This is a genomic window from Micromonospora sp. NPDC005254 (genome assembly GCF_042872525.1).
Lineage (GTDB): Bacteria > Actinomycetota > Actinomycetes > Mycobacteriales > Micromonosporaceae > Micromonospora.
Genome location: NZ_JBIAKM010000008.1, coordinates 115344 through 170884, shown reverse-complemented (window position 1 = coordinate 170884; position 55541 = coordinate 115344). Strand labels below are relative to the sequence as shown.

Sequence of the window (55541 nt, the reverse complement as noted above, 5' to 3'; positions counted from 1 at the left end):
GCAGTTCACGGATACAGCGGATCACCAGGTCGTCGGCGCGGGTGTTGGCGTACATGCCACCCGCCTTGCCGAACGGGGTACGGACGCCGTCGACGAAGACGACATCCCGAACTTCACGGGGCACTTGAGCCTCCTAGCCGAACGGGCACGTTACCCCGGATGCTACTCGCCAGTAACCAACCTGCCGCCCGTCCCCCGCTGTGGCACACCCCACACCAGAGAGCGGGGGCGGGTCAGGGGATGGGGTTGGGGGCCAGGGCCTGGGTCAGGTCGGGGGTCAGCAGGGCGATCTGCCACTCGCGGGCGTTGAAGCCGCGCAGGGACTCCGCCACCGTGTCCTCGATGACCTCCTCCGGCGGGCTCCACGCCAGACGGCGTACCGAATCCGGGGTGATCAGATTTTCCGGGGGCAGGTTGTGCTCGCCCGCGATGCGGACCACCGCCTCCCGGCAGCGGGCCAGGCGACCGGCCGCCACCGGGTCCCGCTCGGCCCACCGGTGCGGTGGTGGTGGGCCCTCCACCGCCGGGGTGACCGGAAGGGCGTCGTCCGGCAGCTCCCGGGCGTCGTCGAGCGCGGCCAGCCAGGTACGGGCCAGCCGACGGACCGACCGCCCCCCGAAGCCGGGCAGCGTCAGCAGCGTCTTCTCGTCCTTCGGGTCCAGCTCGGCCGCGGCGACGATGGCCGAGTCCGGCAGCACCCGGCCGGGCGCGGCGTCCCGCCGGACCGCGATCTGGTCCCGGGCGTACCACAACGAGCGGACCCGGGCCTGGGCCCGCGCCCCGCGCACACGGTGGATGCCCGACGTGCGCCGCCAGGGTTCCGCGCGGACCCGGGGCGGCCGGGCGCCGGTCCGGACCAGGGCGGCGAACTCCTCCGCGGCCCAGGCCGACTTGCCCTGCCGGGCCAGCTCGGCGTCGAGCGCGTCGCGGAGGTCGGTGAGCATCTCCACGTCGAGCGCGGCGTAGGTCAGCCACGACTCGGGCAGTGGCCGACTCGACCAGTCGGCCGCCGAGTGATGCTTCTCCAGGGTGAATCCGAGTAGCTGCTCGGTCAGCGCGGCCAGGCCGACCCGCTCGAACCCGGCCAGCCGAGCGGCCAGTTCCGTGTCGAAGAGCCGGCGCGGACGCAGCCCCACCTCGGCCAGGCAGGGTAGATCCTGACTGGCCGCGTGGAGCACCCACTCGGCCTCGCCGATCACCGCGTCCAGCGTGCTGAGGTCGGGCAGCGGCAGCGGGTCGATCAGCGCTGTGCCGGCGCCCTCGCGGCGCAGCTGCACCAGGTACGCGCGCTGGCTGTAGCGATACCCCGAAGCGCGCTCGGCGTCCAGGGCAACCGGGCCGGTGCCCGCGGCGAACCGGGCCACGACCTCGGCGAGCTCGGCCGGGGTGGTCACCGGATCAGGGGTGCCGTCGCGGGGGGCGGTCAGCGGAACGGGCCCACCGTCGGTCGGGTCGGGCCCCTCGCCCGCCGGCTGCGGCTGGGCCGACGGCGGGTGCTGGGGTGCGTGTCCCGGGAGTTCTTCGGTGGGCCGACGGCGCAGGGGTGGTTCGTCGGTCACCTGCCAACCCTAGTGCGCGCCGTGATCCGGCGTGTGCAGCCGGTCCGGCGTGTGTCGGTCAGGTGTCCGCAAGGTGTCCCTTCGGATGCCGGACATTGGGGGAGACAAAGCCCGTTCGCGCAGGTACGGTCCATCGAGCCGCCGGCCCCGCTCGGGTGATCCTGGGCCGTGGCCGCAAGCGCACGACCACGGGGAAGGGCAAGACGATCATGACGGCTGGCTTCGGTGCGGGGGACGCACGGCCAACGGGCGCCGAGCCTGACGACGTGAGCGGGCGGGCGGCCGAACGGCCGGGCCCCCTGCCGCCGCGCATCGAACCGCACCCGGAGGTCGGCGCCACCTGGGCCGGTGCACCGGGCCCCGGGGCCGAGCCCTCCGCCGCCGTCCCGGCGCCCCGTGCCGGCTGGGCGGCCCCACCCAACGCCGGCCAGTGGGGCGCGGCGCCCCAGGGGCCCGTGCCGGCCGGCCCGCACACCACGGCCGCTACGCCGGGCCCCGCCGCTGAACACAGCACGGCCGCGCCGTACGCCCCTGGGCCAGCGCCGTACGCGGCAGGTCCGGTGCCGTACGGCGCCGGACCGTACGCCCCGGGCGCTCCCACGGCCTACGGCGCCGGCGGCTATCCGCCCGCCGGTGACCTGGCCAGCGCACCGCCGTTCCCGACCGCGGGTCACCCCGGTCAGCCCGGCTGGCCGGGCGTCACACCGCCTGCGCGACCCACCCGGCGTCGCTGGCCAGTGGTGCTCGCCGTGCTGCTCGTCGTCGCGCTGGCCGCCGTGGCCGGCCTGCAGGCGTACCAGCTCGACCGGCTCGGCGACCGGCTCGCCGCCACCGACCGCCGGCTGGCCCAGGCCCAGGACGGCGACGGCACCCGCCTCGACGGCCTGGAACAGCGCACGGACGCGCTGGAGAAGCAGGCCGGGGCGGCGTTCAACCCCGAGGCGGTGGCCAGCGCCGTGCTGCCCAGCGTCTTCCGGGTGCGGGCCGGCCAGTTCACCGGCACCGCGTTCGCGGTGGGCAAGCCGGCCGCCGGTGGCGGCACCAACCTGTTCACCAACTTCCACGTGGTCGAGTCGATCTGGGAGAGCGGCGGCCGGCAGGTCTTCCTGGAGCGCACGGACCAGCGCTTCCCGGCCACCATCGTCAAGGTCGACAAGGCCAACGACGTGGCGCACCTGCGGGCGACCGGCAAGTTCGCCGGCCTGGTCACCGCGCCCAGCGCCGTGAAGTCCGGGCAGCAGATCATCGTCGTCGGTGCTCCGCTCGGCCTGGAGGACAGCGTCACGACCGGTGTGGTGAGCGCGTTGCGCGCCGCGCAGGGCGGCTCCGGACCGGCCATCCAGTTCGACGCCCCGATCAACCCCGGCAACTCCGGCGGCCCGGTGATCAACGGCAGCAAGCAGGTGGTCGGCATCGCCACCGCCAAGGCTCGTGACGCCGAGGGCATCGGGCTCGCCATCCCGATCAAGGTCGCCTGCGACGGTTTCAAGATCTGCTGACCTGCGGCCCCAGCCGCTCGCGCCACCCACGGCCGCCCGGCCGCTCCCGCCACCGACGGCCTCCCCGGCCGCTCGCGCCTGACGGCCTCCCCGGCCGTCCCCGACCCATCCGGGTCCTCGGTCCCGGACGATCCCGCCGCTGCACCTGGTCCGTCGCGCCTACCGGCGGAGGACCTGCTCACCTGGAGGAAGAACATGTCCCAGCCACCGACCGGGCCGGAGGGTCTCCCGCCCGCCACCCCGACTCCGCCGGCCGGCTCGCCCGACCCCGACGCGACGGTGCAGCACGCGGCCGGCACCGACGCGACGGTGCAGCACGCGCCCGACCCCGACGCGACGGTGCAGCACGCGGCCGGGCAGCCCGCGCCGCAGCAGTACGCGCCGGGCCAGCCCACGCCGCCGCAGCAGTACGGGCCGGGTCAGACGGCACCGCAGCAGCAGTACGCGCCGGGTCAGGCCGCGCCGCAGTACGGTGCCGCCGCGCCCACGCAGCGGCAGTACGGCACCCCGCAGACGCCGGGCTACCCGGCCAGCGCCCCGCCCTACGCCGGCCAGCCGATGTCCGCGCCGCCGGTCTCCGGTCCGGCGTACGGCCAGCCGATGTCCGCGCCGCCGGTCTCCGGTCCGGCGTACGGCCAGCCGATGTCCGCGCCGCCGGTCTCCGGTCCGGCGTACGGGCAGCCCATGTCGGGCCCGCCCGGGATGGTGCCGTACGGCGCTGCCGCGGCTCCGCGGCGGGGTCGCGCGGTGCTGGTGCTGGCCCTGGTGGCCGCGCTGCTCTTCGTGCTCAGTGGGGTGATGACCGGGCTGTTCGTGACCAAGAACAACGAGCTGAACCGGACCGAGAAGCGCCTCACCGGTCAGGTCAGCCAGCGCGACGGGACGATCGCGGCCAACACCACCGAGATCGGGAAGCTCAAGACCGATCTGCAGGCCATGCAGGACAAGCTCGACAACACCGAGCAGGACCTGACCGGCACCCGCAACGACCGCGACGAGCAGGCCCGGCAGAAGAAGGTCATCGCGAGCTGCCTGGACAAGCTGACCACCGCGCTGGGTGCGGCGGGGGCGGGGAACAAGGGCGCGTACGACGCGGCGATGAAGGGCCTCGACAAGGTGTGCGACGAGGCGGAGAACTACCTCTGATCCGCTGTGCCGGCCGCCGCCGGGGTTTCAGGCGGTGGCGGCCGGACGGCGGTCGGCCAGGGCGGTGACCCCGGGTGGGGGCAGGCCGGCCGTCGAGGCGAGCAGGGCGCACCAGCCGAGCAGGTGGGGGGCGAGGTCGTCGTCGACGGGCGTCCAGGAGGCGCGGATCTCGATGTCGCCGGCCGTCGGTGGCCCGGCGAGGTCGCCGAACCGGGTCGACATGGTCTGGGTGACCGTCCCGCCGATCGCCCGGTGACCCGCGTCCTGGGTGTCGAGGGCGTCGGTCAGCCACGTCCAGCCGACCCCGGGGAGCAGCGGGTCGGCGGCGAGGTCGACCTCCAACTCCGCCGTCACGTAGGTGACCAGTCGCAACGTGCCCTGCCAGGCCTCGTGCCCGGCCGGGTCGTGCAGGAGGATCAGCCGGCCGGTGGCCACCTCGTCGCCGTCGCGCAGCACCGTCGCGGAGAGCGCGAACGTGAACGGCGCGAGCCGCTGGGGAGCGCCGACCTCCTCGAGGGTGATCTCCGGTCGGGGTGCCGGCGACCGCAGCCCGGCGACCGCGCGGGCGAAGGTCTCCGGGAGCGCGATCGGGGGGGCCATGTCGGCAGCCTATGCCGCCGTCGGCCCACCCGCTTCGACGGCGCGCCGACACGTACCCCGACCGCCCGGCCGCGCGACGGACGTTAGGTGCGTCCCCTTCCGTTCACCCGCGGCGGGCTGGGGTCGGGCGGCGTGGCACGATTGCGGCGATGACCACGGACACCACGGGCACTGCCGCCCGAGACGGACACCCGCGCCCCGGCGGCCCGGCCGACTCGCCCTTCATCCGGGCCTGTCGGCGTCGGCCCGGCCCGCACACCCCGGTCTGGTTCATGCGCCAGGCTGGCCGCTCACTGCCGGAGTACCGGGAGATCCGGGCCACCGTGCCGATGCTGGAGTCCTGCCGTCGCCCGGAGCTGGTCACCGAGATCACCCTCCAGCCGGTGCGCCGGCACGGGGTCGACGCGGCCATCCTGTTCAGCGACATCGTGGTGCCGGTCGCCGCGGCCGGGATCGACCTGGACATCGTGCCGGGCACCGGCCCGGTGGTGGCCGAGCCGATCCGTACCGCCGCCGACATCGAGCGGATCCGCCCGATCGGCCGCGACGACGTCCCGTACGTGGACGAGGCCGTCCGCCAACTGGTGGTCGAGCTGGGCGACACCCCGCTGATCGGCTTCGCCGGCGCGCCGTTCACCCTGGCCAGCTACCTGGTCGAGGGCGGCCCGTCGCGGACCCACGCGAAGACCAAGGCGCTGATGTACGGCGATCCCGAGCTGTGGCACGCGCTCTGCGGCCGGTTGGCCGAGGTGACGCTGGCGTTCCTGCGGGTGCAGATCGAGGCCGGCGTGTCCGCCGTGCAGCTGTTCGACTCGTGGGCGGGCGCGCTCTCCGAGGCCGACTACCGCCGTTACGTGCTGCCGCACTCGACGGCCGTGCTGAGCGGGCTGGCGCACGCGGGCGTGCCGCGCATCCACTTCGGGGTCGGCACCGCCGAGCTGCTCGGCGCGATGGGCGAGGCCGGCGCCGACGTGGTCGGCGTCGACTGGCGTACTCCGCTGGACGTGGCCACGCACCGGATCGGCCCGGACAAGGCGGTGCAGGGCAACCTGGACCCGACCGTGCTGCTCGCGCCGTGGCCGGTGGTGGAGGCCGAGGTGCGCCGGATCCTGGCGCAGGGGCGGGCGGCCCCCGGGCACGTGTTCAACCTCGGCCACGGTGTGCTGCCGGAGACCGACCCGGACGTGCTGACCCGGGTGGTCGCGCTGGTGCACGAGGTCTCCAGCCGCCGGGCCGACCAGGGCTGACACGGCGATGCGGCAGCCCTGGCGGGTGGCGGTGGTCGGCGGCGGGATCGCCGGGCTGGCCGCCGCGGTCCGGCTGCGCGACCGCGCGCCGGAGGGCACCGAGATCACTGTGTACGAGCAGTCCGGCGCGGTGGGCGGCAAGCTGCGCACCGGGACGTTGGCCGGCGCGCCGGTGGAGTTCGGCGCCGAGTCGTTCCTGATGCGCGACCCGACCGGGGCCGAGAGCGCGGCGGTGGCGTTGGCTCGCCGGCTCGGGCTGGCCGAGAAGATCGTGCACCCCAGCGTCGGGCAGGCCGCGCTTGTCGTCGACGGAGGGCTGCGCCCCATCCCGGGCGGGACGCTGGTGGGCGTACCCGGGGATCTGGAGCGGGTGGCCACGGTCGCGCGCCCGGCCGCGGACGCCGACACCGACGGCGGCCGGCCGCTGGTCGGGCCGGACGCGGACGTCTCGGTGGGCGCGCTGGTCCGGTCCCGTTTCGGCGACGAGGTGGTCGACCGGCTGGTCGACCCCATGCTGGGTGGCGTGTACGCGGGCCGCGCGGACGACCTGTCGCTGGTCACCACGATGCCGGCGCTGGCCCGTGCCGCGCGGGTGGAGCACACCCTGGTCGGCGCGGTCCGGGCGGCGCAGGCCGCCGCGCCGCGCGCGCCGGGCGCCCCGGTCTTCGGCACCCTGGCGGGTGGGCTCAGCACCCTGGTCGAGGCTGCGGTGACGGCCAGCGGCGCGACGGTACGACGGGACGCCGCGGTGCGTGACCTCACGCCCACCGGCACGGGGTGGCGGCTCACCGTCGGCCCGACCCGCGATCCTGAGCTGGTCGACGTGGACGCCGTGGTGCTGGCTGTGCCGGCCCGGCCGGCGGCCCGGCTGCTCGCCGGCCCGGCCCCGGTGGCCGCCTCGGCCGTGGGCGAGCTGGACTACGCGAGCGTCGCGCTGGTCACCCTGGCGTTGCCGCAGCCGCTGCTGCCCGAGCTGTCCGGCTTCCTGGTGCCGAGCACCGAAGGGCTGCTGATCAAGGCGGCCACGTTCTTCACCACGAAGTGGGGGCACCTGCGGCGGCCGGACGGGCTGGCGCTGGTGCGCGCCTCGGTGGGCCGCTACGGCGAGGAGGCGCAGCTCCAACGCCCGGACGCGGACCTGGCCGCGACCGTGCACCGGGAGCTGTCGGCGGTGCTCGGCGCCCCGCTGCCCGCCCCGGTCGACGGGCACGTGCAGCGGTGGGGCGGCGCGCTGCCCCAGTACGCCCCGGGGCACGCCGACCGGGTGACCGCCGCGCGGACGGCGCTGCGGGCCGCGCATCCCACCCTGGCCCTGGCCGGCGCCGGCTACGACGGTGTCGGCATACCGGTCTGCGTCCGCTCCGGCGAGACGGCGGCCGACGAGATCATCACAGCACTGGGAGGATCGGCGAGATGACCGAGCAGACCAACGCGGCCCGGTTGCGGGAGCTGAACGACAGCATCCGTTACACGATGTGGTCGGTGTTCCGGGCCAGCGCCCCACTGCCGTCCCTGCGGGACAACGTCACCGGTGAGGTCGAGTCCCTCTTCGACGAGCTGGCCGGCAAGGACGTGGTGATCCGGGGCGTGTACGACGTCTCCGGGTTGCGCGCCGACGCGGACGTGATGATCTGGTGGCATTCCGCGTCGAGCGACGCGCTGCAGGACGCGTACCTGCGGTTCCGCCGCACCACGCTGGGCCGGGCGCTGACCCCGGTCTGGTCGCAGATGGCGCTGCACCGGCCGGCGGAGTTCAACAAGAGCCACATCCCGGCGTTCCTCGCCGGCGAGGAGGCCCGCCCCTACCTGTGCGTCTACCCGTTCGTGCGCTCGTACGAGTGGTACCTGCTGCCCGACGCCGAGCGGCGCGAGATGCTGGCCGAGCACGGCAAGATGGCCCGCGGCTACCCGGACGTACGCGCCAACACGGTCGCCTCGTTCGCGCTGGGCGACTACGAGTGGATGCTCGCGTTCGAGGCCGACGAGCTGCACCGGATCGTCGACCTGATGCGGGACCTGCGCGCCTCCGGGGCCCGCCGGCACGTCCGCGAGGAGGTCCCGTTCTACACGGGCCGCCGCCGGTCGGTCGCCGAGATCGTCAGCTGCCTGGTCTGATCCCCGCCGGCCGGCGCCGCACCCCCGCCCGGGTGCGGCGCCGGACGGGGATCAACTGGTCTTCGTACAGGAGACCAGGGGAACGGGGTTGCTACCGGTCCACGAGCCGAGGAAGCCGAACGTGGTGCTCGCTCCGCCGGCCAGGACGCCGTTGTAGTTCACGTTGCGCGCGGTCACCAGTGTGCCGTTGGTGGTGACGTTGGCGTTCCACGCGGACGCGACCTTCTGACCGTTGTTGAAGTTCCAGCTCACCGACCAGCTCTGCGTCGGCGAGCTGGCCCCCGCGGTCACCTTCACCTCGGCCTGGAAGCCGCCAGCCCACTGACCGGTGATCGTGTACGTCGCGTAGCAGGCGCCGGCCGGCGCGGGAGTGCTCGGCGGCGGCGTGCTCGGCGGCGGCGTGCTCGGGGGCGGGGTGGTGGGCGGTGGCGTGGTGGGCGGCGGGGTCGTCGGCGGCGGCGTGGTGGGCGGCGACGTGCTCGTGCCGCCGGAGAAGTCGACGTCACTGCACAGGTAGTACGACTGGTCCAGGTGGCTGGCCTGCCAGACGGTGTAGACGATGTGCCGTCCGGTGCGGCCCGGCGCGCTGACCGGGATCTGGATGGAGACGCCACCGGTGTCCGGGTTCCACTGCGACGCCGGGGTGTTGCCGATCTGGCCGGCCAGCTCCAGGTCGTCCCAGCCGAGCGCCTCGGTCGACGAGTTGAAGCCCTGCTTGGTCACGTACACCCGGATGTAGTCGGCGCCGTGGCTGGCCTGGTCGAAGAAGCGCAGCCGGAAGTTGTTCGACACCGGGGTGGCCTTCCACGCGCCGACGGTGTCCAGGGCGTTGTAGCGACCGTTCTGTGTGCGTCCGCCGCTGCACAGTTGGCCGTTGGGGACGGCGGCCTGGTGGTTGCCGGCCACACCCTCGCGGAACAGCCCGTTCCAGTTCCACATGGCCTGCGGGTCGGCCTGCCAGGCTTGCCAGCACATCGGGTCCTCGGTGGCCATCCGGGGATTCTGGAAGTCGCTGCCCCAGCGTTGCCAGCAGCTGTAGTTGCGCGAGGCCGGGTCGACGACCGAGCCGTGCGCGGAGGCGGGCTGGACCAGCGCGACGCTCAGCGCGGTGGTCAGCAGGAGCGTGGCGGCCGCCGCGATGGCGAGTGGCCGGAGCACGCGTGGTGATCGGGCGAGAGTGGACATGGAGCCCCCGGGGGGATGAGGTCGGACGACGACACCCGGACAGCCGGGAGTTGCCCGCTCCCGTGCCTACTGCGTTGCTCCCGCGCTGGCTCTACCCGGCACGATGCCAGGTCGATCGTCAGACGTCAATGACCTTGCGGCGCATCGGGGTGTGCGGGATGTCGTCCTCGACGTACTCCGGGCCGCTCACCGCGAAGCCGTACCGGGCGTAGAAATCGACCAGGTGCGACTGGGCCTCCAGCACGCAGGGCCGGTTGCCGACCAGATCCAGCGCCGCCGTCATCAGCCGGCCCGCCTGCCCGCCGCCGCGCGCCTGCGGGGCCACCACCACCCGACCGATCCGGGCGGCGCCGTCGGGGTCGGCGAGGATCCGCAGGTACGCCAGCGGCGCGCCGCCGTCGGTCAACCAGAGGTGGCGGGTGCCCGGCTCCACGTCCCGCCCGTCGAGCTCGGGGTAGGGGCAGTTCTGCTCCACCACGAACACGTCGATGCGCAGCTTGAGCAGGTCGTGGAAGGTGCGGGCGTCCAGGTCGGCGAAGGACGCCGCCCGGATCTCGGTGGTCTGCTGGGGCACCCACCGATGGTAGGCCGGGCCGGCTCACTCGGCGTCCCCGCGGGTCGGTGCGAGGTAGGTGGCGGCCACGGCGGCGAGCAGCAGCGCGCCGCCGAGGAGCACCGGCAGTGGGAGCGGCTCGTGCAGCAGCGCCACGGCCAGCGCCGCCGCCGTCAGCGGTTCGAGCAGGGTCAGCACGGCCGCGACGCTGCCCGCGGTCGTGCGCAGCCCGGCGTAGAACAGCGCGTACGCCACGGCGGTGGTGACGACGCCGAGGTGCAGCAGCAGCGCCAGGGTGTCGAGGCGTACGTCGACGGCGACGCCGGCGACCAGTACCATCGGCGCCAGGGTCAGCGCGCCGACCACAGTGGAGATGGTAGTCAGTGTCATCGGTGCGGTGTGCTGCGACACCTGGCGGCTGATCAGGGTCGTCACCGCGTACCCGAGGCCGGACCCGGCGGCCGCGAGCAGGCCCAGCAGCGGGGCCGGCGCGGCCGTGGTGGGCTCGGCGGTGGCCCCGGTGATCAGGGCGAGCCCGGCCACGGCGGTGACCAGGGTGCCGAGGCGTACCGGGCCGGGGAGCCGGCGGGCCCGCAGCGACTCCCAGGTCGCGGCGAGCACCGGCGCCAGGCCCAGGCTCACCACGGTGGCCACGCTGACCCCGGCGAGCGCCACGGCGGCGAAGTAGAGCGCCTGGTAGAGGCCGAGGCCGACGCCGGTGAGCAGCAGCGGTACGGGTGCCGCGCGCAGGGCGGCCGGGAGCGTGCGGAGCCGGCCGGCGGTGCACGCCAGCAGGACGAGCGCGGCGATCGCGAGGCGGAAAAAGCCGATGCTCACCGGGCTGAGCCCGGTGCCCTCGCGCAGCAGTTGCACCGCCACGCCGGTGGTGCCCCACAGGACTCCGGTGACGGTGATCTGGATCAGGCCGGTGCGGGCCTTCAGGGCGGCCGGGGCCGGGGCGGCCGGCGGCGCGGTACGGGACGTGGACACGGGTGCGCTCCGGTGGGGTGACGTTGACGGGGACGACGTCGACGGAGCGCGTACGGCGAACTGGCCGGCCCGGGTCGGTCACCCGGTCGGTGTGGCGCGCGGCGCTCCGCTCAGGAGCGCGGCGGGGGCAGGACGCCCAGCAGTGGCCGCATCGGGCGACCGTACCGCAGGGCGCGCGGTCAGGCGGGGCGGGCGCCGACGGCGTCGCGGATCTCGGCGCCCTCGGTGCCCTCGACCGCGCGGGCGCAGTGCCCGCAGCAGAAGAACCGGCCGTTGACCTCCACGCCGTGCCCGACGATCTTGATCTGGCAGTGTTCGCAGATGGGTGCCATGCGGTGGATCGCGCACTCGAACGAGTCGAAGGTGTGCACGTCACCGCTGACGGTGTGCACCTCGAACGCCATCCAGTAGTCGTTGCCGCAGACCTCGCAGGTTGCCACCGAAAAACCCCCCGTATCAGGACATGTGCCACCAGAGTGCCTCAGGGCAGGGTGGCGGCGGGCGAATTACCGCCAGCTGGTCGGGCCGGGCGGCGTGTCGGCTCCGGCGTGTCGTCCGTTAGGCCCGATGAACCGCCGTGACCCCCGGAGGATCGCCATGATCAAACGCAACAAGCTCTTCGGCAGCCAGACCCGGGTGACGTTCTGCCTCCCACGGGACGCCCCGCCCGGCCCGGTGAGCGTCGTGGGCTCCTTCAACGACTGGGAGCCCGGCCGGCACGAGTTGGTGGCCCGCCGCGACGGCACCCGGACGGTGACCGTGAAGCTCAGCCCGGGGGAGTACCGGTTCCGCTATCTCGCCAGCGGCGGGGTCTGGCTCGACGACGAGACGGCCGACGTGGTCGACGACCGCGGCAGCCTGCTGCGACTCTGAGGAGCGAAGTCGTCACCATCGATGTATTTATCGACCACACCCTTTACTGTTAATAAAGTTTAAATTACCTTGGGGGCACCTCACCGCACCTGGAGAAGGAGCTGCCCCCATGCGTCGAAGAATCACCGTCCCGCTGGTGGCGGCGGGCGCTGTCGCCGCCACCCTCACCGTCGCTGGGCCCGCCCAGGCGCACGGCTACGTCTCCGCCCCACCGAGCCGGCAGGCGCTCTGCGCGCAGGGCCGGGTGCCCGACTGCGGGCAGATCAAGTACGAGCCGCAAAGCGTCGAAGGGCCCAAGGGTCTGAAGAGCTGCAACGCCGGCATCGCCCAGTTCGCCGTCCTCAACGACGACAGTCGGGGCTGGCCGGCCACGTCGGTCGGCAGCTCGCTGACCTTCACCTGGGTCAACACCGCCCGGCACGCCACCAGCAACTGGGAGTACTGGATCGGCAACACCCGCGTCGGCGTGGTCAACGGCAACGGGCAGCAGCCGGGCGTGACGGTCTCGCACACCGTCAACCTGGGTGGCTTCTCCGGCCGCCAGAAGATCCTCGCCGTGTGGAACATCGCCGACACCGCGAACGCGTTCTACTCCTGCATCGACGTGCAGATCGGCGGCGGCGGGTCGACGCCCACCCCCACCCCGACCACCTCACCCACGCCGCGGCCGACCACCAGCCCGACCACGGCGCCGACGACCCCGCCCCCGACGGGTGGCACCTGGACCGCCGGCCGGGCGTACCAGGTCGGCGACCAGGTCACCTACGGCGGACTGACGTACCGCTGCCGGCAGGCCCACACGGCGATCCCCGGCTGGGAGCCGCCGAACGTGCCGGCGCTCTGGCAACAGGTCTGACCCGCACGGGTGCGGCCCCGGCCGCACCCGTGTCGCCGTCCCCGGATGATCGGAGCCCCCGGCATGCCCCGCGCAACCCTGCTGACGTGCCTGGTCGCCGCGTCGCTGCTCACCGCCTGCGCCGGGCCGTCGGAGGGCCCGCCGGCTCCCGCGTCCCCGGCCGCGTCGGCGGCGGCCGGGCCCGCGGCGGCCGGAGCACCGCCGGCCGGAGCGCCGCCGGCCGGAGCCGAGATGAGCGGCATCGACGTGGTGTTCCTGAACACGATGATCGGGCACAGCGAACGCACGGTGCAGATCGTCCGGCTCGCCCGGGACCGGCTGCGCGACGACGCGCTGCGCACTCTGGCCGCCGCCATCGAGGCGACCGAGGCCGACGAGCTGTCGGCCATGCGCGGTTGGCTGCCCACGACCGGGCCGGGCGTCAGCGCGGCCGGGCACGACCACGCCGGGCACGGCGACGACACCGCGCTCGACCGGCTGCGGGCCGCGTCGGACGCCGACGTCGACCGGGTGCTGCGCGAGGTCCTCGCCGACCACCAGCGGGCCGCCGCCGACCTGGCCCGGGCCCAGGTCGGCGTCGGCCGCAACGAGCGGGTCCGCGACCTGGCCCGGCGGATCGACCAGTCCCGCAGCGCCGAGGTCGAGCTGCTCAGGGGTACGCCCTGAGCGTGCCCGTCAGCGCGGTTCCAGCCGGACCGAGATCGAGTTGACGCAGTGCCGGGTGTCCTTGGGGGTGAAGCCCTCGCCGTGGAACACGTGCCCGAGGTGGCTGTCGCAGCGGGCGCAGCGGATCTCCGTACGAGCCATGCCGAGGCTGCGGTCCTCGATCTCCTTGACCCGACCCGGGATGGCGTCGTCGAAGCTCGGCCACCCGCAGTGCGAGTCGAACTTCGTGTCGCTGGAGAAGAGTTCCAGACCGCAGGCCCGACAGTGGTAGGCGCCCTGGGTCTTGGTGTCCACGTACTCGCCGGTCCACGGGCGTTCGGTGCCGGCCTCCCGCAGGACGTGGAACTCCTCGGGGCTCAGGCGGACACGCCACTCGTCCTCGGTCTTGGGCAGGTTGTTGTCGTCAAGACTCACCCGTCAACGGTACGTCGAACGTCGGGGGCGTGGCATATGGTCGCGGGATGGGTGGCACCAAGGCAGCGGTCGCCGAGGTCGAGGTGGCCGGGCGCAGCGTACGGCTGAGCAGTCCGGACCGGGTGATCTTTCCGCAGCGGGGGTTCACCAAGGCGGACGTCTTCCACTACTACCTGGCGGTCGGCGACGGGATCATGCGCGCCCTGCGGGACCGGCCCACCACGCTGCAACGCTTCCCCGAGGGCATCGAGGGTGAGGCGTTCTTTCAGAAGCGGGTGCCCACGCGAGGCGTGCCGCCCTGGGTGACCACCGCCCAGATCACCTTCCCGAGCGGTCGCAGCGCGGCCGAACTCTGCCCGGCCGACCTGGCGCACGTGGCCTGGGCGGCACAGATGGGCACGATCGTCTTCCACCCGTGGCCGGTGCGCGCCGCCGACGTGGATCGCCCCGACGAGCTGCGCATCGACCTCGACCCGCAGCCCGGCACCGACTTCGCCGACGCGGCGCGCGCCGCCGGGGAGGTCCGCGCGCTCCTCGACGAGCTCGGCGCGACCGGCTGGCCGAAGACCTCCGGGGGGCGCGGCGTGCACGTCTACCTGCGCATCCAGCCCCGCTGGACGTTCACCGAGGTGCGTCGCGCCACCATCGCGCTGGCCCGGGAGGTGGAGCGCCGCAACCCCGACCTGGTGACCACCGCCTGGTGGAAGGAGGAGCGCGGCACCCGGGTCTTCGTCGACTACAACCAGATGGCCCGGGACCGGACGATCGCCTGCGCGTACTCGTTGCGGGCCAACCCGCGGGCCACCGTCTCCACCCCGGTCACCTGGGACGAGCTGCCCGACGTCGACCCGGACGACTTCGACCTGCGCAGCGTCCCGACCCGCCTCGCCGAGCAGGGCGACCCGCACGCCGGCATCGACGACTCCCCGTGGGACATCACGCCCCTGCTGGAGTGGGCCGAGCGCGACGCCGCGGCCGGCCAGGGCGACCTGCCGTACCCGCCGGACCACCCCAAGATGCCCGGCGAACCCAAGCGCGTGCAGCCCAGCCGCGCCAAGCGCGAGAGCGCCTGACCGGCCCTGCCTCACGGGGATGGCTGGGCGGTCCACGCCAGAACCCGGGTGAACAGCTCCGTCGGATCGGGTGCCGGGTTGGAGTGGAGCTTGATCAGTTCAGCGGTGGCATCGAAGAGTTGGCCGACGGCTGAGTACGTCGCTCGGCTCGGGTGGCATGTGGTCCTGCGAGGGGCCTGAAGTTGTCGTACACCCGTTCTAAAATTTGCCTGTGATCGATGAGTTGGCGCGGGCGGAGAGTGCGGTGGCGACCTGCACCGACGCCGCCACGTGGGCGCTCTCCGAGCACGATCTGATTGTGGCGCTCGATGCCGCGCACCGGCTCCAGCAGCGGCTGGCGTCAGTGCAGTTGGCGGTCGTGCGGGAGTTGGACGGTCGGGGCACCGCGGTCGCGCAGGGCGCGTCCTCGACGGCGGTGTGGCTGCGCCACCGTTTGCGCCTCGACGTCGCCGCCGCCCGTCGGCTGGTCGGCCTCGCTGCGTCGCTCGACGTGGCACCGCCCGGCGTGCGGGCCGCCCTGGCGGATGGGGCGGTCAGCGTCGAGCAGGCCCGGGTCATCGCCGAGACGGCCGCCACCGTGTCGGCCTCGGCGGGCGTCGAGGTCGCGGACAAGGCCGTCGGCGTGCTGGTGGAGTGGGCCGAGCAGTTCGATCCCATCCTGCTGCGCAAGATGGGCACTCGGATCCTCGACCACGTCGCTCCGGACCTCGCCGATGCCGCCGCTGCGGCGGCCCTGGCCGCCGAGGCCGCCCGGGTGGCCCGCGACCGGCACGTCACCATCTCCGAGCAGGCCGGCGGGCGGCTCCGGCTCAGCGGCACCCTCGACCCGGAGGCCGCCGCGCTGCTGCGCGCCGCCATCGATCCGCTGAGCGCGCCCTCCGGCCCCGACGACACCCGCTGTGCCGGTCAGCGCCGCCACGACGCCCTCGCCGACGTGTGCCGGCTGGCGCTGCGCACCGACGAGCTGCCCGAGACCGGCGGCGACCCGGCGCAGCTCGTCGTCACCACCAGCTTCGACGGGCTGACCCGGCAATTGGGCGCCGGCGCGCTCGATGTCGGCTTGCGGCTCACCCCCGACACGGTGCGTCGGCTCGCCTGCGATGCCGCCATCCTGCCTGCCGTGCTGGGCGGTGCCGGCCAGGTTCTCGATGTGGGTCGACAGCGCCGTCTCATCTCTGGTCCGCTGCGTCGAGCCCTGGTCCTCCGGGACGGCGGCTGCGCGTTCCCGGGCTGCGACCGACCACCGCGCTGGTGCGCCGCCCACCACATCCGCCACTGGGCTGACGGTGGCCCGACCAGCCTCGACAACGCCGTCCTGCTCTGCGGCCACCACCACCGCCACGTCCATCAGAGCGACTGGGCTGTCCGCCTCGGCGGCGACGGGCACCCGGAGTTCGTGCCGCCGGCCTGGCTCGACCCGGAGCAACTGCCGCGCCGCAACCACTACCACCGGCGAACGTAGGCGATCGGCACCCGGGTTCCCTTCTCGCCAGCCAACCGCGGACATGATCCCGACCAGATCGTTACGGTGCGGTTGGTTCGTCCGCCGCGGTTCAGAGCAGTTCGAGGATGATGCCGTTCTCGGATTCCTCGCCGCGTGGGCCGTGGTCGCGGATGATCTCGACGATCATGTCGAACAGCGTCTGCCCGTGGCCGCGTCGCGCGTTGCGCAGCCTGGCCTCGATGCCGGCGCGGTTCGACGGGTGGCAGGTACGCAGGATCTGCTCCAGCCATCGGGCCGTCGCGTCATGACCGAGCGCCTCCCGCGACGCGTCGGAGCTGAGCCACCTGAGCACCCACGGCGTCTCGGGGGTGCCGAAGCCGCCGTGCAGGATGTCGTTGAAGGCGTCGAGGTTTCCGTTCCACGTGGCGTGCGGCAGCAGCCGCGAGAACTCGCGTACGAAGCCGGCGAAGTCGACGAACGAGGCGCCGTCGATCGTCAGCACAGGGAGGGCGTCGCTCTGGTTGGTCACGGTCCAAGTATGCGGGTCCACCCGGATGGCGCGGATCCCGTACCGATTGACTTTCGATAGGTAACGAGCGAAACTCGATGCATGGCTGTTGAACGTCGAGCGGTAGCCGCTCTCAGGGTCGTCCTTGTGGTGCTGTTCGTGGTCCTGATCGGATTTCAGACCTTCTCGCTGCCCGGGCAGTTCGCGCACATGGCCCAGGAGTCGCCGGAGCACGCCTACCTGCGGTGGCCGCTGACCGCCGTGACGGTGTTCTGGGTGCTGTGCGTCCAGGTGGTGATCGTGTGCACCTGGCAGTTGCTCAGCCTGGTCAAGAACGACCGGATCTTCACCGAGGCGTCCCTGAGGTGGGTCGACCTGATCGTGTGGGCCATCGGTGCGGGCTGGTTGGTGCTGGTGGGCGTCTTCCTCTACGTCGGATTCACCGCGGACGACCCGGGCGGCCCGATCCTGCTGTTCCTGTTGACGATGGGCGTGACGGTGCTCGGGCTCCTCATGGTCGTGATGCGTGCGCTGCTGCGGCAGGCCACCACGCTGCGGATCGACATGGAAGCGGTGATCTGATGCCCATCATCGTCCGCATCGACGTCGAGTTGGCCAAGCGCAAGATGAGCGTCGGCGAGTTCGCCGAGCGCGTCGGGCTCACCCCGGCGAACGTGGCGGTGCTGAAGAACGGCCGCGCCAAGGCCGTCCGCTTCAGCACCCTGGAAGCGATGTGCCGAGTGCTCGACTGCCAGCCCGGAGATCTGCTCGAGTGGGTCGAGGAGGAGGAAACCCCATGAGGTACGTCATCGCCGCTGTCTTGTGCGGAACGTGACCGCACCGGCCGTGCTCGTAATAACGATCATGTAACGGGCGCGAACCTTTCCCCGTGGGTGACCTGTTTTGAAGGTCGTCGGCCCACCAGGGCCAGGGGAGGCGTCGGATGAAGCTGGTGTGGAGGCGGGCCCGCGAGGCGCGGGGTCTGCTGGTTGCCGCGGTGATCGCCGCCCTGGTGGCCGTAGCGTTGGTCACCGGCCTGTCCGACTACAACCGCCGGGCGGTGGACGCCGGGCAGCGGGCGCTGGTCGCCGCGTCGCCGGCCGAGGAGCGCGGCCTGTTGATCAGCGGCGCCGGCGGGCGTGACGCCGCCGAGTTAGCCACCCGCGACCAGGCGGCACGGGCCGAGTTCGCCGACGGGCTCGCCGGGGTCCCGGTCACCGTCGCCGGGGCCCGGTACGGCACCGGCCGGGAGTTGACCGGCGACCTCGGCTCGGTGCCGCGTACGGGCGACGAGCCGATCTTCGCGAACCTGGCCACCCTCGACGACCTGGCCGCGCACGCCGAGCTGACCAGCGGAGCGTGGCCGCGTCCCGGAGCGAAACCCCTCCAGGTGAGCCTGCCGGAACGGGTCGCCACGACACTCGGCTTGACCACCGGCGAGCGGATCCCGCTGCGGGACCGCTCCACCGAGAAGGCCAGCGAGGTGGTGCTCGCCGGCACCTGGCGGCCCCGCGACCCGACCGAGGTGTACTGGCTGCTGGCCCCCGGTGTGGGTGCGGGCAGCGCCGGGTCGGCCACCTCGTACGGGCCGTTCGCGCTGGACCCGGCCGACTTCGCGACCGCCTTCCCGGGCTCGGTGACGGCGTCCTGGCTGGCCGAACCGGACCTCGGCGGCGTCGACGCCGGTGACCTGCCCGCGGTGCGGGCTGCCGTGAACGCGGCCTCGACGGCGGTGCCGGAGGCCGCCCAACTCGGCAGCTCGGCGCAGTCCCTGACGAAGATGGACCAACTGCTCGACCGGATCGGCCGCGCCGACCTGGTGGGACGCTCCGCACTGGCCACCCCGCTGCTGCTCATCCTGGTGCTCGGCGGGTACGCGCTGGTGCTGGTCGCCGCCCTGCTGCACGAGGACCGCCGTCCACAGACCGCGCTGCTGCGCGCCCGGGGCGCCGCCCGGAGGCAACTGGCGGGCCTGGCCGCCCGGGAGGCGACCCTCGTGGTGGCGCCGGCCGCCCTGCTCGGGCCGGTGATCGCCGGGGAGGCGCTGCGGTTCGTCCGGCCCGGCGGGGCGGCGGAACTGTCCGCCGCCGGCGGCAACACCACCCTGGTCTGGGCGGCTGCCGCGGCGACCGCCGCCGGATGCCTGGTGGCCATGGTCGCGCCGACGCTGCGGGGGGCCGGCACGTACGTGGCCGACATGGCCGCCCGGTCCCGACCAAACCGGTCGGCGAGCATCCAGCGGGCCAGCGTCGACCTGGTGCTGGTCGCACTCGCCGTGCTCGCCTGGGTGCAACTGCGCCGGTACGCCTCACCGCTGGCCGGCTCGAACGGCCGTCTCGGGCTCGACCCGCTGCTGGTGGCCGCCCCGACCCTCGGTGTGCTGGCCGGGGCCGTGCTGGCGCTGCGGGTGCTCCCGCCGCTGACCCGGTTCGCCGAGCGGTTCGTCGACCGGCGGCCGTGGACGGCCACCATGTTCGGCATGTGGCAGGCCGGCCGGCGTCCGCACGCCGGGCCCGTGCTGCTGCTCGCCCTCGCCGTCGGCGGGAGCACCCTGGCCTGGTCACTGATCAGCACGGGGGAGCGGTCCCAGGTCGAGCAGGCCGGCCACACGGTCGGCGCCGACCTGCGGGTGACCGAGCGGGCCGGCTCCGCCCCGCCGGCTCGGGCCGGTCAGCTCGCCGCGCTGCCGGGCGTGCACCGGGCGGTGCCGGCGTGGCGCGACGAGGTACGCATCGGCCGTGCGGACCTGCCCGTCACCGTGATCGGGTTCGACCCGGCCAGCGCGACAGGCGTCGTCCGGCTCGCCGACCGGCTCAGCGACGAGCCGGTGTCGACGCAGTACCAACGGATGGTCGCCGCGCGCGGCGCCCCCGCCGGCGTCGAACTGCCCGTCGGCACCCGTGCGATCACCGGCACGGCTCGCACCCCCGTCGACCAGGCCGTCCGGCCACAGCAGATCGCGGTGGCGCTGCTGGTCACCAGCACCGACGGGCTGGCCTTCCGGCTGCCGGCGGTCAGCGCCACCAGCGACGGACGGGCCGCGCCGTTCACCGTGCGGTTGCCCGACGTGGGCCCGGCGCGGCTGCGCCTCGCCGGCTTCGAGGCCGACGGCGGGGCGGCGGCCGGGAACTCGTACCGGCTCCAGGTGGACGGGCTGACGCTCGTCGGGGCGGACGGCACCACGCGACCCGCCGAGCTGACCGGGGACTGGAGCACGACGACCGGCCGCCAGGCGGACAACCAGGCGCCCGCTGCGGCGCAGGTCACCGCGACGGGGGTCGCCGCGAGCTTCCCGGTGGAGGTGATCCCCGGCGGGCAGTTCGCCTACCAACCGCCCACCCGGTTCGCCATCGTGCCCGCCGGGCAGATCGCACCCGTCCCGGTGCTGATGACCGCCGGAGTACGTGACGCGTTGGGCCTGCACACCGGCGACACGTTCGACCTGACCCTCTCCGGCGCGTCCGTGCCGGCCCGACTGCTCGGCGAACTGGACTCCGTGCCGACCACCACCGGCGAGGGCGTGCTGCTCGACCTGCCCACGGCGGTCGACGCGCTGATCCGCTCCGGCGGAACCATCCGGCCGGTGCCGGAGTGGTGGATCGGCGCCGACGACCCGGCGGCTGCGGCCCGCGCCAGCGGTGAGCTGGCCGGCGTCACCGTCCTCGACCGGCGTGCCGTGATCGAGGCCGCCGCCGACGACCCGTACTGGCGCGGGTCGCGGACGGGGATGCTCGCCGCCGCGCTCGGGGCGGTGCTGCTCGCCCTGGTCGGTCTCATGGTCGACGTGTGGGCCACCGCCCGGCGCCGGCTCGGCGAGTTCGCGGTGCTGCACACCCTCGGCGCGACACCGCGGCTGCTGGCCCGGGCGTTGCTGGCCGAGCAGACCTTCCTGGCCGGCATCGGCGTCGGGGTCGGGCTGCTGCTCGGCGCCGCGGTCGGGGCCACCATGGCTCCGCTGGTCATCCTCACCCCGGCCGCCGGCCGGCCGGTGCCCCCGGCGGCCTTCGCGCTGCCCTGGGTGCCCATCGGCCTGACCGCGGTCGGCCTGCTGCTGGCGGCGCTCGCCTTCAGCGCGTTCATCGCCGCCGGCATCCGTCAGCGGGTGGCGGCGGTGCAGCTGCGAATCGGGGGAGAACGATGAGCGTCGGCGCGGCCGCCCGCCGGGTCCGGGCGTACGGCGGGCAGTTCCTGCTTCTGGCGGTGCTGACCCTGGTGGTCACGCTGCTGGTCAGTGGAGTGCCCCGACTCGTCAACCGGCTCGCGGAACAGGGGTTGCGGTCGCAGCTCGCCAGCGAGCCCGCCGCCCGCCGGGACCTTTCGTACACGTCGAACTCCGCCGTTCCCACGACGAAGACGGCAATGGCGGAAGCGCAGGAGCGATCCGACGCCCTGGCCGCGGCGATGCCGCCGCAGGTGCGCTCGGCGGTCACCGAGCGGTGGCACCGGGTGGACCTCCCCCCGACCCGCCTGGTCGGGCCGGATCTCGCGGCCCGCAACCTGCTTGTCGACCTGGGCCTGCGGGCCATGCCCGGGGTTCAGGACGCCGGCGCCCTCGTCGAGGGCGCCTGGCCGAGTGAGACCTACGTCCCGGACCGGCCGATCGAGGTGGCGCTGGACGTCGACGTGGCCCACAAGCTCAACCTGCGCGCCGGCAGCCGGCTGCGCATCGGCACCGTCGACCTCGCGGGCACCTTCGTCGACCCGAAACCGGTGGTGGTGTCCGGGTTGTTCCGGCCCATCGACCGCGCGGACGGGATGTGGGACGGACTGCCGCAGCTGCTGCGGGTCATCGAACCGGTCGGCGACGGAGAGCCGTTCACCATCACGGGCGTGATCGCTCAGTCCGCCATGAACAAGCGAGCCGCGGAGGGCTGGCCGATCCAGTCCGAGTGGCGGTACCGACTGGGCGTCGACCGGATCGACGCACGCGGTCTGGACCAGATGATCGGCGGCCTGCAGGAGATGCAGCGCAACGTTCCGGCGGGCTTCACGTTGACCATCGGCGTCGACGTTCCGCTGCGGGCGTTCGCCGCCCAGGTGAACGCCGCCCGTACCCTGCTCGCCGTCATCGGCGCCGGCGTGCTGGCCACCCTGGCCGGGCTGATCGTGCTCGCGGCCATCCTGGCCACCCGCCGGCGCCGCTCGGAGTTCGCGTTGATCCGTGCCCGTGGTGGCGCCGCCACCGCCGGCGCCCGGCGCAGTCTGGCCGAGTCACTGCTGGTGGTGCCGGTCGCCGCCCTGGTCGGCTGGTTGCTCGGCACCCTGTTCCCCGGCGCTCCGGATCCGACCGTCCGGTACGCCGCGGCGGCGACCGTGCTGGTCACCCTGGCGCTGCCGCTGGCGACGCTGGCGGTGCAGGGCGGCGGTGTCGCTCGCCGGGACCTGGTCCGGGTGCGCCCGTCGGCGCGCCGGCTCACCGTCGAGGTCTTCCTGCTGCTGCTGGCCGGGCTCGCCGCAGTGCTGCTGCGCCGACGCGGGCTCACCCTCGGCGAGGTGGACCCGCTGCTGGTGTCCGTGCCGGTGCTGCTCGCGGTCGCTGCGGCGGTGCTCGCGCTGCGCGCGTACCCCTGGCCGTTGCGGTTGGTCAGCCGGCTGGCCGCGCGGACGCGCGGCAGCGTGACATTCCTCGGCACCGCGCGGGCCGGGCGATCCGCCGTCGCCGCGCCGCTGGTCGTCGTGGTGCTGGCGATCGGCACCGCGGCGTTCTGCGCGGTCGTCGCCGCCGGCGTCGACGCCAGCCGCGACCGGGCCGTGGAGCGGATCGTTCCCGCCGACGCGGTGATCCGGGGGGAACGTTTCGCCCCGGACACGGTCGAGGCACTGGCCGGTCTGCCCGGCGTCCAGGCCGCCACCCCGGTGCTGATCGAGCCGGACCAGCGGCTGGCGACCGACGAGGTCGGCACCGACGCGCGGGTCGGGCAGACCACGGTGCTGCTGGTCGACGGCCCCGGACTGGCCAGGGTCGCCGGCGACGCAGAGGTGGACGTGACGGTGCCGGACGCGTTGCGCTCCGCCCGGGCCGAACCGGGGCCGCTGCCCGCGATCGTGTCCCCGGCCGTCGCCGCCGACCTGTCGCGGACGGGCCTGCAGGGCTCGGCGTTCGTGTCGGTGCAGGGGCAGCGGTACGAGTTCCGGGTGGCCGGCGCGCAGGACAGCTTCCCGGTGTTGGCGGCGAGCACCAGCCGGTTCGTCATCCTGCCCTGGCAGGCGCTGCCGCCGCGGAACACCACGCCGGTGCCGACCAGCCTGCTCGTCGCCGGGGACCGGCTCGACGTGGCGGCGCTGCGCCAGGCCGGTGACCAGGGCCAGTTGCGGTACCAGCAGCAGGGTGCGGTGACCGGCCGGGAACGGCCGCTCCGGGTCACCGTCGACACCCGGGCGGGCGTACGACGGGACCTCGGTGACGGTGGCGCGAACGGCGTGCTGGCCTTCGGGTTCGTGGCCGGCGCCGCCGGCGGCACCGTGCTCGGACTGCTGGCCATCGCGTTCACCGTGCTGGCCGGCGCGCGGGCCCGGGGGCAGGTGCTGTCCCGGCTGCGCACCCTCGGCCTGTCCCGCCGACAGTGGCGAGGGCTGCTGCTGGTCGAGCTGGCCCCGCTCGTCGGGGTGTCGGTGCTGACCGGCGCGCTGGTCGGCGCGGTGCTCCCGCTGGTGCTCAATCCGGTGCTCGGCCTGTCCGCGTTCACCGGCGGAATGCCGGTTCGGGTGGCGTTCGAACCCGGCCTGGTCGTCGCGGTGTTCGCACTCGGGGCGGTCGCCCTCGGCTTCGCGGTCGCCGTAGAGGCCCTGAACAACCGCCGGCTGCGCCTCGGTGAGGTGCTCCGGCTCGGAGAGGAGAGCTGAGATGACCGTTACCGCACAGACTCCACTGGTGCCCGACCTGGCCGCCCTGCAGCTAAGGGCCGCGCAACGCGCTGCCGAGCGGGCCGGCGGGCAGGACCGACTGCGCGGACACATCGTCTGCGACGGTCTGGTGCGCATCTTCAAGACCGAGGGGGTGGAGGTCGTCGCCCTGCAGGGTCTGGACCTGGTCATCGACCGGGGTGAGCTGGTGGCGATCGTCGGCGCGTCCGGCTCGGGCAAGTCGACCCTGCTCAACATCCTCTCCGGTCTGGACACGCCGACCGCCGGCATCGCCCGGGTTGCCGACTACGACCTGCTCTCGCTGTCGGCCAAGCGGCGGCTGAGCTACCGGCGGGAGCTGGTCGGTTTCGTCTGGCAGCAGACCGGCCGCAACCTGCTGCCGTACCTGACCGCGCTGGAAAATGTCGAGTTGCCGATGCAGTTGGCGGGCAAGCGCGGCGGAAAGGCCCGCCGGGAACGGGCCCGGGAGCTGCTCGACATGGTCGGGGTGGGCTACTGCGCGGACCGCCGGCCGGGTCAGCTCAGCGGCGGCGAGCAGCAGCGGTGCGCGGTGGCGGTGGCGGTGGCCAACGACCCGGAGGTGCTCTTCGCCGACGAGCCGACCGGTGAACTGGACGAGGCCACCGGCGCGGAGGTCTTCGCGGCGCTGCGCACCATCAACGCCGAACTGGGCGTGACCATCGTCGTCGTCACCCACGACCACGCCGTGGCCACCCAGGTCCGCCGGACCGTCGCGATCCGCGACGGCCGAACCGCCTCCGAGGTACGCCGGACCGCGCGCGTCGGCGCGGACGGCAACACCGAACTGGTCAGCGAGGAGTACGCGGTGCTGGACCGCAACGGCCGGATGCAGTTGCCGGCCGCGTTCGTCGACGCGCTGTCGCTGAAAGAGCGGGTCCGGCTCGATCTGGAGCCCGACCACGTGCAGGTACGGCCCGGTGACCGGGCCTCGGACGAGCGGGAGGCACGGGCGTGAGCCCTCAGGACATGGTGGTTGCCGGAGCGGCCGGGTTCAGCGGTGGCTCCGGAACGCCTGCGGACGAGGTGGTGCGGGTCAGCGGCGTGAGCCGGACCTTCGGCCGCGGTGAGCACGCCGTGCAGGCGGTACGGGACGTCTCGTTCAGCGCCAACCGTGGTGAGCTGGTCGCCATCCGGGGTCGCTCCGGCGCCGGCAAGACCACGTTGCTGAACATCATCGGCGGGCTGGACCGGCCGGACAACGGCCAGGTGGTGGTGGCCGGGCACGAGGTGACCTCGGCCGGGGAGGCCGAGTTGCTGCGGCTGCGCCGAGGCACCGTCGGCTTCGTCTTCCAGACCTTCGGGTTGGTGCCGATCCTCTCCGCCGCCGAGAACGTGGGTGTGCCGTTGCGACTGGCACAGGTGCCGGCCGCCGAGCGGGAGCAGCGCGTGGCGGTGCTGCTGGAGCTGGTGGGCCTGGGCGGGCACGCAGCGCAGCGCCCGTACGAGTTGTCCGGCGGTCAGCAGCAGCGCGTGGCGGTCGCCCGCGCGCTCGCCAACGAGCCGGACCTGCTCATCGCCGACGAACCCACCGGACAGCTGGACTCGGAGACCGGCCGCTCCATCATGGACCTGCTGCGCGCGGTGGTGCACGCCCGTGGCATGACGGCCCTGGTCGCCACCCACGACCCGGCCCTGATCGACCTCGCCGACCGGGTGCTCGTCCTGCGCGACGGCCGCCTGGTCGACGGCTGACCGCTGCCCCCGGCCGTGGTCCGTGGCCCGTGGCCCGTGGCCCGTGATCGGTGGTCGGTGGTGCGCGGTCGGCGGTCGGCGGCCGGCGGACCACAGGCTGCGTGCCGCGGGCCGCGCGGGCTCGATCAGAGGGGACCGGCTGTGGTCTGTTCGCATCCTGTAGAGCTGCCCCAGATATGGGCCGCGCGGTAGGCGTGCGGCCTTGTGCTGGGTGTGCTGGGCGGGGCGTGTGGGCCTCGTGCAGGGCGACGGCGTCTGGACTTGTGCTGAGCATGCTGGGCGGGGGTGTGCGGGACTTGTGCTGGGCGTGCTGGGGTGGGCATGCGGGCCGTGTGTTGGGTGGTACTCGTGCGGGCGTGGCCTTCCCGCCGCCACCGCCGTTGTTCGCTGCCCCAGATCTGGGGCAGCTCTACAGGGCCGGAGGGGCAACCTGGGGACCCTGAGGCGCTACAGCGCCGGCGCCACCAACGGTGCTGGCGACGTTGGCGGGCTGGCGACGTTGGCGGCGTCAGAGCGGGAGCTTCATGCCCTCGTGGCTGGCCACGAAGCCGAGCCCCAGGTAGAAGCGGTGCGCGTCCGCGCGGGACTTGTCCGTGGTGAGCTGCACCAGGGCGCAGCCTCGGTGCCGGGCCTGGTCGATGGCCCAGGTCATCAACTCCCGGCCGAGTCCCTGGCCGCGCCGGTCCGAGCGGACCCGGACCGCCTCGATCAGGGACCGCTCGGCGCCGTGCCGGCCGAGCCCCGGGATGTAGGTGATCTGGAGGCAGCCGACCAGATCGCCGCCCTGCTCGGCGACGATCAGCTGGTTGCGCGGGTCGGCGCTGATGTCGGCGAACGCACGCTCGTACGCCTCATCGACCTCGGTGAAGTCGCGGGTCTTGCCCAGGACGTCATCGGCGAGCAGGGAGATGACGGCGGGCAGGTCGGCCCGTACCGCCTCTCGGAAGATCATGTCGGTCATGCCGGTCAGCCTGGCACAGCGTCACTTCGCCGGGCAGCGCAGGCCCTCCCGGGGCACGGTCAGGTCGAGCAGGTACGCGTCGACGGCCCTGGTGATGCAGGAGGTCTGCGGGTACGCGGTGTGCCCCTCGCCCTCCCAGGTGAGCACCCGGCCGACGCCCAACATCGAGGCGAGGCGGCCGGTCTGCTCGTACGGCGTGGCGGGGTCGCCGGTCGTGCCGACCACCACGATCGGTGGTGCGCCGTTGGCCCGCCCGGTCGGGTACGGGTCCCGACCACCCGGCCACTCGACGCAGCTCAACATGCCGACCGCGAGCGCCGGACCGAACAGCGGGTACTTCGTCCGCCACTGCGACTGCAACTGGCGGATCTGCTCCCGGCTCGGCTTCTCGGTCTCGTCGGCGCAGTTGATGGCGAGGTTGGCGTCGAACAGGTTGGAGTAGTGCCCGTCGCCTTCCCGGCCGGCGTACGAGTCGGCGAGGCGGAACACGTCCTTCGGGTCGCCCTCGGCCAGCCGGTCGATGGCCCGGGCCAACTCCTGCCAGCCGGCCTCGGTGTAGAGCGAGGAGATGACCGCGTAGAAGACCCAGCCCGCCGTGGCCTCCCGCCCGTCGTCGCCGCGAAGCGGGGAGACCTTGGCCTTGTCGATGGCAGAGGTCACGGCGGCGCGGGCGTCCGGGGCGATCGGGCAGCGCGCGGCGTTGGCGGCGCACCAGCGGGTGAAGTTGTCGAAGGCCCGTTCGAACCCGCGGGCCTGGCTCTCCGAGCCGGCGATCAGCCGCTGCTGCGGATCGACGGCGCCGTCGAGCACCAGCGCGCGCACCCGCTGCGGGTAGAGCTGGGCGTAGATGGCGCCGAGCAGCGTGCCGTAGGAGTAACCCAGGTAGGTGAGCTTGTCGTCGCCGACCGCGGCGCGGACCGCGTCCATGTCCCGAGCGGCCTGCTCGCTGCCGTACAGCGGCAACTGGTCGCCGTAGCGGTCCCCGCAGCCGCGCCCGATGCGCTGGCTCAACCCGGCGAAGCCGTCGAACGCCGCCTGGCTCGCCGGATCCGGGTCGTAGCCGAAGCTGGCGTCCAGATCGGCGTCGGAGATGCACTTCACCGGACTCGACCGGGAGACACCGCGCGGGTCGAAGCCGACGATGTCGAAGCGTTCGGTGACCGAGGCGGGCAGCCCACCGAACTGGGGGCCGAAAGAGAGGTAGACGGCGGTGTCCACACCGGAGCCGCCCGGGCCGCCGGGGTTGACCACCAGTGAGCCGATCCGGTCCCGCTGTTTGGTGGACCGGGCCCGCAGCAGGGCGATCTCGAAGGTCTGGCCGACGCCCGGCCCGGCGGTCGCCCCGCCGCCGGTGCCCCAGTCCCGGGGAACCGTGATCCGGGCACATTCGTAGCGCATGTCCGGAGCGCCCCGCCCGACCAGGTCTTCGGCAGCCTCCGGGCAGGCCCGCCAGGTCGCCGACGAGCCGGCCGGCGCCGCCGCACCCTCCACGTCGGTGCGCGGCGCGAACGCCGGCAGCGTGCAGCCGGCGGTGAGCAGCGCCGCCACGGCGAAGGCGACGAGGCTGCGACGGACCCGGCGACTGGTCGCCATCCGAGGCTGGTCGGCGGTGCAGCTCACGTGATCCTCCGGGGTCGGGTCGACGGCCAGGCTACGCCGGACCGGTGGCGGCCCGATCGAGGGTGACCGCCGGATCGCCGCGCAGCACCTGGTCCACGTCGAAGCGGATCGGGCGGTCGAGCTGGTCGTAGCGGCAGGAGCGGGGGTCGCGGTCCGGCCGCCAGCGGACGAACTGGGCGGTGTGCCGGAACCTCTCGCCCTCCATCGCGTCGTAACCCACCTCGACCACCAGCTCCGGGCGCAGCGGCTCCCACTCCAGGTTCTTGGTGCCGGTCCACCTGCTCACCCCACCCGGAATGCGCTGGCCACGCTCGTGATCGCCGTGCACCCACGGGTGCTCGCCGCCGGTGTCCCGGTATGGGGCCAGCTCGTCGAGCAACTCGGCGCGGCGGGCCATGCTGAACGACGCGCTCACCCCGACGTGGTGCAGGACGCCCGCGTCGTCGTAGAGGCCGAGCAGCAGCGAACCCACCACCGGGCCGGACTTGTGCCAGCGGAAGCCGGCCACCACCGCGTCGGCCGTACGGGCGTGCTTGACCTTGAACATCAACCGCTTGCCCGGCTCGTACGGCAGGTCGGCCGGCTTGACGATCAGCCCGTCCAGCCCGGCGCCCTCGAAGACGTCGAACCAGCGGCGTGCGGTCTCCGGATCGGTCGTGACCTGGGTGACGTGCACCGGCGGGCGCACCCCGGCCAGCGCCTGGACCAGACGCTCCCGGCGGCGCGGGTACGGCTGGTCGAGCAGCGCCTCGTCACCGATCGCCAACAGGTCGAAGGCGACGAAGTCGGCGGGAGTGGTCTCGGCGAGCAGCTTCACCCGCGACGCCGCCGGGTGGATGCGCTGGGCCAGCAGCTCGAAATCCAGCCGGGGCTGGCCGGACGGCCCGTCCCGCCGGATCACGATCAGCTCGCCGTCGACGGCGCACCGCTCGGGCAGCTGACGGCGGGCCTGCTCGACCACCTCGGGGAAGTAGCGGGTCATCGACTTACCGCCCCGGCTGGCCAGCTCAACCTCGTCGCCGTCACGGAACACGATGCACCGGAACCCGTCCCACTTGGGCTCGTAGGTGACCCCGGGGGTGGTGGGCAGCCTCGGGACGCTCTTGGCCAGCATCGGCTCGACGGGCGGGTTGATCGGCAGGTCCACGGCGACCAGTCAATCAGACGGGGCCGACAGTCGTGAGGCAGATCACCATGGGTGCGGCGGTGGCGTGTCCGCCCGCGCGCCGCTCGTCCTGCCTGGGTGAATCAGATAACCGCAGGTCAGAGCTAGTTTCGCGGAGTGTCCGAGTGGGTCTGTGACTGCTGCGGGCGGTGGCGGGTGAGCGTGGAGCTGATCCGGGGCCGCTACCGCTACCGGCTGACCCGCCGTTACCCGCAGCGGTTCGGCGGTGGCCGCGACGTGCTCGGCGAGGTCGGCTCGGTGACGGAGCTGGAGGAGCTGCTGCGTCGGCGTACCCCATTGAGCCTGGCGGACCTGCGCGAAGCCGCCTGATCCCGCGCGGCTGGCGGACCCACGGCCCGATCGACGATCGGACCGGCCGGCGGATGCCGCCGTCACGATCCGCCGGGCAGCGTCGTCGGCAGGGCGTGGCGGCGCCGGCCGGCGCCGCCGGGAAGGGGACGCGATGCGGTTCGAGGCGGACACGGAGGTCGGCGCGGACGCCGAGCGGGTCTGGGCGTTGCTTGTCGACGTGGCGCGGTGGCCAGAGTGGACGGCCTCGGTGAGTCGGGCCGAGCGGGGTGAGTCCAGGGCCCCTCGCGGTCGGCGCCACCGCCCGCCTGACCCAGCCGAGTGGCCGAGCTGACGTACCCGGAGGTGGGACGGACCCGGCATGGCGCGCTGCCCGGCGGATACCACCACCTGCGCCACCGGACCCCGTTGTCGACCGGCTGTTTCGAGACCGCGGCCGAGGCGGTGCTGAGCTGGCGGCTGCACCGCGCCGCCGGGGTCCGGATGCGCACCGACGCGGCACGAGCTACCGAGGGTGTGCTGGTCACGGCCGGTCTCGGGGTCGGGTCGGCCCGCGTGTGGGGGCCCTGCCGGGTGGTCTGGAGCGACGAGTCGCCCACGCTCGCCGGCTTCGGCTACGGCACCCTCCCCGGTCACCCGGAGCGGGGCGAGGAGGCGTTCGTGGTCGGCCAGGACGACAGTGGCGCGGTCTGGTTCGAGGTACGCGCGTTCAGCCTCCCGGACCGTTGGTTCACCCGCGCGGCCGGCCCGGCCGTCCGGGCGGTGCAGCACGCGTACGCCTGGTGGCTCGGTCGCACTCTGCGCCGGCTCTGCGCCGGCCGCTGACCCGGCGGCCTCAAAAGCGGGCGAACGAGCGAATCGGGGCGCGCGGGCCGTACTTCGGCGCCTGGATGCCGGCGGCCTCCAGCAGCAGACACACCCGACCCCGATGCCCCCTGAACGGCTCCAGCAGGGCCAGCATCCGAGCGTCGTCACCCCTCGGTTCGCCGGCGAGCGCCCAGGCCACCGTGTTCGGGATGTGGTAGTCGCCGACGCTGACCGCGTCCGGGTCACCGTAGGCGATCCGGACCACCTCGGCGGCGGTCCACGGGCCGATGCCCGCGATGGCGGTCAGCCGCCGGGTGGCCTCGGTGGCGTCCACGCAGCGCTCCAGCCGATCGGCGAGCGCGGCGGCGCGCCGCAGCGTGTCGGCCCGGCGCTGCTCCACGCCGAACGGGTGGAACACCCAGTACGGGGTGGCGGCCACCGCGGCGGCCTCGGGCGGCAGCAGCAGCGGTTGCAGCGGGCCGGGTGCCGGCTCCCGGAAGTGCCGCACGGTCGCCGCGTACGCCCGGTACGCCTCCTTGCCGGTGACCTTCTGCTCGAAGACCGCGCGCAGCAGCCGGGGGAAGACCTGCCCGGTGGTGGGCATCCGCAGCCCCCGGTGCTCCCGGGCCAGCCGGGCGACGAGCGGGTGCGCCGCCGCCAACTCGGCGAAGCCGGTCAGGTCGTCGTGCAGCCCGGCGATCTTGTCGGCGCGGGCCACCACGTGCTCGGCGCCCGGTCCGTAGCCCTCGGCGAGCAGCTCACCGCCCGCCGGCCGCAGCGCGAGGGTGGCCGGCCCGTCCGGGGTGCGGGTAGCCCACCAGAACGTGCCGGCGGCGACGCGCGCGCACGGGTCGTACGGGCTGAAGGTCAGGCCGCGGACCGACGCGGCCAGCCGGTAGCCGACGGGCGGGTGCAGCACCCTCGTCGCGGCAGGCTCGGTCTCGGTCACCCCGCTACTCTGCCAGGTCGCGGTACGGCGCCGGTCGTCGACCAGCCGCCCGCGGGCACGGCGGTGGCCGGTCGCGCCCTCCCCGGCTGCGACCGGCCACCGTGCCCTGGCGTATCGGGATCAGTACGAGTAACCCGAACCGCCGGCGTCGCTCGACCCGCTGTCCGCCGGCGGCGCGACGGCCTTCGGCGTCGAGGTGGGCAGGCAGGTCAGGTTCTTCTTGCCGTTCTGGTCGACCACGAACCAGGTGCCGCCGACGGCCTGGCCCTTCCACTGGCCGGGCTTCTTGTCGCCGATGTAGCGGTACACCGGCCAGCCGCCGATGGTGAGCTGTCGGGTGCCGTCCTGTCGGGTGACGCTGCCGACCTTGTCGTCGGAGAGGCCGGTGAGCTGCGGGTTGCCGTCGGTCAACGCCGGCGGCCACACCTGCGCGCACTTGTCGACGCAGTTCGACGCGGGCGGGTCGGCGGTGTCCTTGTCGAACCGGTACAGGACCCAGCCGTCCTGGTCGGTCACGACGTTGCCCATCCGGGCGATCTTCTTGCCGATCAACTGCTCGGTCAGGTCGACGTCCGCGGGCGGCGGCGCGTCGGCGACCGGCGCCTCCGCGGATGCCGACGCCTCGGGTTCAGCCGACGCGGTGGGCTCGGCCGCGGCGACGGCGACCGGCTCGGCCGCGCTCGAGTTCGCCCCGTCGTAACCCGCGGGAGCGCAGGCCGTTAGTGCGACCATCGCGCTCGCGACGATGACGGTCCGCTTCATCTGTGCCACGTGCCCTCCTCATTCTTGGCAGTTCACCCATAGGTACGGCGGGCAGGCTGTCAAGGTTGAAGAAGTAACAGTGGTCAATTTCACGCGAATGGATTGAACCAAATCGAGCGTCCATCCGTATGGCCCTCCACACGGCACCTTCGGTCACACAACAGATCGACGCCGGCCATTGAGACAATGACCGGCGTCGAGGATGGTACGCGACCCTTACATGGGCACCGTGACCAGCGGACTGGCCACCCCGTTGCGGTCGACCGACTGCACCTGGAGCTGCTTGATGTCACTCGCCAACGCGGACGTCGAGGCGCTCAGCTCAAGACCCTGCGGGCGATTGTTCGTGCCGTAACCGCCATCGGGCACCGACCACGTCGAAATCACCTCGGTGGTGCCGTTCGTGCGCACCACCATCAACCGGCAGATGCGTGGGCCGGGCAGTTTCCGCAGGCTGAAGTTGATGCGGGTGCCGTACTCCCGCTCGACCAGGAACATCGTCGTCTGCACGCCCGTCGTCGGGTCCGTGGCGTCGACCTGGTCGCCCTCCTCCTCGGTGCCGCCGACGCCCGGGCCGCTCGGCGGCGCGGTCGGCGCGCTCGTCGGCGGGTCGTTGGCGGCGGCGCTCGTCGTCGGCTCCGCGAGAAGCCCCGGCGCCTCGTCCCCGGCCACACTCACGAAGCCGTAACCCGTCAACCCGCCGAAGACCACCACCGCCGCGGCGGTCGCGAGCAGCTGACGAAACCGGGTACGCCGTCGGTCGGCCCGGACCGCTACCAACGTCCGGTCCAGCAGCGCCGGATCGGTGGCGGTCTGCTCCAGTGCCATCATCGTCTCGCCGTCGATGCCGGAGAGCAGCCCCACCACCGGCACCATCGTCTCCAGCTCGGCCGCGCACGCCCAGCACGCGGCGAGATGCTCCTCGAACCGCTCAGTGTCCTGCTCGTCGAGCACGCCGAGCGCGTACGCGGCGACGTCCATATGGTCTGGCCGGCTCATTCTGTCACCCCCCGCTCCTGCAGAGCCGTGCGCAGCGCGCGCAGCGCGTAGTAGACCCGCGACTTGGCGGTGCCCAGCGGAAGCCCCAACTCCTCGGCAGCCTCCGGCACCGTCCGCCCCCGGAAGTACGTCGCGATCAGGATCTCCCGATGCGACTGACTCAGCGTACGCAGCGCGTCCGCCACCGTCATCGTGCGCAGCACCCGGTCGGTGCTGTCCGCCTCGGCGAACGCGGTCAGGTCCCGGTCGTACGTCTCCGGCGGCCGGGCCTCCTGGCTGCGGTGCTCGTCGATGGCGATCCGACGGGCCACCGTGACCAGCCACGGCCGCAGCGAACCCTGCCCCTGCGCACCGAGGCGGTGCGCGTTACGCCAGGCCCGCAGCAGCGTCTCCTGCACGATGTCCTCCGCGCGCTGCCGGTCCCCCCCGGTGAGCCGCATGACGAACATCAGCAACGGGCCGGCGTGCTCGGCGTAGAGCAGCCGGATCAACTGGTCGGAGTGGCTGGCCTCGGTTGTCGTCGCCTGGTGGCGCCCGGGCGCCGGTTGGGGCGTCACCGGACCATTTTGGCGAGACATGGCTCGGGCGTCGACCCCCCGGGCAGACGAGGTCGGCCGCGACGACCGCGCGGACAACCAGTCCGCGCGAACCGCGTCGCCATGCCAACCGGCCGCCACCGCATGCATGCAGACCTCCGGGATGTCCGTGACCAACGCCGCCCCCACAAGGCGGGCCGCCCGGTGGTACGCAGCGCCGCCCCGAGCGGATCAACAAACCGCGAAAAAAGTTCGACGGAGAGGTCGGCGGGCTCGGATCGACCAGTCAGCGGCGGACGGAGAACAACCCCGGCGGCGGCGGATCCGAGCCGGTGGCGTCCGCGTCCCGCACCACCGCCGCGCCACCGACGAAGCGGTCCAACTCGTCGCCGGCCACCACCCGGCCGGGGAACCAGTCCCCGGCCGCCCGCCGGGTCAACGCGGGGACCGGGGGAGTCGTCCGCCCGGCGACCAGCACCAGATTGCCGTACCGGCGACCGCGCAGCACCGCCGCGTCACCGACCAGGCACGCCTGGGGCAGCACCGAGCGCACCGTGGCGACCTGGCCACGGGCGTACCGTAGCGGCGGGCCGTCGGCCAGGTTCGCCAGCAACCAGCCCGCCGGGCGGAGCACCCGCGCCACCTCGGCGGCGTACTCCACCGACGTGAGGTGCGCCGGCGTGCGGGCACCGGCGAAGACGTCGGCGACCACCACGTCGTAACTGGCGTCCCGCGTCGAGGCCAGCACCGCCCGCGCGTCCTGCACACGAACCCGCAGCCGGGCGTCCGCCGGCCAGGGCAACGCGCGGCGCACCAGCTCCACCAGAGCGCCGTCCACCTCGGACACCCGCTGGGTGGACCCGGGCCGGGTGGCCGACACGTAGCGGGGCAGGGTCAGCGCGCCACCGCCGAGGTGCAGCACCCGCAGCGGCTCGCCGGGCGGCGCGACCAGGTCCAGTGCGGCGGCCAGCCGCCGGACGTACTCGAACTCCAGATGCGTGGGATCGGTCAGGTCGACGTGCGACTGCGGCGCCCCGTCCAACAGCAGCGTCCACGAACCGGCCCGGTCCGGCGACGGCACCAGTTCGGCCCGCCCGGTGTCCACCTGCTCGACCACCCGGTCATCCGCTCGTTTGCGTCCCACCGCGACCCGCTCCCGCTCAGCGGCCGACGCGCGCCGCGGTGGTCAACGCGCGGTGCAGCAGACGGGAATCGCCGAGCAACGCCCGCAGGCGGCGCTCCAGACCGGCGATCGGGATGAGGTTCTGCGGCGCCCGCGGATCCTTGTACGGAGTCGACGCGAACCGGGGCAGCGTGACCAGCGACAGGTCGGCCAGGTCGATCGCCGCCTCGACGGGCAGGTCGGCGGAGCACTCCACCCGGACGATCCCGGCCCACGGCGCACCCACGGCCACCGGCAGCCGCAGATACCACGACCACCCGCCCCAGGCCGTGCCGAGCCGGAACACCGGTGACCGCTGACCGGACGCCAGACCGGTCACCACAGCCGTCAGCCGGGCGTCCAGGTACTGGCTGTGCTGGGTCTTGATGTAGCCGAGCGTGCGCGGCAACTGGCGGCGACTGCGCAACGGGCCGTCCACCACCAACAGGTCGCCGTCGACCCGGGCGGCGTCGGACACCGCCACCTCCAGCGCGGTCAACGGACCCTGCACGGCCGCCGGCAGCTTCGCCAGCTCGCCGGTGCCGCCCACCCGGTGCACCGGGTAGCGGATGGCGCCCGCCACCACGTCCTGCGCCGACGGGCTCGCCGTGAACAGGCCCCGGCCCACCCGCGTGCCAGCCAACTGGGCCGCGCCCCGACCGAGGTCGCAGCGGACCACCCCGGCCGCGTACGACGCCGCCAGCCCCGGGAAGGACCCGCCGTCCGCCTCGGCCGTCCAGATGCTCGCGTCGATCCGGCGGACCCCGTCGACAAGCAACACCACGTCGGGGGCCCGCACGTCCGCGCGTACCCCGATCGCCCGCCAGTCGACGGCCGGCAGCTCCACGTCGGCGTCGACCTGCGCGCTGCTCGGCGTCGCCGGCCCGGACGCGGACGCCTCGAACGACGCACCGTACGCCGGATCCCACGAGTCGACGAAGAACGCGGCGTCGCTCACCCGGCCGACCTTCCGTTCGCGACTGCGGGGCTCCGCTGCGCCGCACTCCTCGCGCTCACCGGCCCGTCCGTTCGACGCGCGCCGAGCGGGCATCCTTGCGCACCTCGAAGCGGACCGGGATCCGCTCGGCCAGCGCCGCGACATGGGTGACCACGCCGACCATCCGGTCACCCCGGGCGGCCAGGTTCTCCAGGGTCGCGGCCACCGTGTCCAGCGTGGCCGCGTCCAGCGTGCCGAAACCCTCGTCCAGGACGATCGACTCCAGACTCGCCGCGGTCGTCGACATGCCGGCCAGCTGTTCGGAGAGCGCCAGCGCCAACGCCAGCGACGCCTGGAACGTCTCGCCACCGGAGAGGGTGCGCACCCCCCGGCGCAGCCCCGCGTCGTGGTGGTCGACCACGAAGAACTCGCCCTTGTCGTGCACCAGCTCGTACTGGCCCGAGGACAGCTCCCGCAGGATCCCCGACGCGCCGTCGACCAGCAGGTCCAACGCCTCCGCCAGCAGCCACCGCTCGAAGTTGTTGGCCCGCAGGTGCCCCGCGAGGGCCCGTGCCACCTGCGCCTCGCGCTCGTGCCCGGCCCGCTGCTCGCGCAACGTGCCGGCCTGCTCGCGGCGCTCGGCCAGCCGGCGCCGGTCGGCCTCGGCCCGCTCCACGGCCACCGTCGCGGCGTGCACCGGGTCCTCGCCGACGGGCACGTCGGCGGCGGCGAAGCGGTCGGCGATCTGCCGCTGCACCGCGTCGGCCGCCGCCTCGGCGTCGGCGACGACGGTGGCCCGGCCGGCCCGGTCGGCGCGGCGGCGCTCGGCCTCGGCCGCCGCCCAGTCGGTCAGCACCGCCCACGAGGCCGCCACGTCGTCGCGATCAGCCGCCGGCGGACCGAACCGCGCCAGAGCGTCGCGGGCCGTGTCGAAGCCCCGCCACGCCGACCGCAGGCGCTCCTCGGCCGCGTCCACACCCGCGCGCGCCTGTCGGGCGCTGTCCCGGCCGGCCCGCACGGCGGTCGCCGCCTCCTCCAGGGCGCGTCGCAGCCGGGCGTGCTCGGCCAACTCCCGGCGCAGCACCCCCGGCTCGGCCGCTCCGGTGAGCTGCCCGTCCAGCTCGGCCAGCCGGGCGTCCACCTGCTCCTGCCGGGCGCGGGCCTGCACCAGCAGCCGCTCCAGGTCACGCGCCGCCGCGTCCCGCTGCTGCACCACCGCCTGCGCCGCCTTGGTGGCGGCCCGCGCCGCCTTGCCGGCGGCCGTCGCGGCGGCCACCGCCGAGTCGGCCGGAACCGCCGGCACCTCGGCCACCGGGTGCTCGCACACCGGGCAGGCCGCACCGGGATGCAGGTGCACTCGCAGGCTGACCGCCAGGTCGGTGGCCTTCGCCTCCTCGTGCGCCCGGAAGGCCGCCTCCAACTCGGCGTCGGCCCGCTCGGCGTCCGCGCGGGCGGCGGCCAGCGCCGCGACAGCCGTGGCGTGCTCCTCGTCCGCCGCGCGCACCGCCGCGCGGACCGTGTCGGCCTCGCCGGTCAGCCGATCCCGATCGTCGTACGCCCGCAGCAGCAACCGCAGCGCGCTCTCGTCACCGGCGCCGGCCAGCTCACCGCGCAGCTTCTCCTCCCGCTCCTCGGCCAGCGACACCGCCGTGGCCGCGGCGTCGGCCTCGGCCCGCGCCGCGCTCACCGCGCGGGCCACCTCGGCCACCCCGTGCGGGGCACGCACTCCGGACAGCACGCCCAGCTCGTCGTCGAGCGCGGTCAGGGCAGCCGCCGCGTCCCGCGCCCGTGCCCGGGCCGCCGCCAGCTCCGGCATGGCCCCGGTCACCGCGTCGGCCAGCTCGGCCATCCGGCCCACCCGGGCGTCGGCCTCGGCCAACGCCTCGTCGTCCACCCCCGTCAGACCGGCGAGCACCTGATCGACCGCGTCCAGCCGGGCTTCCGCCTGCGCGGCGCGCGCCGTCGCCCGCTTCTGCACGTCCTCGTAGACGCCGAGGCCGAGCAGGTTGACCAGGATCTGCTGCCGGGTCGCCGGCTTGGCGTGCAGGAAATCGGCGAACTGGCCCTGCGGCAGCACCACGCAGCTGGTGAACTGCTCGTACGGCAGCCCGACCGCCTCCAGCACCGCCTGTTCCATCTCGGCGGGCGTCCCGGCGATCACCTCGCCGAGGTCGTCCGGGCTCAACCCGGTGTCGAGTTTGGTCACGTCGAAGCCGGCCGGCATCACCTGCAGCCCGGCGTTCGCGGTCTTCACGTTGCCCCGGCCGTCCCGGCGCACCACCCGGGTCGCCACGTACCGGGCGCCGCCGGACTCGAAGACCAGCCGCACCCGGGCCTCGGTCGCCGACGGCGCCAGCGCGTTGGCCAGCCCGCGGGCGCCACCCCAGCGGGGCACCGTGCCGTAGAGCGCGAAGCAGATGGCGTCCAGCACGGTGGACTTGCCCGAGCCGGTGGGGCCGATCAGCGCGAAGAAGTCGGCGTCGGTGAAGTCGACCGTCGTCTCGTCCCGGAAGACCGTGAAGCCGGCCATGTCCAACCGCATCGGCCGCATCAGTGCTCGACCTCCTCGAAGAGCTCGTCGAAGAGTTCCCGCACGCCCTCGTCGGCGTGGCCCCGGCTGTCCAGGTAGTCGGCGAACAGCTCCCGTGGCGAACGCCCGGACCGCTGCGCGATCCGCGCGCCGCTGCCCGGCGCGGCGAGCAGCTCCGGGTCGATCCGGATCTCCAGCGCCCGGGGCAGCAGCTCCTGGATTTCCTCGCGCAGGCCGGCGCGGGGCTGCTCCCGAACGAACACCCGCAGCCAGGCGTCCGGCGCCTCGATCTCGGCGAGCTGGGCCAGGGTGCCGCGCACCGTCCGCAGCGCGCTCGCGGCGGTCACCGGCACCTCGCGTACCCGGGCGGCCGTGCTGGCGGTCACCTCGACCACCGTCACCGAGGGCACGTTCTCCTGCTCGCCGAAGTCGACGGCGAGCGGGCTGCCGCTGTAGCGCACCGGGCACGGGCCCTCGACGCGCTGCGCCCGGTGCAGGTGGCCCAGCGCCACGTAGTGCGCGCTCGCGGGGAAGACGGTGGCCGGCACCGCGTAGCCGAGCACCGTGTGCGCGTCCCGCTCACCGCCGCCGGCCGCCGCGCCGGTCACCGTCAGGTGCGCGGTGACCAGGTGCACCCGGTCCGGCTCGGCGAAGCCCTCGGTGAGGCGGCCCAGCACACGGCCCAGGTGGTCGGCGTACGTCTGGTTGGCCTCCGCGGCGGTCAGCTCGTACATCTCCAGCGCGCGGATCGCGTACCGCTGGGACAGAAACGGCAGCGCGGCCAGCTGCCACCGCTCCCCGCCGGCCGTGGTGCCGTCGATCACGTGCTCGGCCGGGTTCTCACGGACGCCCCCGCGCAGCGTGATGCCGGCGGCCTCGGCCCACGGCCGCAGCGCGTCCAGCGCCGGACCGTTGTCGTGGTTGCCACCGATCGCGACCACGTCCGCGCCGGTCCGACGCAGCGCGGTCAGCGCCCGGGTGACCAGCCGGGTCGCCTCCGACGTCGGCGCGGCCGTGTCGTAGAGGTCACCGGCGACGATCACCAGATCCGGCTTCTCGGCACGGGCGATGTCGATCACCCCGGCGAGGACGGCCTTGTGCTCCTCGGCCCGGGACTGCCCCTTGAGCACCTTGCCCACGTGCCAGTCGGAGGTGTGCAGGATCTTCACAGTTGCACCGGCCCCTGCCTAGAACGGGATGTCGTCGTCGGTGCCGCCGCCGGAGCCCACCACGGCGAACGGGTCGGCGGACTGGGTGATCGAGCGCAGCGTCTCCGAGGGGGCGCGGCCCGCCTCGGAGACCCGGGTCGCCCACGCCGGGAACGGGAACTCCAGGCAGAGCGGCACCGGGATGTCCGGCTGGTTGACGAACATGGTGCCCGGCTTGGCGAGCAGCGCCCGCTGCCGCTGTGCGGGCGGCAGGAAACCGTACTCCGGGCGGGACGCCTCGGCCGGATCGAGCCGGCCGACCACCCGGATCGCCGAGTTGGTGACGATGCGCCGCTCCACCTCGCTCGCCGTCTGCTGGGCGCCGATCAGGATGACCCCGAGCGACCGCCCCCGCTCGGCGATGTCGAGCAGCACCTCCTTGATGGGGGAGGAGCCCTCCCGGGGCGCGTACTTGTTGAGCTCGTCGAGGACGACGAACAGCAACGGCTTGGCGGTGCCGGACTTCTCCTTGCGCTCGAACTCGCTCTTGAGCGTCACGCCGACGACGAAGCGCTGGGCCCGGTCCGGAAGGTTGTGCAGGTCGACCACTGTCACCTGCGCCGACTCGCTCGTGTTGATCGAGTGCGGGCGACGGGTCGCCAGGTCGCCACGGATCAGCCGGGCGAGATCCTTCTTGCTGCCGATCAACCGGCGGGCGAACGCGTTGACGGTGCCCAGGCCGACCGCGCTGCCCGCCCAGTCGGAGCGGGTCTCGTCGTCGTTGAGCGCCTCGACGATGTGGTCGACGAGGTCGCCGTAGGAGCCGAGCCGGACCCCGTCGATGCTCACCCCACCGTCGGCGGGCTGGGCGTAGCGGGCCAGGTGCGCGGTGACCGAGTGCACGACCATCGTGTACTGCTGGCGCTCGTCGTCGGCGTCGGCGAAGACGTACGGCAGCAGGCGGTCGGCACAGAACTCGCTCAGCGTCCAGTAGAAGGCGTCCACGCCGGTGAGCCGGCTGCTCACGTCCGGGGTTCCGGCCGCGTCGCCGACCCGGGGCGGGGCGTACACCCGCACGTCCGGGAAGGCGCCGGCGCTCAGGCCCAGCTTCGCGTACGCCGCCCGGGTCGGCTCGTCGAGGCGCGTGTTGGGGTGGTCGAGGAACAGCAGGTCCTCGCCCTTGACGTTGAAGATCAGCGCCTTGGCGTTGACCGCGTCGCCGCCCAGGACGCCGGAGCGGAAGACCGAGTAGAGCAGGAAGGTGGCGAAGCTCGTCTTGGTGGCCACCCCGGAGATGCCCGAGATGGAGACGTGCGCGCCCCGGCTGCCGTCGAGGAAGTCGGCGTTCAGGTAGACCGGCACCCCGTCGCGACCCATGCCCATCGGGATGCGCCGCTCCATCCGGTCGAAGTGCAGCGCCCGAGCCCGTGCGTCGCCCTCGGCCCGGTGCACCACCGCCCCCGGGGTCGGCGGCACGTAGAACTCCGGGTCGACCCGGGTGGTGGTCACCTCGGCCGCCTCCTGCACCTGGGCCGGCAGTGTGCCGTCGGCGATGGCGAACACGTCGGAGTCGAACTGGGCGCCCTCGTGCCGGGCCCGGACCTGGGTGACCACCCCGGCGATCGTCACCGGCTCGCGGTCGGGCAGCTCGCGGCGGGTGACCACCACGTCGTCGAGCTGGAGGTAACTGCCGGGCGCCACGGCCGTCCAGAACTGCAACGGGGTCGCGTCGGCGGTGCCGAGCACCCGGCCGACCGGCTGGCCCGGGCCGGCCAGGCCGTCGTGGTCGGCGTCGCTCATCGGGCGGGGTGGGTCGGTCGGGCAACGCGGTCGGGGCACATGCCCTGCATCCTGCCCGAGGAGTACGACAGGTCGCCACGCGACGCGGCGGAGGACACGATGCCCGGTCACACTCGCGACGCTCGGTGTGTGACCGGGTGACGGTTCGTCACGGGCGGGCGTGGCGGAGCATGAGGACGCCGTCGTCGGCGGCGAGCACGTGCCGCAGCGGCAGGTGCCGGGGCGCGCTGGCGTCGCCGGCGGTGATCCGGCCCGCGCCGGGGCCGGCGAGCAGCGGCGCGACGGTGAGGCACAGCTCGTCCACCAGGTCGGCGGCGGTGAGCGCGCCGAGCAGGTGCGGGCCGCCCTCGCAGAGCAGTTGGGTCAGCCCGCGCCGGTGCAGCTCGGCCAGGCTGGCGGCGAGGTCGACCCGGTCGGTCCCGCAGCGCAGCAGGTCGGCGACGTCGGTCAGGCCGGGCGGCGGGTCGGCATCGGCGCGGGTGAGCACGATCGGCCGGACCGGGGCGTCGGCGAAGGCCGCCTGCGCCGGGTCCAGGTCGAGGGAGCCGGACACGACCACCAGCGTCGGGTACGCGGCCAGCCCGTTCGCCCGACGCCAGGCGCGTCGCGGATCGTCGAGTCGGACCGCGCGGTAACCCTCGTGTCGCAGGGTGCCGGCGGCCACCACCAGGGCGTCGCAGACCATCCGCAGCAGGCCGAAGACCCGCTTGTCCGGCTCGCCGGACAGGCCGGCGGAGTAGCCGTCCACACTGACCGCGCCGTCCAGGCTGGCGACGAAGTTCACCCGCAGCCGGGGCTGGTCCGCGCGCTGGTAGAGCGCGGTAAGCGTGGCGTCGTCGAGCGGCTGGGTGGACGGCTCGGGCCAGAGTCGCCGGATCGGGATTCCGACCGTCATTCGCCGGCCGGACCGGTGACCGGAGGGGTCGGTTCGGCGGTACGGTGCTGGCAGTCGCACCAGTTCCGGCCCGGGCAGTCATCGTGCCGCCGGGCCCGGCACGCTCGGCAGATCATGCTCGCAGCCTAAGCCGCTCAAGGACAGGACAGCATGCCGCGTCAGATCTTCCAGTTGAAGATGTCCCTCGCCGGCGTACGTCCGCCGGTGTGGCGCCGGGTGCTCGTTCCGGCCGGCTACACGCTGGACCGGCTGCACCGGGTCGCCCAGCACGCGATGGGCTGGCGGGACTGCCACCTGCACTCGTTCGAGATCGACGCGGTGGCGTACGGCGAACCGGACCCGGACGGGGGCCTGGCGCTGCACGACGAGCTGGACGTCCGGCTGGACGCGGTCCTCGGCAAGGGCAGCAGGTTCTCCTACACGTACGACTTCGGTGACTGGTGGGAGCACGACCTCGTCGTCGAGGACGCGCTGACCGCCGATCAGGACGAGCGGTACCCGGTCTGCCTGGACGGCCAGCGGGCCTGCCCCCCGGAGGGCATCGGTGGGCCGTCGGGCTACCAGGCGCTGCTCGCGGCCCTGGCCGATCCGACCCATCCGGAGCGGGCCGTGCTGCGGGGCTGGGTCGGTGAGGGCTTCGATCCGACGTTCTTCGACCCCACCGTCGCCACCACACTGCTGCGTCGCTTCTGCTGACCCCGCCTGGCGTACGGGTCGACGTCCGTCACTAGCGGTGCCGGTCTGAAACAGGGCGGTAACGATCTGGGAACGCTCCCATTGGTCTATTGACACCCTGGTAGCGCCCCGGCAATCTCATGGGAGCGCTCCCGGGGAGTGGCGGAAGTCTCCTTCACAGCTCTCCCCAGATCGTCCACGACCACCGGTCCGGCGGCGGCAGGGGCGCTGCAGCACCCCCCACCACGCACGACACACCAAGCCTCACCACTTGAGAGGGGTCAGGATGAGCGTCACCTCACGTCGTCGCTTTGCGGCGATCGCGCTCGCGTCCGTCGCCGTACTCGCCTCGGCGACCGCCTGCGGCGACGACTCGTCGTCCGATTCGGACGGCGGCAAGGTCACCCTGGTCGTCGACGTCTTCGGCGACCAGGGCTTCGGATACGAAGATCTTTACAAGCAGTACCAGACTGAGCACCCGAACGTCACCATCCAGGAGCGCGGCAAGGGTCTCGGCCTGGGTGACTACAACACCCGGCTGACGCAGCAGATCACCGCCGGCGCGGGCGCCGGCGACGTCGTCGCCCTCGAAGAGGGCACGATCGTGCAGTTCTTCGCGCAGGCCGACAAGTTCGTGAACCTGGCCGACCACGGCGCCAACGACCTGAAGAGCAACTTCCTGCCCTGGAAGTGGGAGGGTGGCCTCACGCCGGACGGCAAGGTGCTCGGTCTCGGCACCGACGTCGGTGGCATGGCCGTCTGCTACCGCAGCGACCTCTTCAAGGCCGCCGGCCTGCCGACCGACCGCGAGCAGGTCGGCGCCCTCTGGCCGACGTGGGACGCGTTCATCGCCCAGGGCCAGAAGTTCGCCGCCGCCGACAAGAAGCACAAGTTCGTCGACTCGGCCACCAACTTCTACAACATCGTGCTGATGCAGACGGCGGGCGCCGGCAGCGGCTACACCTACTTCGACAAGAGCAACAAGCTCGTCGTCGGCGAGAACCCGGACGTGCAGTCCGCGTTCCAGCAGACCACCAAGATGATCAGCGCGGGTCTGTCGAACAACCTGCGGAGCTTCTCCAACGAGTGGAACGCCGGTTTCAAGAACGGCAGCTTCGCCACCATCGGCTGCCCGGCGTGGATGACCGGTGTCATCAAGGGTCAGGCCGGTGACGCGGCGGCCGGCAAGTGGGACGTGGCCAAGGCGCCGGGCAACGGCGGCAACTGGGGCGGTTCCTGGCTGGCCGTGCCGAAGGCCAGCAAGCACCAGAAGGAAGCCGCCGAGCTGGCCAAGTTCCTGACCAGCGCCAAGAGCCAGACCGAGGCGTTCAAGAAGGTCGGCAACCTGCCCTCGTCGCCGCAGGCTCTTGAGGACCCGGCCGTGCTGGCCGCCACCAACGAGTACTTCAGCGGCGCGCCGATCGGCAAGATCTTCGCCGCCGGCGCGAAGGAGCTGAAGCCGGTCTACCTCGGCCCGAAGAACCAGGCGGTCCGGGACGCGGTCGAGAACGCGCTGCGCAGCATCGAGCAGGGCAAGGCCGCCGACGCCGCTTGGCAGGACGCGGTGAAGAACGGCCAGGCAGCAGGCAAGTAACGGCTGTGACGCGCTCACGGGTGGTGCCGCTCAGGCACCACCCGTGAACCCGCGTCGGAACGCCCTGCCGCGGCGCCCACGACGGCGTCGCCGAGTGTGAAGGACCGCTCATGAGCTCCCTGAAGACCCCCGCGCCACCGGGTGCGTCGGCCCGCCGGTCGCGTCCCGCTCCGCGGCACTCACCGACGCGCCGCCGGCAGTTGAACCGGCTCGACCTGCGCCTCACCCCGTACGTCTTCGTCCTGCCGTTCTTCGTGCTGTTCGCGATCTTCGGCGTCTACCCGATCGTCTACACGTTCTGGATCGCGATGACCGACCGGTCACCGATGAACGCGACGATCAGCTTCGTCGGTCTGGACAACTTCGTCGAGTTGTTCACGAACGATCCGCAGTTCTGGAACGCGGTGGTGAACACCTTCGGGATGTTCGCGCTCTCCACCATCCCGCAGCTGATCATCGCCCTGCTGCTGGCGAACGCCCTGAACCGGCGCATCCGCGGTCAGATGTTCTTCCGGCTGGCCATCGCGATGCCGATCATCACCTCGACCGCCGTGGTGGCGCTCATCTTCTCGATGATCTACGCCCGCGAGTTCGGCCTGATGAACTGGCTGCTCGACCTGGTCGGCGTCGGCCCCATCGACTGGCGGGCCAACCGCTTCGCCTCCTGGTTCGCCATCGCCACGATGGTCGACTGGCGGTGGGTGGGTTACAACGCCCTGATCTACCTCGCGGCGATGCAGTCGATCAACAAGGACGTGTACGAGGCGGCCGCCCTCGACGGCGCCTCCCAGCGCCGGCAGTTCTGGTCGATCACCATCCCCCAGCTGCGTCCCACCATCATCTTCACGCTGATCATCTCGACCATCGGCGGTCTGCAGCTCTTCACCGAGCCGCTGATGTTCACCAGCGGCTCGGGCGCGCTCTCCGGCGGCACGGAGGGTCAGTTCCAGACGATCACGATGTACCTGCTGGACGTCATGAACCAGCGGTTCCGGTGGGGGTACGCGGGTGCCGTCGCCCTGGTGCTCTTCCTGCTGATCGCGTCCGTCTCGTTCCTCAACTACCTGCTGGCCCGCCGAATCAGCTCCGACAAGTGAGGGTGGCCCACCCATGACCAGTACCACTCTGCGACCGCCGGCGGTCCGGCCACCGGCCGGGCGCACCGGCATCCGCCACCGGGCGGAGAAGCTCTGGACGGCCAGCCCACTGACCTGGTTCGGGCTCGTCCTCGGCGTGATCCTGTCGCTCTTCCCGTTCTACTGGATGATCGTCATCGCCTCGCGGACCAGCGACGCCGCGAACTCCTGGCCGCCGCCCTTCCTGCCCGGCGGCAAGCTGGGCGAGAACATCCAGCGGGTGCTCGACAACGGCGACGCGAACATCGTCAAGGGCCTGATGAACTCGTTCCTGGTGTCGGGCACGATCACGGTGGCGACCGTGTTCTTCGGCTCGCTCGCCGGATTCGCGTTCGCGAAACTGCGCTTCCGCGGCAAGAACGCGCTGTTGCTGATCATCCTGGCCTCAATGATGATTCCCATCCAGCTCGGCGTGCTGCCGCTGTACATCCTGATGGCGAAACTGGAATGGCTGAACACCATGCCGTCGGTGACCGTGCCGTTCCTGATCGGCGGTTTCGGCATCTTCATGATGCGCCAGTACGCCGAGCAGGCGGTGCCCAACGAGCTGATCGAGGCGGCCCGGGTCGACGGCTGCTCCACCTGGCGGGTCTACTGGCACGTGGTGGTGCCGGCGCTGCGACCCGCCGCGGCCGTGCTCGGGCTGCTCACCTTCATGGAGCAGTGGAACCAGTTCTTCTGGCCATTCGTGGTGCTCGCCGACCCGGCCAATCCGACCGTGCAGATCTCACTGCGCAGTCTGAACACCGCGTACTTCGCGGACAATTCTCAGATCTTCGCGGGTACGCTCATTGCGACCCTTCCGTTGTTCATCGTGTTCGTTCTGTTCGGCCGCCAGATCATTGGCGGGATCATGGAAGGTGCCGTCAAGTCGTGAGCAACCCCGCCAGCCCACCCGCCGTCGACGTCCTCGACGAGCGCCCCGGGCTGACCTTCCCACCCGGCTTCCTGTGGGGCGCCGCGACCGCGGCTTACCAGATCGAGGGGGCGGCGGCCGAGGGCGGCCGCACCCCGTCGATCTGGGACACCTTCAGCCACACCGAGGGCCTGGTGGTCAACGGACACACCGGTGACGTGGCCTGCGACCACTACCACCGGGTCCGTGACGACGTCGCCCTGATGGCCGAGCTGGGCCTGAGGTCGTACCGTTTCTCGGTCTCCTGGCCCCGGGTGCAGCCCGGCGGCTCGGGCGCGGCCAACCCACAGGGTCTGGACTTCTACCGTCGGCTGGTCGACGATCTGCTGGCCCACGACATCGAGCCATGGCTCACCCTCTACCACTGGGACCTGCCGCAGGAGCTGGAGGACGCCGGCGGCTGGCCGTCGCGGGACACCGCGGCGCGCTTCGCCGACTACACCACGCTCGTGGCCGACGCGCTCGGCGACCGGGTGCGCTACTGGACGACGCTGAACGAGCCCTGGTGCTCGGCGTTCCTCGGGTACGGCTCCGGAGTGCACGCCCCGGGCCGGTCGAACGGCGCGGACGCGGTCCGCGCCGGGCACCACCTGATGCTCGGGCACGGCCTGGCCGTGCAGGCGCTGCGGGCCGCCCGACCCACCGCCGAGGTGGGCGTGACCGTCAACCTGTACCCGGTCAACCCGGCCAGCGACACCCCCGCCGACATCGACGCGGCCCGGCGGATCGACGGGCTGGCCAACCGCTTCTTCCTCGACCCCCTGCTGCGCGGGTCGTACCCGGCGGACCTGGTGGCCGACCTGCGCACGGTGACCGACTTCGACCACGTCCGCGACGGCGACCTGGCGACCATCGCCACGCCGCTGGACCTGGTCGGGATCAACTACTACAGCCGGCACGTGGTCGCCGCGCCGGTCGAGGGCGCCGAGCCCGAGCCGTACTGGCGGGAACCGTCCTGCTGGCCGGGCAGCGAGGACGTCCGCTTCGTCACCCGGGGCGTCCCGGTCACCGACATGGACTGGGAGATTGACGCCCCGGGCCTGGTCGAGACGCTGCGGCGGGTGCACGAGGAGTACACCGACCTGCCCCTGTACGTCACCGAGAACGGCTCCGCGTTCGTCGACGCGGTCGTCGACGGGCAGGTCGACGACCCGGACCGGCTGGCCTACTTCGACGCCCACCTGCGCGCCTGCCACGAGGCGATCAACGCGGGCGTGCCCCTGCGGGGATACTTTGCCTGGTCACTGATGGATAATTTCGAGTGGGCCTGGGGTTACACGAAGCGCTTCGGCATGATCCACGTCGACTACGACAGCCAGCTTCGCATCCCCAAGTCCAGCGCCAGGTGGTACGCCTCGGTGATCCGACGCAACGGTCTGGCCGCACAATAGGCTCGGGCCAGCCATCAGGGCGGTCCCGGTGTCCACCTTTCTCGGGTGGCGCCGGGCCCGCCCGCCGTCGGAGGAGCAGACGATGACAACGCAGCGCACCCGGTCGCTCGGGCGCCCGACCCTCGACGCGGTCGCGGCGCGCGCCGGCGTGGGTCGAGGCACGGTCTCCCGCGTGGTCAACGGCTCGCCCCAGGTCAGCCCGGAGGCCCGGGCCGCGGTCCAGCAGGCCATCGCCGAGCTGGGGTACGTGCCGAACCGGGCGGCCCGCGCGCTCGTCACCCAGCGCACCGACTCCGTCGCCCTGGTGGTGTCCGAGTCCGGCGAGCGGGTCTTCACCGAGCCGTTCTTCGCCTCGATCGTGCGGGGCATCAGCTCCGCGCTGCTCGAGACACCGATGCAGCTCTGGCTGGCCATGGCCCAGTCGCCGGTCGAGCGGGAGCGGGTCGAGCACCACCTGACCAACCAGCACGTCGACGGCGTACTGCTGCTGTCGTTGCACGACTCCGACCCGCTGCCGACCCTGCTGGAGGAGCGCGGCCTGCCCGCCGTGCTCGGCGGTCGGCCCGCCCGGATGCTGCAACCCGGCGCCCAGCCGGCCTGGTTCGTCGACGTGGACAACGTTGGCGGGGCCCGACAGGCGGTGGAATACCTGACCGGGCAGGGGCGTCGACGCATCGGCACCATCGCCGGCCCGCAGGACATGGGCGCGGGCCTGGCCCGCCTGGCCGGCTACACCGAGGCGGTCAAGGCCACCGGGGGCGGCGTCAACCCCGACCTGATCGCGTACGGCGACTTCAGCGAGGGCAGCGGCGCGGCCGCCATGCGCCGGCTACTGGACTCCTGCCCGGATCTGGACGCGGTCTTCGTGGCGTCCGACCTGATGGCGTTCGGTGCGCTGCGTACCCTGCGCGAGGCCGGCCGGCGTGTCCCCGAGGACGTCGCGGTGATCGGCTTCGACGACGCGACGATCGCCCAACAGGCGGAGCCGCCGCTGACCACGGTCTTCCAGCCGGTGGAGGAGATGGGCCGACAGATGGCCCGCCTGCTGGTGGCCCGCATCCGCGGTGACGACCTACCCGCCCCGCACATCCTCCTGGACACCCAACTGGTGCACCGAGCCTCCGCCTGAGCGGCGGGGGTCAGGCCCAGCGGCGGAGTTCGCGCTTGGCGAGGGAGTTGCGGTGCACCTCGTCGGGGCCGTCGGCGAGGCGCAGGGTGCGGGTCTGCGCCCAGAGGGCGGCCAGCGGGGTGTCCTGGCTGACGCCGGCGCCGCCGTACCCCTGGATGGCCTTGTCGATCACCCACTCCGCCATCGCCGGCGTGCCGATCTTGATGGCCTGGATCTCGGTGTGGGCGCCCTTGTTGCCGACGGTGTCCATCAACCAGGCCGTCTTGAGCACCAGCAGGCGGGCCTGCTCGATGCGCACCCGGGACTCGGCGATCCACTCCCGGACCACGCCCTGCTCGGCGAGCGGCCGGCCGAACGCGACCCGCTCGAGCGCCCGCTTGCAGAGCAGCTCCAATGCCCGCTCAGCCATTCCGATCAATCGCATGCAGTGGTGGATCCGGCCCGGGCCCAGTCGCGCCTGGGCGATGGCGAAGCCGCTGCCCTCGGCGCCGATCAGGTTCTCCGCCGGCACCCGGACGTCGGTGAAGTCGATCTCGGCGTGCCCGCCGTGTGAGCCGTCGGTGTAGCCGAAGACGGTCATGCCCCGGCGGACGTGCACCCCGGGGGTGTCCCGGGGGACCAGCACCATGCTCTGCTGGCGGTGCCGATCGGCGTCGGGATCGGTCTTGCCCATCACGATGAAGATCTCGCAGCGCGGGTCCATCGCGCCGGACGACCACCACTTGCGGCCGTTGATGACGTACTCGTCGCCGTCGCGGACGATCCGGGTGGCGATGTTGGTGGCGTCCGAGGACGCCACGTCCGGCTCGGTCATGCAGAACGCGGAGCGGATCTCGCCCTCCAGCAGCGGCATCAGCCAGCGCTGCTGCTGCGCCTCCGAGCCGAACTCGGCCAGCAGCTCCATGTTGCCGGTGTCCGGCGCCGCGCAGTTGACCGCCTCCGGCGCCAGGTGCGGGCTGCGCCCGGTCAGCTCGGCGAGCGGCGCGTACTGCAGGTTGGTCAGGCCGGCGCCGTAGCGCGGGTCGGGCAGGAACAGGTTCCACAGGCCGCGCTTGCGGGCCTCGGCCTTGAGCTCGGCCAGCACGGGGGTACGCGACCACGGGTCACCGGCGGCGACCTGCTCGGCGTGCACCGCCTCGGCCGGGTAGACGTGTTCGGTGAGGAACCGGGTCAGCTCGTCGCGCAGCTCCTCGGTCCGGGCGTCGTACGAGAAGTCCATCACCGCTCCCTGGCGGCGGTCAGCCCGTGCGCGACCAGCGGTGCCACCATCTCGCCGATCCGGTCGAAGCCCTCGCCGAGCGTCTGCCCGAGCGTGTGGCGGTAGTGGATGCCCTCGCAGATCACCGCGAGCTTGAAACAGCCCAGCGCCACGTGCCAGTGCAGCGGCCCGACGTCCACGTCGCTGCGCCCGGCGTACCGGTCGATCAGCTCGGCGCCGGTGGGGAAGCCGGCGCGCGGCCCGAGCCCGTCGGCCACCGGGTTGCCCTCGGCCGTCTCGCTGCCGCCGAGGACATCCCAGTACGTCAGGAGCAGCCCCAGGTCGGCGAGGGGGTCGCCGAGGGTGGCCATCTCCCAGTCCAGGACGGCGTGCACGGCCACCGGGTCGGCCGAGGCGAGAAGGTTGTCCAGCCGGTAGTCGCCGTGCACGATCCGGCCGGCGTTCGCGCCCTCCGGGGCGGTCGCGGCCAGCAGGTCACGCAGCTCGTCGATGCCGGGCAGGTCGCGGCTGCGCGAGCGGTCGAGCTGCCCGGCCCAGCGGCGGACCTGCCGGGCCAGGTAGCCCTCGGGGCGGCCGAAGTCGCTCAACCCGACGGCGGCCGGCTCGACGGTGTGCAGCGCGGCGAGAGTGTCCATCATCGCCATGGCGAGCGCCCGTCGTCGTTCGTCGCCGAGCGGGTCGGTCTGCGCGCGGGTGCGGAACACCTCGCCGGGCATCCGCTCCATCAGGTAGAACGGGGCGCCGATCACCTCGGGGTCGGTGCAGAGCAGCAGCGCGCCCGGCACCGGCACCTCGGTCGGCGCCAGCGCCGAGATGACCCGGAACTCGCGGGCCATGTCGTGGGCTGTCGCCAGCACGTGCCCCAGCGGCGGCCGGCGCAGCACGACCTCCCGGTCGCCGAGGCGCAGCAGGTAGGTGAGGTTGGACTTGCCGCCCGCGATCAGGTCGGCCCGCGCCCGTCCCACGGCCAGCTCGGGTCGGTGCGCCGCCAGATAGCCGGCGAGTCGATCGAGGTCCAGCCCGGCGGGGGACGCCGGAACAACGCCCGGCCGGAGCGCGTTGACGGCCGGATCGGTCATCCGACTAGTTCATGGCAGCCCGCTCACGTTGTCAAGGTCAGATTTTCCCCTCGGGACATGCCTCTGCAACAGGGACGAAATGGTCAACATTCAGGCTGTGAGCAGCCTGCCGGCCGTCGCCGGCCCGCCGAGCGGAGGGACAGACATGTTGCTGCGAGTTCGGGTCACCCTGCCGGACCGTCCGGGCACCCTCGGCCAGGTCGCCCGCACGTTGGGTGTCTCCGGCGCGGACATCGTCCAGGTGGTGGTCCTCGAACGTCTCGGCGGGCGCGCGGTGGACGACTTCACTGTGGTGTGGCCGGGCGCCGCTCGGGTCGAGCGTCTGCTGGCCGGCCTCGCGGCGATTCCGGGCGTACGGGTGGACGGCGTGTGGCGGGCGATCGGCGCGCCCACCACCACCGGCCAGGACGCGGAGCTGCTGGCGCAGGTCGCGGCCAACCCGGCCGACGGGCTGGCGACCCTGGTCGACGCGGTGCCGGGGCTGCTGGCGGCCGACTGGGCGGTCGCCGCGGTGGTTCCGGTGGACTGGGCGTCGCGCACCGGGGGCGGTGGCGCCACCGTGGGCCACGCGAGCTGGCGTGCTCCCGTACCCCTGCGGTTGCCCGAGGTGACCCCGCTACGCGGCCGCTCGATGACCACGCCCGACGGCACCCACCACGCGATCGCCCCGTTCGGTCGGGCCGGCCTGGTGCTGGTGGTGGCCCGCGAGCACAGCGACACCCTCAGCGCTGCGGGTTTCCACAGCACGGAGGTCGACCGGCTCACCCAGCTCGTCCGCGCCAGCGCGGTGATTCTCGGCGACCGACTGGACCTGGTCGGCGCACCACCGGTCGTCGCCGGCCCCTGAGCGGCCCCGGGAGTTCCCGGGCCGACACGGCCGGGCAACCGGGCCGCAACAGCCGGGGGCGAGGCTCTGACGTGGGGAAGGGAGCCAACCATGACGTTGTGGCGGATCCGGGCCACCGTGGACGACCGACCGGGTTACCTGTCGGTTCTCACGGCGAGCCTCGCGCTGCGTGGGGTCAACATCCTCACCGTGCAGGTACAGCCCACCGAGCAGGGCGCAGTGGACGACTTCCTGGTCGACGCTCCGGACGCGCTCGACGAGGCCGAGTTGGTCGCGGCCGTCGAGCGGGGTCGTGGGCGGGACTGCTGGGTGGCTCGCAGCGAGGCGCGCGGCCTGGCCGACCAGCCGACCCGCGTCCTTGGGCTGTCCAACCGGCTGGTGCGTGACCCGGACGCGGCGGGTGAGGCGCTGCGGACCCTGCTCGGCGCGGACTCGGTCAGCTGGCGGCCGGCGTCGACCGGCGTGGACCGGGGCAGCACCGCCACCACCATGCTGCTGGCCGACCCGGCGGGCGGCTCGTTCGCGTTGCGCCGGGCCGCGCCCGCCTTCACCCCGGCGGAGTACGCCCGGGCACAGGCCCTGGTCGAGGTGGCCGCCACCGTGACCCGTCGGGCCGCCGAACAGGTCACCCTGGTGCTGCCCGACGGGGCCGAGCTGATCGCGCGTCCCGCCTGCGTCGATGACCTGCCGAGCGTCCTGGAGCTGCACGAGGGCTGCTCGCCGCGCAGCCGGCAGCGGCGCTACCTGGGTGGTGCGGCACTGCCGCAGCCGGCCCGGCTGCACCGCCTGCTGGAGCCGAGCCGAGGGCTCACCCTGGTCGCCACGACCACCGACGGGGACGGCGCGCTGGTCGCGATGGCGAACCTGGTTGGCGAGGGCGACGAGGCCGAGGTGGCGTTGCTGGTGCGCGACGACTGGCAGCGCCGCGGCCTGGGCTCGGCGCTGCTGCGCCGGCTGGTCCGGCACGCCGACGACGCCGGCTACGCGGCCCTGGTGCTGCACGTGCAGATGGACAACGCGCCGATGCTGCGGACGCTGCGCCGGCTGAACCGGTCCAGCTCAACGGAGCGCGACGGCACCCTGCTCACCCTCACCGTCCCGCTCGCCGCGGATCGCAAGGGCATGTCCCTCACGTCGGGCGCGTAGGGACGACGCCTGGTCACCCGCTGTGGAGAATGGCCCCTCGCCCCGCACGAGGCGTCGACGAGGGGCCGTTCCCGGTACGGCGGTCAGGTGGCGGGGTAGCTGTTGTAGTCGGGGAAGTTGCCGTAGAGGCGGCCCTCGCCGCCCACGGTGACCGCCTGCACCAGCAGGTCGCCGCCCACGAACGCGCCTTTCCAGGAGGCGCCCCGGCCGCCGAACGGCTCGTCCCGGTCGCCGCGCGAGCGCGGCTTGTTGATGCCCACCTTGAACGCCTGGAGGTCCACCGCGAGCTTGCCGGCCTCGTCGGTGTCGTCGCAGGCCAGCGACGCGACGAGCGCGCCGTTGGAGGCGTTCATGGCGGCCAGCAGCTCGTCGGTGGTGTCCACCACGACGATCGTGTCGACCGGGCCGAACGGCTCGGCGTGCATCAACCGGGAGCGGCCGGGCGGGGCGAGCAGCACCGACGGCGCCACGTACGCCGAGGTGTCCTGCCCGGGTAGGAACGGCGCTCCGGTCAGCTTGCCCCGGTGCAGCGGCACCGCGCCGCCACGAACCGCCTCGTCGACCTTGCGGCGCAGCTCGTCGGCCTTGGCGGCGCTGATCAGCGGCCCGAAGTCCAGCTCGGGCAGCGGGTCACCGGCCGTCCAGTCGTCCCCGACGGCCAGCGGGTGACCGAACCGTACCGACCGCACGACCGGCAGGTACATGTCGAGGAACTCGTCGACATGGTCGCGCTGCACCACGAACCGGGGGTACGCGGTGCAGCGCTGCTTGCCGTACTCGAAGCCCTTCTTCAGGTGCGCGGCGAGCAGGTCCCACTGGGAGAAGTTCCAGATGCCCCAGGCGTTGAGGCCCTCCTGCTCGATGAAGTGCCGCTTCTCGCTGTCGAGCAGCGCGGCGGCCACCTTGCCGCCGTTGGAACGGCCGCCGACGAACGCCACCGCGCCGATCTCGGGCGCCCGGACGAGCACCTCGGACAGTTCCTCGCCGCCGCCGGAGATGAGGGTGGCGGGCAGGCCGGCGCGACGCATCAGCGCGTGCGCGACGGTCAGGCAGACCGCGCCGCCCTGGGACGGGGTCTTGGCGATGACCGCGTTGCCGGCCAGCAGTTGGACCAGCTCGGCGTGCACGAGGACGCTCATCGGGTAGTTCCAGGAAGCGATGTTGCTGACGGGACCGTCCAGTGGCTCGCGGCCGTCGGCGAGCATCCGGTCGATCTCGCCCACGTACCAGCGGACGCCGTCGAGCGCCCGGTCCACGTCGGCGCAGGCCAGCCGCCACGGCTTGCCGATCTCCCAGACGAGCAGGAGCGCCAGCAGGTCACGGTGGGCGGTGAGGGCGTCCACGGCGTCGCAGACCCGGGCCTTGCGATCGCCCAGCGGGGTACGCGCCCAGGCCCGGTGCGCGGCGGCGGCGTGCGCGACCGCGGCGCGGGCGGTGTCGGCGTCGAGTCGGGACAGGTTGATGACGACGCTGTTGTCGACCGGAGTGCGGACCGGCGCCGGGTGGCCGACCGCCCGCCAGTCACCTTCGATGAGGTTGTGCAGCGTCGTGACGCCGTCCACCTCAGCGCCGAACGCCTCCGGCGTGGCGGCGACCGCCCGGGCGAGGGCGTCGGACCAGGCGGTGCCGTCAGCGAGTCGTAGTGCCATCGCGTTCTCCTCAGGGTTGACCGGGGAGCGGCGGCGTCGACGGCACCGCTGATGATCGGTACTGTCTCGCGCCCGGTAGTGGGTCAGCAACCGTACGCTTGTCTGGCTGGCCGCCGACGCGTCCGCGCGGTGCGAGGATCTTTCCAGAAGCGCACGCCGTGAGCTGCGAAAACATCAAGCACTAATCGAAATGTATCGATGGTGTGAGATGGTCCGCAGTGGTTACCCGCGAGTACGGAAGTGGCCCCCGCGGCTCGGCTCCGGCCGGCAGGCTTCCCAACCGACGGCCCGCCCATTACATTGTCGATTATCCATGGGAGCGCTTCCATGCCTCCCCGTGGTCACACCGCCACCCCGCTGTCGCCGGTGGCCGTGCCGCCCCCACGCCGTCCCGCGTCGGTGCGACCGCCGGCGGCGCCTCCGACAGGAGCCCTTCATGCGCCACCTGACCCGGCCGTCCACCGGCCACCCCGGCCGGTCGCCGGTCGCCGACCAGCCCTGGCCCCGGCGGTTGCTGGCCGCCGGCGTCGCCCTGCTCACCGGGCTGTCCCTCGCGGTCACCGCGCCGCCGGCCGGGCCCGCGTCCGCTGCGCCGGCCTTCAACTACGCCGAGGCATTGCAGAAGTCGCTGTTCTTCTACGAAGCGCAGCAGTCGGGCAAGCTGCCGGACTGGAACCGGGTCTCCTGGCGCGGCGACTCCGCGCTCACCGACGGGGCCGCCGCCGGGCTGGACCTCACCGGCGGCTGGTACGACGCCGGCGACCACGTCAAGTTCGGCTTCCCGATGGCGTTCAGCGCCACCATGCTGGCGTGGGGCGCGGTGGAGTACCGCAGCGGCTACACGGCCTCCGGTCAACTGCCGCACCTGCTCAACA

Annotated in this window: 53 protein-coding genes and 1 tRNA gene (2 of these 54 cut by a window edge); 28 read left to right on the top strand and 26 right to left on the bottom strand. The window is 73.2% G+C overall.

The window, feature by feature from the left end; translation table 11 throughout:
- Positions 1–124 carry the 5' end (the start) of a thiolase family protein gene (locus ACFYPR_RS24100; protein WP_354858147.1) on the bottom strand. Its footprint begins 1073 nt before the window's first position, so 124 of the gene's 1197 nt are visible here — the first part of the coding sequence; it begins with the start codon at positions 122–124; its stop codon lies off the left edge, out of view.
- 109 nt (positions 125–233) lie between these two features.
- A complete protein-coding gene (locus ACFYPR_RS24095) occupies positions 234–1559 on the bottom strand; it encodes a ribonuclease D (RefSeq protein ID WP_387184021.1) in 1326 nt (441 codons plus the stop codon).
- 266 nt (positions 1560–1825) lie between these two features.
- Here ACFYPR_RS24095 and ACFYPR_RS24090 point away from each other — a divergent pair, with 266 nt between their 5' ends.
- On the top strand, positions 1826–3058 hold the full coding sequence (locus ACFYPR_RS24090; protein WP_387262606.1) for a trypsin-like peptidase domain-containing protein: 1233 nt from the start codon (positions 1826–1828) through the stop codon (positions 3056–3058).
- A gap of 195 nt (positions 3059–3253) precedes the next feature.
- Positions 3254–4204 (top strand): hypothetical protein, encoded by a 951-nt coding sequence (locus tag ACFYPR_RS24085; RefSeq protein ID WP_387262604.1) that lies wholly within the window; start codon positions 3254–3256, stop codon positions 4202–4204.
- Positions 4205–4231: 27 nt separating this feature from the next.
- On the opposite strand, the gene ACFYPR_RS24080 is transcribed toward ACFYPR_RS24085, so the two are convergent.
- Positions 4232–4804, bottom strand: coding sequence for a DUF3000 domain-containing protein (locus tag ACFYPR_RS24080; RefSeq protein ID WP_266250991.1), 573 nt, complete (start codon positions 4802–4804; stop codon positions 4232–4234).
- Between the two features lie 149 nt (positions 4805–4953).
- On the opposite strand from ACFYPR_RS24080, the gene hemE reads away from it, so the two are divergent.
- From hemE to hemQ, 3 genes are read left to right on the top strand one after another with little or no spacing between them, the layout of a single operon-like run.
- Entirely contained in the window at positions 4954–6051 is a 1098-nt protein-coding gene (gene hemE / locus ACFYPR_RS24075) for a uroporphyrinogen decarboxylase (protein WP_354858140.1), read from the top strand.
- A 7-nt stretch (positions 6052–6058) separates the two neighbouring features.
- Positions 6059–7468, top strand: coding sequence for a protoporphyrinogen oxidase (gene hemG / locus ACFYPR_RS24070; RefSeq protein ID WP_387184030.1), 1410 nt, complete (start codon positions 6059–6061; stop codon positions 7466–7468).
- Complete coding sequence (hemQ, locus tag ACFYPR_RS24065) at positions 7465–8166, top strand: hydrogen peroxide-dependent heme synthase (RefSeq protein ID WP_363942777.1); 702 nt, start codon at positions 7465–7467, stop codon at positions 8164–8166. The genes hemG and hemQ overlap by 4 nt, the downstream gene beginning before the upstream one ends.
- A gap of 51 nt (positions 8167–8217) precedes the next feature.
- Here hemQ and ACFYPR_RS24060 read toward each other — a convergent pair whose 3' ends face one another.
- The 4 genes from ACFYPR_RS24060 to ACFYPR_RS24045 form a co-directional block, all read right to left on the bottom strand.
- Positions 8218–9351, bottom strand: coding sequence for a lytic polysaccharide monooxygenase (locus tag ACFYPR_RS24060; RefSeq protein ID WP_387262601.1), 1134 nt, complete (start codon positions 9349–9351; stop codon positions 8218–8220).
- 118 nt (positions 9352–9469) lie between these two features.
- On the bottom strand, positions 9470–9925 hold the full coding sequence (locus ACFYPR_RS24055) for a GNAT family N-acetyltransferase (RefSeq protein ID WP_363935884.1): 456 nt from the start codon (positions 9923–9925) through the stop codon (positions 9470–9472).
- A 24-nt stretch (positions 9926–9949) separates the two neighbouring features.
- Positions 9950–10894 carry a DMT family transporter gene (locus tag ACFYPR_RS24050; RefSeq protein ID WP_387262598.1) on the bottom strand — a complete coding sequence of 315 codons (945 nt, stop codon included), beginning with the start codon at positions 10892–10894 and terminating at the stop codon, positions 9950–9952.
- A gap of 179 nt (positions 10895–11073) precedes the next feature.
- Positions 11074–11334 (bottom strand): Prokaryotic metallothionein, encoded by a 261-nt coding sequence (locus ACFYPR_RS24045; protein WP_354858130.1) that lies wholly within the window; start codon positions 11332–11334, stop codon positions 11074–11076.
- Positions 11335–11491: 157 nt separating this feature from the next.
- On the opposite strand from ACFYPR_RS24045, the gene ACFYPR_RS24040 reads away from it, so the two are divergent.
- The 3 genes from ACFYPR_RS24040 (at position 11492) to ACFYPR_RS24030 (ending at position 13289) form a co-directional block, all read left to right on the top strand.
- Positions 11492–11767 carry an isoamylase early set domain-containing protein gene (locus ACFYPR_RS24040; protein ID WP_354858128.1) on the top strand — a complete coding sequence of 92 codons (276 nt, stop codon included), beginning with the start codon at positions 11492–11494 and terminating at the stop codon, positions 11765–11767.
- Positions 11768–11876: 109 nt separating this feature from the next.
- Positions 11877–12623, top strand: a complete 747-nt coding sequence (locus ACFYPR_RS24035; protein WP_387262595.1) for a lytic polysaccharide monooxygenase — start codon at positions 11877–11879, stop codon at positions 12621–12623.
- Positions 12624–12686: 63 nt separating this feature from the next.
- Positions 12687–13289 (top strand): DUF305 domain-containing protein, encoded by a 603-nt coding sequence (locus tag ACFYPR_RS24030; protein ID WP_387262593.1) that lies wholly within the window; start codon positions 12687–12689, stop codon positions 13287–13289.
- Positions 13290–13298: 9 nt separating this feature from the next.
- On the opposite strand, the gene msrB is transcribed toward ACFYPR_RS24030, so the two are convergent.
- A complete protein-coding gene (msrB, locus tag ACFYPR_RS24025; protein WP_387262590.1) occupies positions 13299–13703 on the bottom strand; it encodes a peptide-methionine (R)-S-oxide reductase MsrB in 405 nt (134 codons plus the stop codon).
- A gap of 47 nt (positions 13704–13750) precedes the next feature.
- Here msrB and ligD point away from each other — a divergent pair, with 47 nt between their 5' ends.
- Both ligD and ACFYPR_RS24015 read left to right on the top strand, forming a co-directional pair.
- Positions 13751–14776: a non-homologous end-joining DNA ligase gene (ligD, locus tag ACFYPR_RS24020; RefSeq protein WP_355063950.1), complete on the top strand. Its 1026-nt coding sequence runs from the start codon at positions 13751–13753 to the stop codon at positions 14774–14776.
- A gap of 211 nt (positions 14777–14987) precedes the next feature.
- Entirely contained in the window at positions 14988–16238 is a 1251-nt protein-coding gene (locus ACFYPR_RS24015) for a DUF222 domain-containing protein (protein ID WP_387262589.1), read from the top strand.
- A gap of 91 nt (positions 16239–16329) precedes the next feature.
- On the opposite strand, the gene ACFYPR_RS24010 is transcribed toward ACFYPR_RS24015, so the two are convergent.
- The gene (locus tag ACFYPR_RS24010) at positions 16330–16749 is read right to left on the bottom strand and encodes a barstar family protein (RefSeq protein ID WP_354858119.1); all 420 of its coding nucleotides are present in this window, start codon (positions 16747–16749) and stop codon (positions 16330–16332) included.
- An 81-nt stretch (positions 16750–16830) separates the two neighbouring features.
- Here ACFYPR_RS24010 and ACFYPR_RS24005 point away from each other — a divergent pair, with 81 nt between their 5' ends.
- The 6 genes from ACFYPR_RS24005 (at position 16831) to ACFYPR_RS23980 (ending at position 25305) form a co-directional block, all read left to right on the top strand.
- Positions 16831–17310 carry a DUF2975 domain-containing protein gene (locus ACFYPR_RS24005; protein ID WP_363937797.1) on the top strand — a complete coding sequence of 160 codons (480 nt, stop codon included), beginning with the start codon at positions 16831–16833 and terminating at the stop codon, positions 17308–17310.
- Positions 17310–17528: a helix-turn-helix transcriptional regulator gene (locus tag ACFYPR_RS24000; protein ID WP_354858114.1), complete on the top strand. Its 219-nt coding sequence runs from the start codon at positions 17310–17312 to the stop codon at positions 17526–17528. Before ACFYPR_RS24005 ends, ACFYPR_RS24000 begins: the two co-directional genes overlap by 1 nt.
- Before the next feature lie 143 nt (positions 17529–17671).
- Complete coding sequence (locus ACFYPR_RS23995) at positions 17672–20869, top strand: FtsX-like permease family protein (RefSeq protein WP_387262586.1); 3198 nt, start codon at positions 17672–17674, stop codon at positions 20867–20869.
- A complete protein-coding gene (locus tag ACFYPR_RS23990) occupies positions 20866–23571 on the top strand; it encodes an FtsX-like permease family protein (RefSeq protein ID WP_387262584.1) in 2706 nt (901 codons plus the stop codon). The genes ACFYPR_RS23995 and ACFYPR_RS23990 overlap by 4 nt, the downstream gene beginning before the upstream one ends.
- 1 nt (position 23572) lies before the next feature.
- Positions 23573–24568 carry an ABC transporter ATP-binding protein gene (locus tag ACFYPR_RS23985; protein ID WP_363937802.1) on the top strand — a complete coding sequence of 332 codons (996 nt, stop codon included), beginning with the start codon at positions 23573–23575 and terminating at the stop codon, positions 24566–24568.
- 11 nt (positions 24569–24579) lie between these two features.
- Positions 24580–25305, top strand: a complete 726-nt coding sequence (locus ACFYPR_RS23980; RefSeq protein ID WP_354858170.1) for an ABC transporter ATP-binding protein — start codon at positions 24580–24582, stop codon at positions 25303–25305.
- A gap of 508 nt (positions 25306–25813) precedes the next feature.
- Here ACFYPR_RS23980 and ACFYPR_RS23975 read toward each other — a convergent pair.
- From ACFYPR_RS23975 to ACFYPR_RS23965, 3 genes are all read right to left on the bottom strand, one after another.
- The gene (locus tag ACFYPR_RS23975; RefSeq protein ID WP_387262581.1) at positions 25814–26266 is read right to left on the bottom strand and encodes a GNAT family N-acetyltransferase; all 453 of its coding nucleotides are present in this window, start codon (positions 26264–26266) and stop codon (positions 25814–25816) included.
- Between the two features lie 21 nt (positions 26267–26287).
- Positions 26288–26926: an alpha/beta hydrolase gene (locus tag ACFYPR_RS23970; protein ID WP_387184054.1), complete on the bottom strand. Its 639-nt coding sequence runs from the start codon at positions 26924–26926 to the stop codon at positions 26288–26290.
- 41 nt (positions 26927–26967) lie between these two features.
- Positions 26968–27067 (bottom strand) — tRNA-Ser (locus ACFYPR_RS23965).
- Positions 27068–27662: 595 nt separating this feature from the next.
- Between ACFYPR_RS23965 and ACFYPR_RS23960 the strand changes: the two genes are divergently transcribed.
- On the top strand, positions 27663–27890 hold the full coding sequence (locus ACFYPR_RS23960; protein WP_387184057.1) for a hypothetical protein: 228 nt from the start codon (positions 27663–27665) through the stop codon (positions 27888–27890).
- Between the two features lie 27 nt (positions 27891–27917).
- Here the strand turns inward: ACFYPR_RS23960 and ACFYPR_RS23955 are convergent, their stop codons facing one another.
- A complete protein-coding gene (locus ACFYPR_RS23955; protein WP_355063931.1) occupies positions 27918–29033 on the bottom strand; it encodes an ATP-dependent DNA ligase in 1116 nt (371 codons plus the stop codon).
- A gap of 135 nt (positions 29034–29168) precedes the next feature.
- Here ACFYPR_RS23955 and ACFYPR_RS23950 point away from each other — a divergent pair, with 135 nt between their 5' ends.
- Positions 29169–29381: a hypothetical protein gene (locus ACFYPR_RS23950; RefSeq protein ID WP_387184060.1), complete on the top strand. Its 213-nt coding sequence runs from the start codon at positions 29169–29171 to the stop codon at positions 29379–29381.
- Between the two features lie 300 nt (positions 29382–29681).
- On the top strand, positions 29682–30185 hold the full coding sequence (locus ACFYPR_RS23945) for a DUF1990 family protein (RefSeq protein WP_387184063.1): 504 nt from the start codon (positions 29682–29684) through the stop codon (positions 30183–30185).
- Between the two features lie 10 nt (positions 30186–30195).
- Here ACFYPR_RS23945 and ACFYPR_RS23940 read toward each other — a convergent pair whose 3' ends face one another.
- The 10 genes from ACFYPR_RS23940 to ACFYPR_RS23895 all read right to left on the bottom strand — a co-directional run bounded on the left by ACFYPR_RS23940 (position 30196) and on the right by ACFYPR_RS23895 (position 41885).
- Positions 30196–31116, bottom strand: coding sequence for a DNA-3-methyladenine glycosylase 2 family protein (locus tag ACFYPR_RS23940; protein WP_355139207.1), 921 nt, complete (start codon positions 31114–31116; stop codon positions 30196–30198).
- Positions 31117–31236: 120 nt separating this feature from the next.
- Positions 31237–31887 carry a hypothetical protein gene (locus ACFYPR_RS23935; protein ID WP_354863145.1) on the bottom strand — a complete coding sequence of 217 codons (651 nt, stop codon included), beginning with the start codon at positions 31885–31887 and terminating at the stop codon, positions 31237–31239.
- A gap of 207 nt (positions 31888–32094) precedes the next feature.
- The gene (locus tag ACFYPR_RS23930) at positions 32095–32877 is read right to left on the bottom strand and encodes a zf-HC2 domain-containing protein (protein ID WP_355063925.1); all 783 of its coding nucleotides are present in this window, start codon (positions 32875–32877) and stop codon (positions 32095–32097) included.
- Positions 32874–33563, bottom strand: coding sequence for a sigma-70 family RNA polymerase sigma factor (locus ACFYPR_RS23925; protein WP_355063923.1), 690 nt, complete (start codon positions 33561–33563; stop codon positions 32874–32876). The genes ACFYPR_RS23930 and ACFYPR_RS23925 overlap by 4 nt, the downstream gene beginning before the upstream one ends.
- Before the next feature lie 136 nt (positions 33564–33699).
- Entirely contained in the window at positions 33700–34557 is an 858-nt protein-coding gene (locus tag ACFYPR_RS23920; protein ID WP_354863142.1) for a fused MFS/spermidine synthase, read from the bottom strand.
- Between the two features lie 16 nt (positions 34558–34573).
- Positions 34574–35533 (bottom strand): hypothetical protein, encoded by a 960-nt coding sequence (locus ACFYPR_RS23915; RefSeq protein WP_354863141.1) that lies wholly within the window; start codon positions 35531–35533, stop codon positions 34574–34576.
- A 55-nt stretch (positions 35534–35588) separates the two neighbouring features.
- The gene (locus ACFYPR_RS23910) at positions 35589–38063 is read right to left on the bottom strand and encodes an SMC family ATPase (RefSeq protein ID WP_355139211.1); all 2475 of its coding nucleotides are present in this window, start codon (positions 38061–38063) and stop codon (positions 35589–35591) included.
- Positions 38063–39211: an exonuclease SbcCD subunit D gene (locus ACFYPR_RS23905; RefSeq protein WP_387262579.1), complete on the bottom strand. Its 1149-nt coding sequence runs from the start codon at positions 39209–39211 to the stop codon at positions 38063–38065. The genes ACFYPR_RS23910 and ACFYPR_RS23905 overlap by 1 nt, the downstream gene beginning before the upstream one ends.
- An 18-nt stretch (positions 39212–39229) precedes the next feature.
- Positions 39230–40990 carry an ATP-binding protein gene (locus ACFYPR_RS23900; RefSeq protein ID WP_355063919.1) on the bottom strand — a complete coding sequence of 587 codons (1761 nt, stop codon included), beginning with the start codon at positions 40988–40990 and terminating at the stop codon, positions 39230–39232.
- 148 nt (positions 40991–41138) lie between these two features.
- Positions 41139–41885: a pyrimidine reductase family protein gene (locus ACFYPR_RS23895; protein WP_387184072.1), complete on the bottom strand. Its 747-nt coding sequence runs from the start codon at positions 41883–41885 to the stop codon at positions 41139–41141.
- A gap of 150 nt (positions 41886–42035) precedes the next feature.
- Here ACFYPR_RS23895 and ACFYPR_RS23890 point away from each other — a divergent pair, with 150 nt between their 5' ends.
- From ACFYPR_RS23890 to ACFYPR_RS23865, 6 genes are all read left to right on the top strand, one after another.
- On the top strand, positions 42036–42581 hold the full coding sequence (locus tag ACFYPR_RS23890) for a plasmid pRiA4b ORF-3 family protein (protein WP_355063917.1): 546 nt from the start codon (positions 42036–42038) through the stop codon (positions 42579–42581).
- A 265-nt stretch (positions 42582–42846) separates the two neighbouring features.
- A complete protein-coding gene (locus tag ACFYPR_RS23885; RefSeq protein ID WP_387184075.1) occupies positions 42847–44154 on the top strand; it encodes an ABC transporter substrate-binding protein in 1308 nt (435 codons plus the stop codon).
- 110 nt (positions 44155–44264) lie between these two features.
- Positions 44265–45251 (top strand): sugar ABC transporter permease, encoded by a 987-nt coding sequence (locus ACFYPR_RS23880; RefSeq protein WP_355063914.1) that lies wholly within the window; start codon positions 44265–44267, stop codon positions 45249–45251.
- A 13-nt stretch (positions 45252–45264) separates the two neighbouring features.
- Entirely contained in the window at positions 45265–46167 is a 903-nt protein-coding gene (locus ACFYPR_RS23875; protein ID WP_387184078.1) for a carbohydrate ABC transporter permease, read from the top strand.
- On the top strand, positions 46164–47597 hold the full coding sequence (locus ACFYPR_RS23870) for a GH1 family beta-glucosidase (RefSeq protein ID WP_387262576.1): 1434 nt from the start codon (positions 46164–46166) through the stop codon (positions 47595–47597). Before ACFYPR_RS23875 ends, ACFYPR_RS23870 begins: the two co-directional genes overlap by 4 nt.
- An 82-nt stretch (positions 47598–47679) precedes the next feature.
- Positions 47680–48726 carry a LacI family DNA-binding transcriptional regulator gene (locus tag ACFYPR_RS23865; protein WP_363939833.1) on the top strand — a complete coding sequence of 349 codons (1047 nt, stop codon included), beginning with the start codon at positions 47680–47682 and terminating at the stop codon, positions 48724–48726.
- Positions 48727–48736: 10 nt separating this feature from the next.
- Here the strand turns inward: ACFYPR_RS23865 and ACFYPR_RS23860 are convergent, their stop codons facing one another.
- Both ACFYPR_RS23860 and ACFYPR_RS23855 read right to left on the bottom strand, forming a co-directional pair.
- Positions 48737–49945 carry an acyl-CoA dehydrogenase family protein gene (locus ACFYPR_RS23860; protein ID WP_387262572.1) on the bottom strand — a complete coding sequence of 403 codons (1209 nt, stop codon included), beginning with the start codon at positions 49943–49945 and terminating at the stop codon, positions 48737–48739.
- Positions 49945–51024 (bottom strand): phosphotransferase family protein, encoded by a 1080-nt coding sequence (locus ACFYPR_RS23855; protein ID WP_355063910.1) that lies wholly within the window; start codon positions 51022–51024, stop codon positions 49945–49947. Before ACFYPR_RS23855 ends, ACFYPR_RS23860 begins: the two co-directional genes overlap by 1 nt.
- Before the next feature lie 145 nt (positions 51025–51169).
- Here ACFYPR_RS23855 and ACFYPR_RS23850 point away from each other — a divergent pair, with 145 nt between their 5' ends.
- On the top strand, positions 51170–51871 hold the full coding sequence (locus tag ACFYPR_RS23850; protein WP_354860875.1) for an amino acid-binding protein: 702 nt from the start codon (positions 51170–51172) through the stop codon (positions 51869–51871).
- A gap of 90 nt (positions 51872–51961) precedes the next feature.
- Positions 51962–53017, top strand: a complete 1056-nt coding sequence (locus ACFYPR_RS23845; RefSeq protein ID WP_387262569.1) for a GNAT family N-acetyltransferase — start codon at positions 51962–51964, stop codon at positions 53015–53017.
- 83 nt (positions 53018–53100) lie between these two features.
- Here ACFYPR_RS23845 and ACFYPR_RS23840 read toward each other — a convergent pair whose 3' ends face one another.
- A complete protein-coding gene (locus ACFYPR_RS23840; RefSeq protein ID WP_387262567.1) occupies positions 53101–54666 on the bottom strand; it encodes an aldehyde dehydrogenase family protein in 1566 nt (521 codons plus the stop codon).
- Positions 54667–55102: 436 nt separating this feature from the next.
- Here ACFYPR_RS23840 and ACFYPR_RS23835 point away from each other — a divergent pair, with 436 nt between their 5' ends.
- On the top strand, positions 55103–55541 hold the 5' end (the start) of the coding sequence (locus ACFYPR_RS23835; RefSeq protein ID WP_387262564.1) for a glycoside hydrolase family 9 protein. Its footprint extends 2450 nt past the window's final position; the window shows 439 of its 2889 coding nt (coding positions 1–439); it begins with the start codon at positions 55103–55105; its stop codon lies off the right edge, out of view.

Bases quoted from the DNA above. Each gene is read 5' to 3' on its own strand.
- ACFYPR_RS24080 (WP_266250991.1), bottom strand. From the start codon at position 4,804: ATGGCCCCCCCGATCGCGCTCCCGGAGACCTTCGCCCGCGCGGTCGCC.
- ACFYPR_RS23925 (WP_355063923.1), bottom strand. From the start codon at position 33,563: ATGCATGCGGTGGCGGCCGGTTGGCATGGCGACGCGGTTCGCGCGGAC.
- ACFYPR_RS23930 (WP_355063925.1), bottom strand. From the start codon at position 32,877: ATGAGCCGGCCAGACCATATGGACGTCGCCGCGTACGCGCTCGGCGTG.
- ACFYPR_RS23995 (WP_387262586.1), top strand. From the start codon at position 17,672: ATGAAGCTGGTGTGGAGGCGGGCCCGCGAGGCGCGGGGTCTGCTGGTT.
- ACFYPR_RS23855 (WP_355063910.1), bottom strand. From the start codon at position 51,024: ATGACCGATCCGGCCGTCAACGCGCTCCGGCCGGGCGTTGTTCCGGCG.
- ligD (WP_355063950.1), top strand. From the start codon at position 13,751: ATGGGTGGCACCAAGGCAGCGGTCGCCGAGGTCGAGGTGGCCGGGCGC.
- ACFYPR_RS24005 (WP_363937797.1), top strand. From the start codon at position 16,831: ATGGCTGTTGAACGTCGAGCGGTAGCCGCTCTCAGGGTCGTCCTTGTG.
- ACFYPR_RS23865 (WP_363939833.1), top strand. From the start codon at position 47,680: ATGACAACGCAGCGCACCCGGTCGCTCGGGCGCCCGACCCTCGACGCG.
- ACFYPR_RS23885 (WP_387184075.1), top strand. From the start codon at position 42,847: ATGAGCGTCACCTCACGTCGTCGCTTTGCGGCGATCGCGCTCGCGTCC.
- ACFYPR_RS23975 (WP_387262581.1), bottom strand. From the start codon at position 26,266: ATGACCGACATGATCTTCCGAGAGGCGGTACGGGCCGACCTGCCCGCC.
- ACFYPR_RS23980 (WP_354858170.1), top strand. From the start codon at position 24,580: ATGGTGGTTGCCGGAGCGGCCGGGTTCAGCGGTGGCTCCGGAACGCCT.
- ACFYPR_RS23895 (WP_387184072.1), bottom strand. From the start codon at position 41,885: ATGACGGTCGGAATCCCGATCCGGCGACTCTGGCCCGAGCCGTCCACC.
- hemE (WP_354858140.1), top strand. From the start codon at position 4,954: ATGACCACGGACACCACGGGCACTGCCGCCCGAGACGGACACCCGCGC.
- hemQ (WP_363942777.1), top strand. From the start codon at position 7,465: ATGACCGAGCAGACCAACGCGGCCCGGTTGCGGGAGCTGAACGACAGC.
- ACFYPR_RS23850 (WP_354860875.1), top strand. From the start codon at position 51,170: ATGTTGCTGCGAGTTCGGGTCACCCTGCCGGACCGTCCGGGCACCCTC.
- ACFYPR_RS24030 (WP_387262593.1), top strand. From the start codon at position 12,687: ATGCCCCGCGCAACCCTGCTGACGTGCCTGGTCGCCGCGTCGCTGCTC.
- ACFYPR_RS23840 (WP_387262567.1), bottom strand. From the start codon at position 54,666: ATGGCACTACGACTCGCTGACGGCACCGCCTGGTCCGACGCCCTCGCC.
- ACFYPR_RS23910 (WP_355139211.1), bottom strand. From the start codon at position 38,063: ATGCGGCCGATGCGGTTGGACATGGCCGGCTTCACGGTCTTCCGGGAC.
- ACFYPR_RS23985 (WP_363937802.1), top strand. From the start codon at position 23,573: ATGACCGTTACCGCACAGACTCCACTGGTGCCCGACCTGGCCGCCCTG.
- ACFYPR_RS23880 (WP_355063914.1), top strand. From the start codon at position 44,265: ATGAGCTCCCTGAAGACCCCCGCGCCACCGGGTGCGTCGGCCCGCCGG.
- ACFYPR_RS23900 (WP_355063919.1), bottom strand. From the start codon at position 40,990: ATGAGCGACGCCGACCACGACGGCCTGGCCGGCCCGGGCCAGCCGGTC.
- ACFYPR_RS23960 (WP_387184057.1), top strand. From the start codon at position 27,663: ATGTCCGGAGCGCCCCGCCCGACCAGGTCTTCGGCAGCCTCCGGGCAG.
- ACFYPR_RS24040 (WP_354858128.1), top strand. From the start codon at position 11,492: ATGATCAAACGCAACAAGCTCTTCGGCAGCCAGACCCGGGTGACGTTC.
- ACFYPR_RS23860 (WP_387262572.1), bottom strand. From the start codon at position 49,945: ATGGACTTCTCGTACGACGCCCGGACCGAGGAGCTGCGCGACGAGCTG.
- ACFYPR_RS24060 (WP_387262601.1), bottom strand. From the start codon at position 9,351: ATGTCCACTCTCGCCCGATCACCACGCGTGCTCCGGCCACTCGCCATC.
- ACFYPR_RS23990 (WP_387262584.1), top strand. From the start codon at position 20,866: ATGAGCGTCGGCGCGGCCGCCCGCCGGGTCCGGGCGTACGGCGGGCAG.
- hemG (WP_387184030.1), top strand. From the start codon at position 6,059: ATGCGGCAGCCCTGGCGGGTGGCGGTGGTCGGCGGCGGGATCGCCGGG.
- ACFYPR_RS24000 (WP_354858114.1), top strand. From the start codon at position 17,310: ATGCCCATCATCGTCCGCATCGACGTCGAGTTGGCCAAGCGCAAGATG.
- ACFYPR_RS23890 (WP_355063917.1), top strand. From the start codon at position 42,036: ATGCCGCGTCAGATCTTCCAGTTGAAGATGTCCCTCGCCGGCGTACGT.
- ACFYPR_RS23875 (WP_387184078.1), top strand. From the start codon at position 45,265: ATGACCAGTACCACTCTGCGACCGCCGGCGGTCCGGCCACCGGCCGGG.
- ACFYPR_RS23845 (WP_387262569.1), top strand. From the start codon at position 51,962: ATGACGTTGTGGCGGATCCGGGCCACCGTGGACGACCGACCGGGTTAC.
- ACFYPR_RS24085 (WP_387262604.1), top strand. From the start codon at position 3,254: ATGTCCCAGCCACCGACCGGGCCGGAGGGTCTCCCGCCCGCCACCCCG.
- ACFYPR_RS24035 (WP_387262595.1), top strand. From the start codon at position 11,877: ATGCGTCGAAGAATCACCGTCCCGCTGGTGGCGGCGGGCGCTGTCGCC.